Source organism: Ruegeria sp. N7 (assembly GCF_056531345.1).
Genome location: NZ_JBQFLR010000009.1, coordinates 57672 through 114109, shown reverse-complemented (window position 1 = coordinate 114109; position 56438 = coordinate 57672). Strand labels below are relative to the sequence as shown.

54 protein-coding genes and 1 riboswitch (2 of these 55 cut by a window edge) are annotated in these 56438 nt (G+C 57.3%); of the genes, 27 read left to right on the top strand and 27 right to left on the bottom strand.

The window, feature by feature from the left end:
• The 3 genes in view from ACR0ES_RS12135 to ACR0ES_RS12125 are tightly spaced (at most 14 nt apart) and all read right to left on the bottom strand, a layout consistent with a single transcriptional unit that may run on beyond the window.
• Nucleotides 1-957 carry the 5' portion of an ABC transporter permease gene (locus tag ACR0ES_RS12135; protein ID WP_267363792.1) on the bottom strand. It extends 72 nt beyond the left edge of the window, so 957 of the gene's 1029 nt are visible here — the first part of the coding sequence; the start codon lies at nt 955-957; its stop codon lies off the left edge, out of view.
• A 14-nt stretch (nt 958-971) separates the two neighbouring features.
• A complete protein-coding gene (locus ACR0ES_RS12130; RefSeq protein ID WP_480870815.1) occupies nt 972-2885 on the bottom strand; it encodes an ABC transporter substrate-binding protein in 1914 nt (637 codons plus the stop codon).
• Nucleotides 2878-4650 carry an ABC transporter ATP-binding protein gene (locus tag ACR0ES_RS12125; RefSeq protein ID WP_480870813.1) on the bottom strand — a complete coding sequence of 591 codons (1773 nt, stop codon included), beginning with the start codon at nt 4648-4650 and terminating at the stop codon, nt 2878-2880. Before ACR0ES_RS12125 ends, ACR0ES_RS12130 begins: the two co-directional genes overlap by 8 nt.
• A gap of 233 nt (nt 4651-4883) precedes the next feature.
• Here ACR0ES_RS12125 and ACR0ES_RS12120 point away from each other — a divergent pair, with 233 nt between their 5' ends.
• The 6 genes from ACR0ES_RS12120 (at nt 4884) to ACR0ES_RS12095 (ending at nt 12060) form a co-directional block, all read left to right on the top strand.
• Nucleotides 4884-5381: a class I SAM-dependent methyltransferase gene (locus ACR0ES_RS12120; RefSeq protein WP_480870811.1), complete on the top strand. Its 498-nt coding sequence runs from the start codon at nt 4884-4886 to the stop codon at nt 5379-5381.
• Nucleotides 5382-5400: 19 nt separating this feature from the next.
• Nucleotides 5401-6030, top strand: a complete 630-nt coding sequence (locus tag ACR0ES_RS12115; protein ID WP_480774024.1) for a glutathione S-transferase family protein — start codon at nt 5401-5403, stop codon at nt 6028-6030.
• Between the two features lie 110 nt (nt 6031-6140).
• On the top strand, nt 6141-8543 hold the full coding sequence (locus ACR0ES_RS12110) for a GcvT family protein (RefSeq protein WP_480870809.1): 2403 nt from the start codon (nt 6141-6143) through the stop codon (nt 8541-8543).
• A gap of 2 nt (nt 8544-8545) precedes the next feature.
• The gene (locus tag ACR0ES_RS12105) at nt 8546-10084 is read left to right on the top strand and encodes a trimethylamine methyltransferase family protein (RefSeq protein WP_480870807.1); all 1539 of its coding nucleotides are present in this window, start codon (nt 8546-8548) and stop codon (nt 10082-10084) included.
• Nucleotides 10085-10759: a TetR/AcrR family transcriptional regulator gene (locus ACR0ES_RS12100; protein ID WP_209505343.1), complete on the top strand. Its 675-nt coding sequence runs from the start codon at nt 10085-10087 to the stop codon at nt 10757-10759.
• Entirely contained in the window at nt 10756-12060 is a 1305-nt protein-coding gene (locus ACR0ES_RS12095; protein WP_480870805.1) for an NAD(P)/FAD-dependent oxidoreductase, read from the top strand. The genes ACR0ES_RS12100 and ACR0ES_RS12095 overlap by 4 nt, the downstream gene beginning before the upstream one ends.
• Nucleotides 12061-12181: 121 nt before the next feature.
• On the opposite strand, the gene ACR0ES_RS12090 is transcribed toward ACR0ES_RS12095, so the two are convergent.
• A complete protein-coding gene (locus tag ACR0ES_RS12090; RefSeq protein ID WP_480488349.1) occupies nt 12182-12544 on the bottom strand; it encodes a DUF3307 domain-containing protein in 363 nt (120 codons plus the stop codon).
• A 244-nt stretch (nt 12545-12788) separates the two neighbouring features.
• Here ACR0ES_RS12090 and ACR0ES_RS12085 point away from each other — a divergent pair, with 244 nt between their 5' ends.
• Nucleotides 12789-15785 carry a cyclic nucleotide-binding domain-containing protein gene (locus ACR0ES_RS12085; protein WP_480870846.1) on the top strand — a complete coding sequence of 999 codons (2997 nt, stop codon included), beginning with the start codon at nt 12789-12791 and terminating at the stop codon, nt 15783-15785.
• A 6-nt stretch (nt 15786-15791) separates the two neighbouring features.
• Here the strand turns inward: ACR0ES_RS12085 and ACR0ES_RS12080 are convergent, their stop codons facing one another.
• The 9 genes from ACR0ES_RS12080 to ACR0ES_RS12040 all read right to left on the bottom strand — a co-directional run bounded on the left by ACR0ES_RS12080 (nt 15792) and on the right by ACR0ES_RS12040 (nt 23975).
• On the bottom strand, nt 15792-16079 hold the full coding sequence (locus tag ACR0ES_RS12080; RefSeq protein ID WP_480488347.1) for an ArsR/SmtB family transcription factor: 288 nt from the start codon (nt 16077-16079) through the stop codon (nt 15792-15794).
• Between the two features lie 111 nt (nt 16080-16190).
• Entirely contained in the window at nt 16191-17423 is a 1233-nt protein-coding gene (locus ACR0ES_RS12075; RefSeq protein WP_480870803.1) for a mandelate racemase/muconate lactonizing enzyme family protein, read from the bottom strand.
• A 23-nt stretch (nt 17424-17446) separates the two neighbouring features.
• The gene (locus ACR0ES_RS12070; RefSeq protein WP_480870801.1) at nt 17447-18541 is read right to left on the bottom strand and encodes a Zn-dependent alcohol dehydrogenase; all 1095 of its coding nucleotides are present in this window, start codon (nt 18539-18541) and stop codon (nt 17447-17449) included.
• A gap of 82 nt (nt 18542-18623) precedes the next feature.
• Nucleotides 18624-19823: a TCR/Tet family MFS transporter gene (locus ACR0ES_RS12065; RefSeq protein WP_480870800.1), complete on the bottom strand. Its 1200-nt coding sequence runs from the start codon at nt 19821-19823 to the stop codon at nt 18624-18626.
• An 86-nt stretch (nt 19824-19909) separates the two neighbouring features.
• Complete coding sequence (locus ACR0ES_RS12060) at nt 19910-20626, bottom strand: alpha/beta fold hydrolase (protein ID WP_480870798.1); 717 nt, start codon at nt 20624-20626, stop codon at nt 19910-19912.
• Between the two features lie 12 nt (nt 20627-20638).
• Nucleotides 20639-21427 carry a 3-oxoadipate enol-lactonase gene (pcaD, locus tag ACR0ES_RS12055; protein ID WP_480870796.1) on the bottom strand — a complete coding sequence of 263 codons (789 nt, stop codon included), beginning with the start codon at nt 21425-21427 and terminating at the stop codon, nt 20639-20641.
• A 60-nt stretch (nt 21428-21487) separates the two neighbouring features.
• Complete coding sequence (locus ACR0ES_RS12050; RefSeq protein WP_480870795.1) at nt 21488-22462, bottom strand: threonine ammonia-lyase; 975 nt, start codon at nt 22460-22462, stop codon at nt 21488-21490.
• The gene (locus ACR0ES_RS12045; protein ID WP_480774034.1) at nt 22459-23289 is read right to left on the bottom strand and encodes an alpha/beta fold hydrolase; all 831 of its coding nucleotides are present in this window, start codon (nt 23287-23289) and stop codon (nt 22459-22461) included. The genes ACR0ES_RS12050 and ACR0ES_RS12045 overlap by 4 nt, the downstream gene beginning before the upstream one ends.
• A complete protein-coding gene (locus tag ACR0ES_RS12040) occupies nt 23289-23975 on the bottom strand; it encodes a haloacid dehalogenase type II (RefSeq protein ID WP_480585960.1) in 687 nt (228 codons plus the stop codon). Before ACR0ES_RS12040 ends, ACR0ES_RS12045 begins: the two co-directional genes overlap by 1 nt.
• 126 nt (nt 23976-24101) lie before the next feature.
• Here ACR0ES_RS12040 and ACR0ES_RS12035 point away from each other — a divergent pair, with 126 nt between their 5' ends.
• Nucleotides 24102-24530, top strand: coding sequence for an FKBP-type peptidyl-prolyl cis-trans isomerase (locus ACR0ES_RS12035; protein WP_480774035.1), 429 nt, complete (start codon nt 24102-24104; stop codon nt 24528-24530).
• Between the two features lie 33 nt (nt 24531-24563).
• Here the strand turns inward: ACR0ES_RS12035 and ACR0ES_RS12030 are convergent, their stop codons facing one another.
• Genes ACR0ES_RS12030 through fabA form a run of 4 tightly spaced genes read right to left on the bottom strand, consistent with a single transcriptional unit; the run spans nt 24564 to nt 27369 of the window.
• The gene (locus tag ACR0ES_RS12030) at nt 24564-24743 is read right to left on the bottom strand and encodes a hypothetical protein (RefSeq protein WP_267366102.1); all 180 of its coding nucleotides are present in this window, start codon (nt 24741-24743) and stop codon (nt 24564-24566) included.
• Nucleotides 24744-24801: 58 nt separating this feature from the next.
• On the bottom strand, nt 24802-25593 hold the full coding sequence (locus ACR0ES_RS12025; protein ID WP_267366101.1) for an enoyl-ACP reductase FabI: 792 nt from the start codon (nt 25591-25593) through the stop codon (nt 24802-24804).
• A 5-nt stretch (nt 25594-25598) separates the two neighbouring features.
• Complete coding sequence (gene fabB / locus ACR0ES_RS12020) at nt 25599-26828, bottom strand: beta-ketoacyl-ACP synthase I (protein ID WP_480507094.1); 1230 nt, start codon at nt 26826-26828, stop codon at nt 25599-25601.
• A 31-nt stretch (nt 26829-26859) separates the two neighbouring features.
• Nucleotides 26860-27369, bottom strand: coding sequence for a bifunctional 3-hydroxydecanoyl-ACP dehydratase/trans-2-decenoyl-ACP isomerase (gene fabA / locus ACR0ES_RS12015; protein WP_209598228.1), 510 nt, complete (start codon nt 27367-27369; stop codon nt 26860-26862).
• Nucleotides 27370-27557: 188 nt separating this feature from the next.
• Between fabA and irrA the strand changes: the two genes are divergently transcribed.
• Nucleotides 27558-27974, top strand: coding sequence for an iron response transcriptional regulator IrrA (irrA, locus tag ACR0ES_RS12010; RefSeq protein ID WP_209598312.1), 417 nt, complete (start codon nt 27558-27560; stop codon nt 27972-27974).
• On the opposite strand, the gene ACR0ES_RS12005 is transcribed toward irrA, so the two are convergent.
• Nucleotides 27952-28875, bottom strand: a complete 924-nt coding sequence (locus ACR0ES_RS12005) for a LysR family transcriptional regulator (protein WP_480774036.1) — start codon at nt 28873-28875, stop codon at nt 27952-27954. The genes irrA and ACR0ES_RS12005 overlap by 23 nt on opposite strands.
• Before the next feature lie 83 nt (nt 28876-28958).
• On the opposite strand from ACR0ES_RS12005, the gene ACR0ES_RS12000 reads away from it, so the two are divergent.
• Complete coding sequence (locus tag ACR0ES_RS12000) at nt 28959-29756, top strand: phytanoyl-CoA dioxygenase family protein (RefSeq protein ID WP_480774037.1); 798 nt, start codon at nt 28959-28961, stop codon at nt 29754-29756.
• Between the two features lie 6 nt (nt 29757-29762).
• Here ACR0ES_RS12000 and ACR0ES_RS11995 read toward each other — a convergent pair whose 3' ends face one another.
• Nucleotides 29763-30626 (bottom strand): hypothetical protein, encoded by an 864-nt coding sequence (locus ACR0ES_RS11995; protein WP_480870793.1) that lies wholly within the window; start codon nt 30624-30626, stop codon nt 29763-29765.
• A 122-nt stretch (nt 30627-30748) separates the two neighbouring features.
• Between ACR0ES_RS11995 and miaB the strand changes: the two genes are divergently transcribed.
• The 10 genes from miaB to ACR0ES_RS11945 all read left to right on the top strand — a co-directional run bounded on the left by miaB (nt 30749) and on the right by ACR0ES_RS11945 (nt 41231).
• Nucleotides 30749-32068 carry a tRNA (N6-isopentenyl adenosine(37)-C2)-methylthiotransferase MiaB gene (miaB, locus tag ACR0ES_RS11990; RefSeq protein ID WP_480488266.1) on the top strand — a complete coding sequence of 440 codons (1320 nt, stop codon included), beginning with the start codon at nt 30749-30751 and terminating at the stop codon, nt 32066-32068.
• A 172-nt stretch (nt 32069-32240) separates the two neighbouring features.
• Nucleotides 32241-33005, top strand: coding sequence for an outer membrane protein (locus tag ACR0ES_RS11985; protein WP_480488264.1), 765 nt, complete (start codon nt 32241-32243; stop codon nt 33003-33005).
• A 136-nt stretch (nt 33006-33141) separates the two neighbouring features.
• Complete coding sequence (locus ACR0ES_RS11980; RefSeq protein WP_209505382.1) at nt 33142-34164, top strand: PhoH family protein; 1023 nt, start codon at nt 33142-33144, stop codon at nt 34162-34164.
• 36 nt (nt 34165-34200) lie between these two features.
• A complete protein-coding gene (gene ybeY, locus ACR0ES_RS11975) occupies nt 34201-34695 on the top strand; it encodes an rRNA maturation RNase YbeY (protein WP_480774039.1) in 495 nt (164 codons plus the stop codon).
• Nucleotides 34696-34730: 35 nt separating this feature from the next.
• Entirely contained in the window at nt 34731-35618 is an 888-nt protein-coding gene (locus ACR0ES_RS11970; protein ID WP_480507086.1) for a hemolysin family protein, read from the top strand.
• Nucleotides 35615-37129 carry an apolipoprotein N-acyltransferase gene (gene lnt / locus ACR0ES_RS11965; protein WP_480774040.1) on the top strand — a complete coding sequence of 505 codons (1515 nt, stop codon included), beginning with the start codon at nt 35615-35617 and terminating at the stop codon, nt 37127-37129. The genes ACR0ES_RS11970 and lnt overlap by 4 nt, the downstream gene beginning before the upstream one ends.
• 30 nt (nt 37130-37159) lie before the next feature.
• Nucleotides 37160-37208: riboswitch (SAM-SAH riboswitch) on the top strand.
• A 5-nt stretch (nt 37209-37213) separates the two neighbouring features.
• A complete protein-coding gene (metK, locus tag ACR0ES_RS11960; RefSeq protein WP_480774041.1) occupies nt 37214-38395 on the top strand; it encodes a methionine adenosyltransferase in 1182 nt (393 codons plus the stop codon).
• 96 nt (nt 38396-38491) lie between these two features.
• Complete coding sequence (gene trmB, locus ACR0ES_RS11955; protein WP_480774042.1) at nt 38492-39202, top strand: tRNA (guanosine(46)-N7)-methyltransferase TrmB; 711 nt, start codon at nt 38492-38494, stop codon at nt 39200-39202.
• Between the two features lie 68 nt (nt 39203-39270).
• Nucleotides 39271-40617, top strand: a complete 1347-nt coding sequence (gene aroA / locus ACR0ES_RS11950; RefSeq protein WP_267365452.1) for a 3-phosphoshikimate 1-carboxyvinyltransferase — start codon at nt 39271-39273, stop codon at nt 40615-40617.
• Complete coding sequence (locus ACR0ES_RS11945) at nt 40614-41231, top strand: (d)CMP kinase (protein ID WP_480774044.1); 618 nt, start codon at nt 40614-40616, stop codon at nt 41229-41231. Before aroA ends, ACR0ES_RS11945 begins: the two co-directional genes overlap by 4 nt.
• A gap of 24 nt (nt 41232-41255) precedes the next feature.
• Here ACR0ES_RS11945 and ACR0ES_RS11940 read toward each other — a convergent pair whose 3' ends face one another.
• Nucleotides 41256-41732: a YHS domain-containing (seleno)protein gene (locus ACR0ES_RS11940; RefSeq protein ID WP_480870792.1), complete on the bottom strand. Its 477-nt coding sequence runs from the start codon at nt 41730-41732 to the stop codon at nt 41256-41258.
• A gap of 630 nt (nt 41733-42362) precedes the next feature.
• Here ACR0ES_RS11940 and rpsA point away from each other — a divergent pair.
• The 6 genes from rpsA to ACR0ES_RS11910 all read left to right on the top strand — a co-directional run bounded on the left by rpsA (nt 42363) and on the right by ACR0ES_RS11910 (nt 49293).
• A complete protein-coding gene (gene rpsA, locus ACR0ES_RS11935; RefSeq protein ID WP_480484015.1) occupies nt 42363-44039 on the top strand; it encodes a 30S ribosomal protein S1 in 1677 nt (558 codons plus the stop codon).
• A 270-nt stretch (nt 44040-44309) separates the two neighbouring features.
• A complete protein-coding gene (ihfB, locus tag ACR0ES_RS11930; RefSeq protein WP_050603110.1) occupies nt 44310-44594 on the top strand; it encodes an integration host factor subunit beta in 285 nt (94 codons plus the stop codon).
• Nucleotides 44595-44601: 7 nt separating this feature from the next.
• Nucleotides 44602-44952, top strand: a complete 351-nt coding sequence (locus ACR0ES_RS11925; protein WP_267365457.1) for a LapA family protein — start codon at nt 44602-44604, stop codon at nt 44950-44952.
• A gap of 5 nt (nt 44953-44957) precedes the next feature.
• Nucleotides 44958-45602, top strand: a complete 645-nt coding sequence (locus ACR0ES_RS11920; RefSeq protein ID WP_480832714.1) for a phosphoribosylanthranilate isomerase — start codon at nt 44958-44960, stop codon at nt 45600-45602.
• A 98-nt stretch (nt 45603-45700) separates the two neighbouring features.
• The gene (trpB, locus tag ACR0ES_RS11915; protein ID WP_267365446.1) at nt 45701-46948 is read left to right on the top strand and encodes a tryptophan synthase subunit beta; all 1248 of its coding nucleotides are present in this window, start codon (nt 45701-45703) and stop codon (nt 46946-46948) included.
• Nucleotides 46949-47637: 689 nt separating this feature from the next.
• Nucleotides 47638-49293: an Ig-like domain-containing protein gene (locus ACR0ES_RS11910; protein ID WP_480538616.1), complete on the top strand. Its 1656-nt coding sequence runs from the start codon at nt 47638-47640 to the stop codon at nt 49291-49293.
• Between the two features lie 27 nt (nt 49294-49320).
• Here the strand turns inward: ACR0ES_RS11910 and ACR0ES_RS11905 are convergent, their stop codons facing one another.
• The 7 genes from ACR0ES_RS11905 to ACR0ES_RS11875 all read right to left on the bottom strand — a co-directional run bounded on the left by ACR0ES_RS11905 (nt 49321) and on the right by ACR0ES_RS11875 (nt 55342).
• On the bottom strand, nt 49321-49695 hold the full coding sequence (locus tag ACR0ES_RS11905) for a DUF2237 family protein (protein ID WP_480538614.1): 375 nt from the start codon (nt 49693-49695) through the stop codon (nt 49321-49323).
• A gap of 9 nt (nt 49696-49704) precedes the next feature.
• Nucleotides 49705-50868 (bottom strand): serine hydrolase domain-containing protein, encoded by a 1164-nt coding sequence (locus ACR0ES_RS11900; RefSeq protein ID WP_480870790.1) that lies wholly within the window; start codon nt 50866-50868, stop codon nt 49705-49707.
• 83 nt (nt 50869-50951) lie between these two features.
• Complete coding sequence (gene pth, locus ACR0ES_RS11895) at nt 50952-51632, bottom strand: aminoacyl-tRNA hydrolase (RefSeq protein WP_480870788.1); 681 nt, start codon at nt 51630-51632, stop codon at nt 50952-50954.
• Between the two features lie 143 nt (nt 51633-51775).
• The gene (locus ACR0ES_RS11890; RefSeq protein WP_267366092.1) at nt 51776-52423 is read right to left on the bottom strand and encodes a 50S ribosomal protein L25/general stress protein Ctc; all 648 of its coding nucleotides are present in this window, start codon (nt 52421-52423) and stop codon (nt 51776-51778) included.
• Between the two features lie 247 nt (nt 52424-52670).
• Nucleotides 52671-53837: an alpha-hydroxy acid oxidase gene (locus ACR0ES_RS11885; protein WP_480484008.1), complete on the bottom strand. Its 1167-nt coding sequence runs from the start codon at nt 53835-53837 to the stop codon at nt 52671-52673.
• Between the two features lie 145 nt (nt 53838-53982).
• Nucleotides 53983-54774: a tryptophan synthase subunit alpha gene (gene trpA, locus ACR0ES_RS11880; RefSeq protein WP_480488245.1), complete on the bottom strand. Its 792-nt coding sequence runs from the start codon at nt 54772-54774 to the stop codon at nt 53983-53985.
• Between the two features lie 79 nt (nt 54775-54853).
• Nucleotides 54854-55342 carry an acyloxyacyl hydrolase gene (locus ACR0ES_RS11875; protein ID WP_209505423.1) on the bottom strand — a complete coding sequence of 163 codons (489 nt, stop codon included), beginning with the start codon at nt 55340-55342 and terminating at the stop codon, nt 54854-54856.
• Between the two features lie 200 nt (nt 55343-55542).
• On the opposite strand from ACR0ES_RS11875, the gene ychF reads away from it, so the two are divergent.
• Nucleotides 55543-56438, top strand: the 5' portion of a protein-coding gene (gene ychF / locus ACR0ES_RS11870) for a redox-regulated ATPase YchF (protein WP_480494836.1). It continues 202 nt past the right edge of the window; 896 of the gene's 1098 nt are visible here — the first part of the coding sequence; it begins with the start codon at nt 55543-55545; its stop codon lies off the right edge, out of view.

Here is a 56438-nt window from a genome sequence, read left to right as displayed (position 1 = left end):
GATAAGCGTCAGCAGCGCGACAAACATCAGGATAAACGCGGACAGGAATTGGTCCTGCGTTTTCAGTGCTGTCAGCAAAGTCGGCCCGATGGTTTGCAAGCCCAGAACGACTGACACCAGAACCGATCCCGACACCATAGATGGCAGAAGGTTACCGATATCCGCAACGAACGGGTTGAATGCCACGCGCAACGGATATTTCGTCAGCATCCGCGACGGCGCCATACCTTTGGCAATGGCCGTTTCCACATAGGGTTTCCCCAGTTCATCGAGCATATTTGCCCGCAGGCGCTGCATCATCGCCGATGCGCCCGAGGTTCCGATGACAAAAGTCGGAACGATCAGGTGGATGAGAATAGATTTCATCTTGTCCCAACTCAGCGGCTGACCTTCGAATTGCGGATCCATCAGGCCGCCGATAGGCAGGTTGAAATACCGATGCCCGTAGTAGAATAGGATCAGGGCCAACAAAAAGTTGGGTGTCGCTAGCCCCAGATAACCCACAAAGGCCGAGGTATAATCAATCCATGTCCGTGATCGCGCCGCAGCAATAACACCCAGGGGAAGAGCAACGGCATAAACAAACAGGATCGCGGCCAGGTTGACGACGACCGTCAGCCAAAGCGTGTCGCCCACGATTTCAGATACAGGCCGGTCGAACTCAAATGACCAGCCGTAATTACCTTGGATCAGACCCGAAAATCCGTGCGGTCCCGGCCAGAAGCCCACCCAGATCAGGTACTGTTCCCACATCGGGCGATCCAGAGCGTACTCGGCGCGCAGAAACTCGGCCTTGGCGACACCTGCTGACTGGCCCGAGGCCTGAAGCTCGGCAATCTGGTTGCTCAGGTAATCACCGGGCGGCAGGTTGATGATTATGAAAATCAGGACCGAGACCACCAACAATGTCAGCAGCATCGTGAAAAAGCGATACACCGCATAGCGCAGCATGACCATTTAGCTGCTCCTGCTTAGTCGGCGAAAAAGAACTCGTCCGGGCGGTGAACGCCGAAATGCGCACCGGGCTCCCATGCCCACATGGCCTGTTCCGGCACATTGCGCAGACGGTTCGACACGACAATCGGTTGGGGTGCTCCGTTCAGGATACCGATGGCATAAAGCTGGTCGGCGTGGATTCTCAGCATCTCAGTCCAGACTTCCTTGCGTTCGTCATCGGTAGTTGCGACCTCCCAGTCATGGGCCAGTTGCATCAGGCGTTCTGCCTCGGGCATGTCGGGGGCTTCCCCGGCTTCACCACCTGTCTGATAAAACTGGCCCCATTTTGGCCAGGCCAAGAAGACCTGATCGGTGGGTGCCAGATACGCCGGGGACGTGTGCGCCTGCGGGATACCGTCATCCCACCCATACCAGACCGATGCCATCGAGTTACCTGCAAACACCCGGTTGCGCAGGATATCGCGATCCAACGGGCGCATGACCAGCTTGACCCCGATCTCGCGCCAGGTGTCAGTAACGATCTGAAGGGCGTTTTCAACCTCTTGCCGCTCGCCAGCGGTTTCGATCACCAGCTCCATTGGGCGCCCGTCCGGTAGCAGGCGAATACCGTTCTTGTCGCGCTTGGTCAGGCCGACCTCATCCAACAACGCATTGGCCTGGCCGACATCGTAACCGGCCCATGCGGTGGCATTCTTCTCATCATAAAAGGGCGAGGCAGGCAGAACCGACATTGCGCCGGGATGCGCAAGCTTGAAATACAAAGCCTGGTTGATTGTCTCGCGGTCGATGGCAACGGACAGGGCGCGCCGTACACGGACGTCACGCAGCACATCGCGCCAGACGTCATCCTCGAAATTGAGGTTCGGATAGATCGCGATTTGCGACGCAACGCCGGTTTTCCACAGCAATGTCTTGTAGCCGCCTTGCGCTTCGCCTTTTTTCAGGATCGAAGCGTCGCGGAAATCCAGACCCCGGCCTTGCAGGTCGCTTTCCCCTGCATTGGTTTTGGCAGCGACCAGACCGGGGGCAACGATCTCCATCTCGACCACATCGATATAGGGCAGTTGAACCCCTTTGCTGTCGATACGGTGGTAATAGGGGTTACGTACGAAATTGTGGCGGATTTTCTTGCCGGAACTTGCGTTCAGCCACGGCTGCAACGTGGGCAATTCGTGATTGTCAAACTTGTACAGGTTGTCGAGCTTGTTGTGCAGCGCGGCCCAGCTTTTGACGCGGGCATCGTCGACCAGAAAGGCAAGTTCCTCGGGGTCGGCATATTTCTCGTGATATCGTTTCAGGAAAGCTGCTGGGCGATAGATAAAGGGTGGTCGTGCCTGAGCCAGCGATTGTAGAAAACCCGGGTTAGGGTCCTCCCATTCGAAAATTACCGTGGTTTCATCCGGGAAGGTAACGGTGGGTGATTTGCCTTCGACAATCAGAAAATCCGGCGGGCCTGACGGGCTGAGCAATTTGTTGTTGGCAACGTCTTCCCACCAATAGCGGAAATCTTCCGACGTAAACGGAGAACCGTCTGACCATTTGTGCCCTTCGCGCAGTTTCAGGGTGAACTTGCGGCCGTCTTCGTTTTCAAACGACGCCAGCAAATCGGGGATAATCTTGTAGTTCTGGTCGAATCCGACCAGCCGGGCATAGCCATAGACAACCATCTGGCGGATATCTTTGGACCGCGTGATCATGGTGCGCAGGGTGCCGCCCTGTTTGCCGAACTCGCGACCCTTTGCTGCCAGATCTACAATCAGCGGGTCCGCTGGCAGGCGCTCCTGAACGGGTGGCAGATTGCCCGCTTCTACTTCTGCGTTCCAGAACGCGCTTTCCTGCGGCGTCGGGATTGTCTCTGCCGTGGCGGGCAGCATCCCGATGAGCGCCAGCGAAGCGGCCAGGATCAGGGGGCGAGTGGTCTTAAACATGGCAACGTACCTTATGGCCCGGTTCCAATTCCACCAATGAGGGTATCACGGTGTCCGAGAAACGAAAGGCTTCATCCCAACTGTCCGGCGCGCCGGCGCCCAAGGAAACCACTTGCAGGTCGATCGGGCGATTGATGTCGGGTTCGGGTTGAGCGGCAATCAGCGCTTTGGTGTAGGGGTGGCGCGGATTGTAGAAAAGAGTTTCGGGTGGTGCTTGCTCGACGATCAGGCCGCGACGCATCACGGCAACTTCGTCGGCGATCCGCGCGACCACAGCCAGATCGTGCGAGATGAACAGATAGGACAGGTTCAGGCTGTCCTGTAGATTTTCCAACAGGGTCAGAATCTGCTCTTGCACCGATACATCCAGCGCCGAGGTGGGTTCGTCACACACGATGAGCTGCGGGTCGAGCATCATGGCGCGGGCTATCGACAGACGTTGTCGCTGCCCCCCCGAAAAGGCGTGTGGATAGCGTTTCAGCATGTCGGCTGTCAGGCCGACGCGCTGCAACATCTCGGCGGCCTTGTCGCGCTGCTCGGCCGTTGTTCCGATACGGTGAATTTCCAACGGCTCGGTCATCGCGTCCTGAATGCGCATCCGCGGGCTGAGCGAGCTGTAGGGATCCTGAAACACCATCTGCGCATTGCGCTGAAACGCCGTGCGCTGGGCGCGGGTCATGTTGTGCACTGTGATAGGATCGGCATTCGGCACGGTGCGAAACAGGACTTCTCCACCGGGATCGGGCAGTTCCGCACCCAATGCGATCCGCGCGGCTGTTGTTTTACCTGATCCGCTTTCACCGACAATGGCCAGCGTCTTGCCGCGTGCCAAATTCAGATCGACCCCTTTGCACGCATAGATTTCCTTGTCGGCCTGCCACCCTTTGCTGGACCGCATCGTGTAGGTTTTGGAGACACCCTTCATCTGAAGGATCAGATCGTCGTCCGGCATCGGTATACCCACAGCATCCTGGTCTGGAATTTCCGGCGCCGCATCAAACAGTTGTTTGGTATATGGATGCGCGGGGGAGGTCAGGATTGGTGCGGCCGGGCCAGCCTCCATGATGCGGCCCTTGTGCATGACTACAACCTGTTCTGCCATGTTGGCAACCACGCCCAGATCATGGGTCACCAGAATAAGCGCCATGCCGGTCTCGCGCTGCAATTCCTTGATCAGCCCCAAAACCTGCGCTTGCGTGGTCACATCCAGCGCGGTGGTGGGCTCGTCCGCGATCAGCAACTCGGGTTTGGATACCATGGCCATCGCAATCATGGCGCGTTGGCGCATTCCGCCCGACAGTTCGAATGGGTAGGAGTCATAGGCACGCTGTGGATCTGGAAAGCCCACGCGCTCGAACTGCGTCAGGACCTTTTTGCGCGCCTCAGACTCAGATAGCCCGCGATGCAGCCACAGGACTTCACTGACCTGATTCCCAATCTTGTGCAGAGGTGACAGTGATCGCATAGGCTCCTGAAAGATCATCGAAACGCGATTGCCACGGATGCCGCGCATTTCCCGCTCGGTGACCGCTGTCAGGTTACATGTGCCCTTGGAATCATTCAGAGTTATCGTGCCGCTGCGTATCTGGGCCGTTCGCGGCAGAATCCGCAAGACGGCCCGGCACGTGATGGTTTTACCCGATCCCGATTCACCGACCAGCGCCAAGGTTTCCCCTGGTTTGACATCGAAATTCACATCCGTGACCACGGAACTGCCCGCACCAAAGCCGATGCTGAGGTCTCTGACGCACAACAACGCGCTCATGCAGGTTTTCCAACCGTTTGGCCGCTTGGTGACATCGGTCGTTTCAACTCCCCGTGATTTTTTCGTCAGTGTCGCGCGGTTCCGCATGTCTAGTCAAACCCGTTCTTGGGCTGAAATGTCGCGAAAATGTGAAACTTTGGGCTTCGTCGCTACACAAAGTCTTGAGAATTTGTCATCTAAGGCGGTGTCGGGGGCATCTATGCTTTCGATTGGTATCAAGGAGATATTTGCCGGTGTCCAAGAATCAAAGCCGTCTGGACTTGTTTATCGATCGTATGGTGTCGCAGCGCGCCTGCCTGGATCACGCGATTGCGCAAACGGCAGGCATGGCTGGCCCGGTGTTTGAACTGGGGTTGGGCAATGGGCGCACCTATCATCATCTTGTGCAGCATATCGATGGACGTCCTGTCTTTGTTTTCGAACGCGCGGTGGCTTCGCACCCTGATTCAACCCCGCCCGAGGATCGGGTGATCTTGGGGGATGTGCGCGAGACGCTGCCAGCGGCGGTCGACAGGTTTGGACCGACAGCAAGCCTGATTCATGCAGACCTTGGGGGGCATAATCGCGAAAAGAACGACATCTTTGCGCGGCTTGTTTCCCCGTTGATCGAGCCCTTGCTGGCACCGGGTGGATTAATGGTTTCAAGTGACCGGATGTATTTCGAGGCGCTGGAGGAAATGCCGTTGCCCGAGGGTGCCGTCGAAGGGCGCTGTTTCATCTATCGGCGTTGACCAGAGAGAAGGGGCCTGCATGATATTCTACGATTGCTCTACGGCCCCAAACCCGCGCCGTGCCCGCATGTTCATCGCGGAAAAAGGGTTGAACATCGAAACGCACGAAATCTCGATTGCTGAGGGCGCGCAGTTGAGCACTGAGTTTCGTGCAGTGAACCCCCGGGCCACAATCCCGGTTCTGGTAACGGATGACGGCGCAGTCCTGACCGAAAATCTTGGCATCGCCGCGTATCTTGAAGCGCGTTTCCCCGAGCCGCCCTTGATGGGCCGGACCGCTGATGAAAAAGGGTTGGTCCTGATGTGGAACGCAATTGCCGAGCAGCAGGGCGGTGCGCCCATCGCTGAAGCTTTACGCAACAGCCATCCGGCGTTCAAAGACCGTGCTATTCCCGGCACGGTTAATCATGCGCAGATCCCCGAACTGGCGCAGCGTGGGCGCGAGCGGGTTGCGTCATTTTTTGAACTGCTGGAGGCGCGGTTGATGCAAAGCGCGTATGTTGCGGGCGATGTATTCACTCTGGCGGATATATCCACTTTTGTTTTTGTCGATTTCGCGCGCGTCATTAAGATGCGGATACCGGACGGCAATACGAACACGCAGGTTTGGTTTGAAAGCGTGAAAGCCCGCCCAAGCGCCCAGCTTTAGGTTTGCAAAGCATTCGGCAGAGTTCTCGCATTCCGTACTGTACATAAATGTCTAGACAGAACTGAACAGTGCCACTAGCGTCTTCTCAGATTCTGTTCAGGGAGGTCGGGATGAAATCCCAATATCGCGTAGTGGTCATTGGTGGGGGCGTCGTTGGTGCTTCGGTTCTGTATCATCTGGCCAAATTCGGCTGGTCCGATGTGGTCATGCTGGAGAGGCGGCGGCTGGCATCGGGATCGTCCTGGCATGCAGCGGGCGGCATCCATGCCCTGAACGCGGATCCGAACATGGCCTCGTTGCAGGCCTACACAATTGACCTACTGAGTGAGATCGAAAAAGAATCGGGCCAGAATATCGGTTTGCACATGACCGGTGGTCTGACGCTGGCCGGTACGCCTGAACGCTGGGAGTGGTTGCAGGCCAATTACCGCATCTTCCAGTCAATCGGCATTGATGATTGCGAGCTGCTGACCCCGCAAGAGGCACAAAGACGCTGCCCAATCATGTCAACCGACGGTGTTTTGGGCGCGATGTGGGCGGATCGCGAAGGGTATATCGATACGACAGGCACTGTTCAGGCTTATGCGACTGCGGCCAGAAAACGTGGTGCCGAATATTACGAGGAAACCAAGGTCGAAGAGCTGATCCAGACAGATGATGGTTGGCAGGTTGTGACCGATAAGGGCACGATCACCTGTGAACATGTGGTCAACGCGGCCGGGCTCTGGGCCAAGCAGGTTGGGCGTATGGCCGGGGTAGAGTTGCCAGTCTCACCGTTGAAGCACCACTATCTGATCACAGACACTGTGCCAGAAGTTGCGCAGGCGGATTTCGAGATGCCGATGACTGTGGACCTCGAAGGATTCACCTATATGCGGCAGGACCAGAAGGGTGTTCTGGTTGGGATCTACGAGGTCGATCACGAACACTGGGCGATGGATGGCGCGCCGTGGAACTATGGCGAGGAACTGTTTCAGGAACAGCTTGACCGGATCGAGAACGAACTGACGCTGGGCTTTGAGCGGTATCCGTCGATTCAGAACGTGGGCATCAAGACATGGGTCAATGGTGCGTTCACGTTCTCACCGGATGGTAACCCGCTGGTTGGTCCGGTTCCGGGCAAGCGCGGCTATTGGACCGCCTGCGCGGTGATGGCCGGGTTCCTGCAAGGTGGTGGCGTTGGGAAAACACTGGCCGAATGGATGATCCATGGTGAGCCCGAAGCGGATGCATGGCCGATGGATGTGGCGCGCTATGGTGATTTCGCACAGAACAAGCGGTATATTCGTGAAACCACTGGCCAGTTCTATTCGCGCCGCTTTGTGATGACCTACCCGAACGAGCAATTGCCTGCGGGTCGCCCGCTGAAGATGGCTCCGGCGCATGACGCGATGACCGAGGCCGGATGCAAATGGGGTGTCAGCTGGGATCTGGAGGTGTCGCTGTATTTCGCGCCCAAAGGGTTCGAGGAAACGCCAACGCTCAAACGTTCGAACGCGCACGACATCGTGGCCGCTGAATGCAGGACCATCCGTGAGGGCGTGGGCCTGATGGATATCACGGGTTTTTCCCGCTTTGAGGTTTCGGGCCCAAATGCCGAGGCTTGGCTGGATAACGTTATGGCATCGAAACTGCCCGCCCCGGGTCGTGCCAAACTGGCGCCGATGCTGGGTGAGGATGGGCGGCTCAAAGGCGATCTGACCGTGTTGAACTGGGGCGATGGCACCTGGTGGATCATGGGCAGCTATTACCTGCGCGCCTGGCATATGCGATGGTTCAACGATCATATGATGGATGGGGTCACCGTCCGCGACCTGGGAGAGGAGTATTGCGGGTTCGCCGTGGTCGGACCAAAATCGCAGGCGGTGGTCGAAAAATTGGCCGAACAGGATATCTCGGGTCTGAAATTCATGGGCTGCGGTGATTTCGACATCGGTCTCGTCCGTGCCCGCGTGGCTCGTATGTCGGTGACCGGCGAAAAAGGGTATGAAATCAACTGCCGCTATGGCGATCACATCAAACTGCGCCGCATTTTGCTGGAAGCTGGTGCAGAAGAGGGAATCCGCGAGTGCGGTTTCAATGCGATGCTGTCAACGCGGCTTGAGAAGAGCTATGGCATCTGGTCGGCAGAGTTCACGCAGGCTTACACACCCGGTATGACCGGCATGGATCGCTGGATCGACTGGGACAAGGATTTCGTCGGCAAGGAGGCCGCGTTGGCCGAACGGGATGGCAATGGCCCGGCGCAGGTACAGGTAACACTGGAAATCGATGCGTTGGACGCCGACGCCAGCGGGTATGAACCGGTCTGGGCCAGCGGCGAACGCGTGGGTTTTGTGACCTCAGGCGGTTACGGGCACTATACCGGCAAGTCGTTGGCAATGGCCTTGATTGACCGTGACAAGGTGGACCCGGGTACGGAACTGTCTGTCCATGTCGTAGGGGTGGAATGTCCGGCGCGGGTAATTGCACCGTCGCCCTACGACCCTCAGGGCAAAGCGATGCGGGGCTGATCATGGCCGCTCCGGACCGACGACGCCGAAGGCGAGGGGGCGAGGCTGCCCCGCAGCCCAGCCGCGACGTGAACTATCGCCAGCTCAGGAACCCTTTCCCTTTGATGGAGGTGTTCCCGGCTGACCAGATCGCGGACATGCACGAGACAGCGTTGCGTACGCTCGAGGAGTTGGGTGTAAAGACCTTGCTTCCCGAGGCACGCAAGCTGTTCAAGCAGGGTGGTGCGCGCGTGGATGAAGACAGTGAAATGGTCTTTATCGGGCGCGAGATGGTTGAGGCTGCTGTTTCCTCGGCACCCAAATCTATCGCTTGTCGCGCCGGTTCACGGCATCGGGATTTTACTCTGGAACTGGGATCGCTGGTTTTTCAACCGGGGGCAGGCGCGCCGAACGCAACCGATCTGGAACGTGGCCGTCGCCCGGCGACAGGTCAGGATTATCTGGAGTTTCTGAAGCTCACCCATCATTTCGATGTGTTCCAGATGATCTCGCCTCAGGTTGAACCTCAGGACGTACCGACGCATCTGCGCCACTACTTCACGACACAGGCACAGATGGAACTGACCGACAAGTTCCCGTTCTTCTTCTCGCGCGGCACGCCGCAGGTCATGGATTGCTTTGAGATGCTGTCCACGGCGCGAGGTCTGTCGGATGATGAGTTCCGGGGCAACGCGCATTGTTACACGATCATCAACACAAACAGCCCGCGCACGCTGGACATTCCCATGGCGCAAGGCCTGATCGACTTTGCGGGCCACGGTCAGATGTCGATCATCACACCGTTCACCCTGATGGGGGCGATGGCGCCGATCACCGTGGCCGGGGCAATCACCCTGTCCCATGTCGAGACGCTGGCCGCGCTGACCTTGGCGCAGCTGGCCAGACCGGGCGCTCCGGTGTGTTATGGCACGTTCACCAGCAATGTGGACATGAAATCCGGTGCACCTGCATTCGGGACGCCCTCGCATTTTCAGGCATCACTGGCCGCAGGCCAACTGGCGCGTCACCTTGGCCTGCCCTGGCGGTCGGCGGCAGGGTCAGCGTCAAACAGCAACGACGTGCAAGCGGCGAATGAGAACCAGTTTGGCCTTTGGGGTTGCCTGATGGCCGGGGCGACTGTGATAATTCATTCAGCGGGCTGGCTGGAAGGGGGATTGACCGTATCCTTCGAAAAGCTGGTCTGCGATGCCGAGGTTCTGAACATGGTGGCCGAGCTTTGCGCGGGCGCGCAGGCGGGGCCTGCCGAGATTGGCTTTGATACCGCTTTAAGTGAGGTCGCGCCTGGCGGTCATTTCTTTGCCTGCCCCCAGACGATGGAGCGCTACATCACCGAGTTCTATCAACCGCATGTCCATGACTACGCCAATTTCGGCACATGGACCGAACGCGGTTCAACAGATGCCAACCAACGTGCAACGGGGGTTTGGCAGGGTATCCTGAACGATTTCAAGGCCCCTGCCTTAGACAATGATCGTTTTGGTGCCTTGCAGGACTTTATCGCACGTCGCACCGCAGAGGGCGGGGCGCCACCGGAGAGTTGAATGAACAACAAACCTATCCTTCACCGCGATGATCCCGAGGCCGAGCCCCTGATCGGCAATATCAAGGTGACCCGCGACGATTGGCTGAACGTGGCGATGGACGTGCTGATTTCGGACGGGGTGGACCAGATCAAGGTTCTTAACCTGGCCGAGCGGATGGCCGTGTCACGTTCATCCTTCTACTGGTACTTCAAGTCCAGACAGGAACTTTTGGATGCACTGCTGGCGCGGTGGCAGGCGACCAATACGGTTGCGCTTGTAAAACAGGCCGAAGCGCCAGCCGAAACGATAACGGGCGCGGTCTGCAACGTGCATCGTTGTGTGGTCAACACGGATTTGTTTGACACCGCATTGGACTTTGCCGTGCGCGACTGGGCGCGTAAATCGGGCAAAGTACGCCGTGCGCTGGATCAGTCTGACACACGGCGGCTTGAAGCTTTGCACGCGATGTTCGCCAGATACGGCTATTCCGAAATCGAGTCCGAAACGCGTGCGCGCGTGCTGTATTACATGCAGATCGGATATGATCTGGCACAATTGAACGAACCCTTCGAGACGCGGATCTCGATGGTGCCGCATTACCTATACGCCTTTACGGGCGTTGAACCGAAACCCGAAGAAGTTGAAGAATTCAGCGCATATTCCCGGCGCTACTGGAAAGGAGACCCGACATGAGTCAACCAGACGCAATCATCATTGGCACAGGTGTGATCGGCGCGGCCATCGCGTTCGAAATGTCCAAGGCGGGCTGGAAAACCCTGTCTCTGGATCGCAACGCACAGGTTGGACACGGTTCAACCGCCGGGTCCTGCGCGATCATCCGGATGCATTATTCCACCTTCGATGGAACGGCGTTTGCCTGGGAAGGCTATCATTACTGGCGCGACTGGGCTGACTATCTTGGACTGCCAGAGGGGGCCAATCTGGCTCAGTTCAGGGAAACCGGCTGCCTGGTTATGAAGACCGAGGCGAACGGGATGCTGGAAAAGCACATGCGCAATTCATCAGAACTGGATTGCCCGTTCGAAGAATGGTCGGGGGATAAAGTGGTTGAACGCCTGCCGGTTTATTCGCTGGACAGCTTTGCCCCGGCACGCCGCATGGATGACCCGGAATTCGGCCAGCCCAACGGGCGAAAGATGACGGGTGGAGTGTACTGGCCGCAGGCGGGATATGTCACCGACCCGGCCTTGTCGGCGCAAAACCTGATGGATGCTGCCAAACAGCACGGGGCCGAGGTCCGCACCAGTGCCGAAGTTATCGAGATCCTGACCGAGGATGGACGTGTTTCCGGTGTAAAACTTGCCTCAGGCGAAGAAATCCGCGCAAGGGTTGTCGTGAACGTGGCCGGGCCGGGCTCGGCTATCATCAATGGGATGGCAGGCGTTCTGGATGACATGACCATCAAAACCCGCCCCCTGCGGCAAGAGGTCGTGCATGTCCCTGCCCCGGAAGGGTTCGACTTTGAAAACGACGGAACCATCGTCTCGGACAGCGACATTGCCTGCTACTGCCGCCCGGAACACGGCAACCACATCCTTGTGGGATCAGAGGATCCGGAGTGTGATCCGCATCAATGGTGCGAGGATGACGTCAACTACAACCGCGAGTTCACGGACCAATGGACCACACAGGCCATGCGATATGCGCAGCGCGTGCCTTCCCTTGGCATCCCATCGAAAACGCGTGGTGTGGTTGACCTTTACGATGCCTCAACCGACTGGATTCCGATCTATGACAAATCCAACCTGCCGGGGTTTTACATGGCCTGCGGATCCAGCGGGAACCAGTATAAGAATGCACCGATTGCGGGTAAGATGATGGCAGCCCTGATCGCATATTGCGAAGGCGGAGCGGATCACGACGCGGAACCGCTGCAATTCGAACTGCCTTATATTAAACGGACCATCGACGTGGGCTTTTACTCTCGCAAGCGCCCGATCAATGAGGAAAGCAGTTTTTCGGTTCTGGGCTAGTCGGGTTTTGGCATCGATCAAAGTCGAGTGGGGCAGGTTAACAGCTTGCCTCGCTATGACCGGCCGAGGGATAGGCGCATAGCTTCTGGGCTGCGCATCGGACGGCATATCTTGGTACGAGCTACGTTGCCGCGAAAGTCACCCAGGCCCAGACCATCGCCACATAAGTCAGGTTGTGCAGGCACTGGTCTAACCCAGCTGCACGCCAGAACGCGGCCTGCGTCGGCTCAAGCTGTTTCTTGTCTGAATAGCTAGCTTTCAAGAAATCGATATTGAAATGAATGACCCATTCAAGCAGTCCGACAATCAGGATGAACAATACCGGAGCGCCAAACGCGGCAAACACGATGACAGAGCCCGCAACATGTACTGCTGCGTGCTGCGCGCGTCCCAAGTGAAAATACTCGCCTCGGCCAGAGAGCATTTTCGGTGTTTGGAGGTAGTAGTCAGCGAACATGTGCTTGACCTGAAAAAGGCAAAGCATAAGTAACACTGCGCCAATACTGGCAGTCAAAAGAACCCTCCCGATATCGTTCTAAACTGACTTTAGGCAATAACACGGCCATGCGTAAATGAACTAGTTCACATAAGATAAAGAAAATTCTCAGGTGGGAAAAAATTTGCATAACGTGTCAGTATGGCAGTAAATTCAAACCGTTGAATTTGGGCGCGCGGCATCCGGGCCGTGTTATCGGCCAGCAGTAGGGGCAGGTTCCATAGAACGCACGATTTTCCGCTTTATTTGGAAATACTCCAAACGCGATCAGCTGATCCTGTTGGCTGTGACGGCGACGTTGTTTCCGTTGCTCTATCTTACGCTGGAACTGCCCAAGCGTATCATCAACGACGCAATCGGTTCGACAACGGCCGAAGTGGATGTCTGGGGCTATACGCTTTCACAGACGAATTTCCTGATCATCTTGTGCTTTGCTTTCCTTGCTGCCGTGTTGGCGCACGGGCTGATGAAAATGCGCATCAACACCATGAAGGGTGTGCTGAGCGAACGCATGCTGCGACGGTTTCGGTATCAGCTGGTCAGCCGCGCGCTTCTTTTTCCGCAACCCTATTTCGAACGGGTCAGCCAGGGCGAAATGGTCTCGATGATCACGGCTGAAAGCGAACCAATGGGCGGGCTGATGGGCGATGCGATCAGCCAGCCAGTTCTGCAAGCCGGTCAGATGATCACCATCCTTTCTTTCCTGTTCTTGCAAAGCTTTTGGTTCGGGCTGGCCGCAGTCGCCCTGATCCCGGTGCAGGCCTGGTTAATCCCTAAATTGCAGCGTCAGATCAACCTGTTGAACAAGAAACGTATTCAGGAAGTTCGGGCGTTGGCTGCCCAGATCGGCGAAAACGCGGCAGGTGCGTCAACCCTCCGCAGCAATGGCGGCTGGCGCTATCGCCGGGCTATGATCTCCGATCAGTTGGGGCGGCTTTTCGCGATCCGCTTTGAGATTTACCAGAAGAAGTTCTTTATGAAGTTTATAAACAACTTCATCTCGCAGCTGACACCATTCATGTTCTACCTGATTGGTGGCCTTCTGGTGTTGCAGGGTTCGGTTTCGCTGGGGGCATTGGTTGCGGCGCTGGCGGCGTATAAGGACCTGAGCTCACCCTGGAAAGAGCTGCTGACCTATTACAACCAAACCCAGGACATGTCGTTGCGCTGGGATATCGTCGTTGACCGCTTCGATCCAGCCGGATTGAAGGACGAAGCGCTGTTCGAGGGCGAACCAGCAGAGCGCCCCCACCTGAGCGGTGATATAGCGCTAAAGCACGTCTCGGTTCGTGACATGGACGGCAATCAGGTGCTGGATGATCTGAATCTTACTTTTCCCGCTGGCAAGACGATTGGCATTGCCGCACCCAGCGAAGAGGACCGGCGCGCCATGGGGGAGTTACTGACTCGCGAGATTTTGCCCGCTGCCGGCACGGTTCAGGTGGGGGATCTGAACCTGGCAGACCTGCATCAGGGCGTGGTGGCCGCACGTATCGGGTATGCCACATCCCGCCCGGTCATGTTTCAGGGAACGTTGGGTGACAACGTGATGATGCCGATGCGGTTCAAACCCTTGGCTGAATCCACAGATGACCCAGATTTTGCCGAGACCTTGCGGGCTGGAAACAGCATGGATCCGTTCAGGGTGGAATGGCTTGACCCGGCGCTGGCCGGGTTTGAAGACGCGACGGCGTTGCGCGATTGGTGGTTGCAACTGATTGATGGAATGGGGTCCGGGGCTGCCCTGTTCCGGCGTGGTGCTGAACAGAGCTTTGTTGCGACCGAACACTGCGAACTGGCAAAGAAACTGGTCGAGCTGCGCCCGCTTGTGCGGCAGGCGGTCCATGACGCGGGTCTTGAGCAGCAGGCGCTGATTTTCGACCGGAATGCTTACAACCCGGCGCTGCCTGTTGCAGAAAACCTGCTTTTTGCGACGCCCCGCGTGCCGGTGACGCAGGCTTTGCTTGCCCGGCAGAAGGTTTTCCTCATGCAGTTGCGAGAGTTGGGACTGGATGAGACGTTGATCGCCCTGACGCGTGACGTGATCGAGATGCTGCGCCAGATCTTCGGGTTCGACGGAACCGACCATCCGTTGTTCCGCAAGCTGGGTCTTGATGCAAAGACCTATGAGGCAGCTGTGGAGCTGGTTGAACAGACCCGCAAAGAGGGAACGTCAGGGCTGGATGACGAACAGCTGGCCAGTATGTTGGCCGTGCCTTTCGTCGTCTCGGCTGAACAGATTGGCCCGGCGTTCACGGATGAGCTGAAGGACCGCATTCTGGAACTGAGGCAGAGTCATTCGGACAAGCTGTTGGAAAGTCTCAAGGACGCTTTTGTTCCGCTGGACCCGGAAGATTTCGCGCCTGGATTGACGGTCATGGAAAACGCGCTGTTCGGCAAGGTCAGCCAGATTGGTGGCGCGCGATCGGATGAGGCCCGCAAGGTCATTGTGGACGTGTTGGAGGAGAACGGCGCGCGTCCTTTGGTGGTCGAGCTGATTTATGACATTCCGGTTGCTTTGGGTGGGCAGAGCCTTCCGGCGGTTTTTGCCGAACCGCTGGCGTTTACCCGCGCGACAATCAAGAAGCCGGATATCCTGATCCTGGAGCAGGCATTGGCCAGTTACGACATGAAAACGCAGGTGTCGGTCTACAAGAAGCTGCGCGAGCTGTTGCCGGATGCCACGGTGTTCTACCTCAATGACCAGTTCGAAAACCCGGACGTATTCGACATGTTCGTGGAAATCCGGCAAGGTCGTGTCGTCTCGGACGGAGGACCGGTGGACGTGGGAAAAGACAGCGCATCTTCAGCAGATCTGGCGCGGAAACTTCGCGCGCTGGAGCAAACTCCCTTGTTTTCGGGGCTGGACCGGAGGCAACTGCGCCTTCTGGCTTTTGGCGCGCAGTGGTTTGATGCCAAGCCCGGGCAGGTGGTGTTCCTGAAAGATGATCAGCCGACCGATGGCGCTTATGTGGTGCTGGAGGGTGAGGCCGGCCTGTACCTGCCGCAGGAAGATGGCCCCGACCAGTTGATCACCACCGTGGGGCCGGGCGCATTGGTGGGTGAGCTTGGTCTGATCCGCAAAGAACCACGCGCGCTGAGCATGGTGGCCGAAACAAACCTATCCTGTCTTCGGATCGGTGAAGAAGAGTTCCTGGCCGTTGTGGAAAACGATGCGGCAACCGCGTTCAAGCTGATGCAGGTGATCGCCGGTTACGTGTCCAATTAGGCGTGATCAGCTGGCAGGTTCGCAAAACAGATCGTACAGCAGGCCGATCATCTGCGCTGCATTCCCATCGCGCAGCGAATAATAGATCGTTTTGCCATCCCTTCGGGTGGTGACAAACCCTTCTTCCCGCAAGCGGGCCAACATCTGGCTGACGGCGGCTTGCCGCAATTGCAGCAAATCTTCAAGCTGGCCTACGGATTTCTCACCATTCCCAAGGTGGCACAGGATCATCAGGCGCCCTTCATGCGCCAGTGTCTTGAGAAATGCCGCCGCGCGGGCTGCATTTTCTTTCATTTCTGATGGTGTGTCCGAGGTGTGTGCCTGAGGTTCGGTTTCTAGGAGTGTCACGTTTTGACCGTTGTGCCATTAATCTTGGGTTAATATGCCTCAAACACGTCTGTGTTGTCACCCCTCGGTTGCAGGGGCACCGCCCTGAAAAGCATTGCCGTTCACATAATCGCAGGGCTCTTCCTGCATTTGCAGATGCAAGCCGCGACCTTCATACGGATGCGCGCGGGCCAGGTCTTCGTCGACATCGATCCCAAGTCCTGGACCGGCCGGAGCGATCACAAAGCCGTCCTCGACCTGAATGGACCCTTTGATCAGCTGATTGTGGAACAGTGTTTCAATGGTCTCCAATAGCAGCAGGTTCGGGATCGACGCGGCCAGGTGGATATTGGCGGCCCATTCCACCGGACCCGCATAAAGATGCGGCGCCATCTGAGCGTTAAATATCTCTGCTATGGCGGCGACTTTCTTCATCTCCCAGATTCCGCCGGCACGCCCCAGCGCCGGTTGCAGGATTTCCGCAGCCCCGGCGCGCAGAACGGCTCCGAACTCAGCCTTGGTTGTCATGCGTTCTCCGGTGGCGATGGGGATACGGACGTTGCGGGCGACACGGGCCATGTCCTTGATCATATCAGGTGGCGTGGGTTCTTCGAACCATAGGGGCTGGTATGGTTCCAGCGCCTGCCCCAACCGGATGGCTCCAGCCGTGTTGAACTGACCGTGTGTGCCAAACAGCAGGTCGGCCTTGTCCCCCACCGCATCGCGAATTGCCTTACAAAAGGCGACGGACATGGAAATGTCACTCATCGCGGGCATGTGGCCGCCACGGATCGTATAGGGGCCTGCCGGGTCGAATTTCACAGCGGTATAGCCGTGCCGCACCATTTCAGCAGCGGTTTCGCCCGCTTGTTCGGGAGAAGTCCAGAAGTCGGTCAAAGTGTGATGCGGCAAAGGGTAGAGGTAAGTGTAGGAGCGAATTCGTTCGTTCACCTTGCCGCCCAACAGGGCGTAAACCGGGCGGTCGCGATCCTTGCCCAGAATATCCCAGCAGGCGATCTCTAACCCTGAGAATGCGCCCATCACCGTCAAGTCGGGGCGCTGCGTGAAACCGCTGGAATAGGCGCGACGGAACATAAGTTCGATGTTTTCGGGGTTCTCGCCCAGCATGTGCCGTTCGAACACATCCCGGATGACGTGGCGCATCGCCTCGGGTCCGACGGACGAGGCATAGCATTCGCCCCAACCGGTGATGCCGGTGTCAGTCGTCAGTTTAACCAATATCCAGTATCGCCCCCCCCAACCCGGAGCGGGTGGGGCAGTGACGATGACGTCGAGATCCTGCAGTTTCATCTCAGTTCCTCCGAGCCGGGGGATCAGGTTCTGTCGAACAGGATCACGTTGCGCTTGGCAGATCCGGTTTTGGTATCGGCAATGGCCTCGTTGATCTGGTCCAGCGACCAGCGGCCCGAGATCAACTCGTCCAGCTTCAACCGACCCTGCTCATAAAGGTCAATCATCCATGGGATGTCCCGCTGAATAACCACATCACCCATTTTCGAGCCGACAACACCCTGCCCCAGGGCTGCCAGAACAACCGGTTCATAGTTGGCCATGCCACCCGAATGCGGCATTCCGATCATGATGGCCTTGCCGCCGCGGCCAAGATAGCGAGGGGCCTGATCATAGGCGGCGATTGCGCCGACCGTAATCAGAACCGCATCGGCGCCGCGCCCGCCAAGGGCTTTGAACGCTGCTTTCCAGGGTTCTTGCAAGCTGGCCAGAACGCCATGGGTCGCGCCGAATTCCTTTGCGATTTCCAGCTTTTCTTCGGTCATGTCGACAGCCACGATCCGCCTTGCGCCTGCGATCCGCGCGCCCTGAATAGCGTTCAGGCCAACGCCGCCGGCGCCGATGACCACAACATCCTGACCCGGACGCAGACCGGCCGCGTTTACCGCAGCACCAACCCCGGTGATTACCCCGCAAGACAGAAGGCTAGCCAGGTCTTTGGGCAGGTTTTCGGGGATCCTGACGATTTGCCGATGGCTCACCACAACTTTTTCGGCAAACGCACCGCAGGCCATGGCCTGTTCCAGAGGACTACCGTCAGCCGTTTTTAGCGGGCCTTTGACGGTGTCGTACGGTGTTTCGCAATTTGTCGGGTGCCCTCCGGCACAGGTGGGGCAGGACCCGCACGCGCGGATCAGCGTTACAACCACGGGCTCGCCAATCCTGAAGTCTCCGGCGGCCTCTCCAACTGCGGAGATCACGCCTGCGGCTTCGTGGCCGTAAACGGCGGGCAGAAAGCCGCCCCAGGCACCTTCGGCATAGGATATGTCCGAATGGCAGATGGCTACTGCATCCAGCGTCACTTCGACCTCGCCCGTGCCGGGGGGTGCCAGCTGAACCTCTTCGATAACCAAGGGTTCGCCGAATGCCCGGCAGACTGCGGCTTTGATTGTTTGCATGTTTTCCCTCACTTCCGTTGGGCCCACGGTGGCGTGGGAAAGGATTGATCGCAAGGCAGAAACCGTCATGTGTGTGTCGTTGTTAAGCCACGACAGGCGGGGACCGGCGAAACAACACAAACCCGGCCAGCATCAGCGCCAGCGCCAGCAGGAACGGAGCACCCGGCAAGTACAGCGGTGTGTCGGGGCGAATGAATTGCGCAAATACGCTGGTCATGACCAAGGGCGAAATGACCATCGAAAGCGCGTGGAGCGCGGACAATACACCCTGCAACTCTCCTTGCTGCGAATCCGGTGTCGCTTTGGACATCATTGCCTGAAGTGCTGGTGTGGTGATTGCCCCGATTGCAGTGATTGGGATGAACAAAAGTGCAATGAACCCGTTGGTCAGAAAGGCCAGAATTGCGAAACTGAGGATTTCAAAACCCATCCCGTAGATAATGGCACCCCGCTCGCCGCACAATCGGATTGCGGGGCGGATCAGACCGCCTTGCACAACGGCCATGCCGATTCCATAGACGCCCAGTGACAGGCCGATCATCTGAGGGGACCAGCCGAACCGCTCGGTGGTGAAAAAGGACCAGATAGCGGGGTAGACGTAGATTGAGACCGAATACAGAAAGTAGACCCACAGCATAGGCCGGATACCGGGCAGTGCAGCAATGGCGCGCAGCGAATTCACCGGGTTGGCGCGGCGCAAGTTGAAGGCGCGCCGGGTCTTGTCGGTCACGGTTTCAGGCATCACGAAACAGCCTACGGCAAAGATCAGTGCCACCAGTCCTGCCGCAGCCCAGAACGGGGCACGGGTTCCATATTCGCTGAGCAACCCGCCGATCACCGGGCCAAGGACAAAACCCACGCCAAAGGCCGCACCCAACAGGCCAAAGTTCGCGGCCTTGTCCTTGGGATCGGAGATATCCGCCATGAACGCGGCAGCGGTGGAATGTGTGGCTGCGGTTATACCGCCGACAATACGACCGGCCAGCATCAGCCAGATACTGCCGGCCACGGCCATGACCATATAATCAAGCGCCATGACGAACAGCGACACCAACAGTACAGCTCTGCGACCATAGGCGTCGGACAGGTTTCCAAGGATTGGACCAAAGACGAACTGCATCGCCGCAAAAGCCGTACTCAGCACTCCACCCCAAATAGCGGCATTGGCAAGCGAGCTGCCCTGCACGTCTACAATCAGTTGCGGCATGATTGGCATCACCAGACCAATGCCCATTGCGTCGATCATGACGATGCTGAGGATGAAGAGTGATGGCAGGCGCATGGGACTCGGGCAGGTGATCTGTTCGGGGCACCCTAGGCACAGTCACCGAATGTGGGAAGACAGAGTTTTACGTACAATCTGCTGTATCACCCGAATTTGCTTGCCAATTCGCTTAGCAATCCGGCCAGTTCCTGTGGATGCGAGAAAAACGGAGAATGCGAACTGTCGATGGTTCGTCGCAGTTCCTTCGGGATGAACGCGCACATGTCCGCCTGATACTCCGTGGGGATTGTTTGGTCATCCGTGGTGCGGACATAGGCCTTGGGTACTTCGTTGAAATTCGTACCGACCGGCAGTGGTGTTTCCTGGGGGAGAATGGCCTGTGGGCACAGGCGCGCATAGGCGTAAGGCAGAATATCGTCCGGACAATCGTGATAGAACAGCCTGGGAATGGCATCTACCGACACGGTGTAAGACAGACCGTCTGCGGCTTTTTCCACTGCGTGAGCAATGGTTTGCCGTGGCCCGCGCCTGCGCATATCTGCCAGCGAAAGCCCATCGTGAGGCACGTAGGCGCACAGAAAGATCAGGGCGCGCATGGCGTCCGGTCGAGCCTCGGCGGCGGCGCTGATCGGATAGCCGCCCCACGAGTGACCCACGACAATCGTATCGGGCGTGCAGGCGTTCAGAACGGCATCGCGGCAATTTTCCAGCGTCACCTCGGACACCGGCGTTGGATCTGCACCATGGCTGGGCAAGTCGATGGCCCGGGCCGAATGTCCCAAAGCTTCCAGCGCGGGGATCAGGTCGCGCCAGCACCAGGCTCCGTGGCAGGAGCCGTGGACCAACAGGAAAGACGCCATCGCTGTTCTCCTTCAGATATGCCCGATATCGGTCAGAAACCGGGTCAGGATTGCTGCGTATTCTGCGGGTTTCTCGACGCAGGGCAAATGGCCAGCTCTGCGGATCAGTTCGAACCGCGATCCGGGGATCAGGTCGACAGTTTCGCGCACCAGGTCGGGCGGGGTCGAGCCGTCCTCGCTTCCGGCGATGCCAAGCGTGGGAAGGCGCAGGCCGCTTGTGGGTGTATAGAAGTCGGTCCCGGCGACGGCAGCGCAACAGCCCAGATATCCGTCAAGCGGTTGGCTGATCATCATGTCGCGCCATGGCAGGTGGTTTTGCGCTGCGCGGAAATCACGGGAAAACCAGCGTTCCATCGTGGCGTCTGCCACCGCTTCAATCCCGCCGCGACGCACAGCGTCGATCCGATCCTGCCAGACTGCGGGTGTGGCGATTTTGGCAGCGGTGTTCGACAGAACCTGCGCACGTATCTGATCCATACGTTTGACGGCCAGCCCCTGTGCGATCATCCCGCCAATGGACAGGCCGACAAAAACGCAGTCGCGAACCTTGAGGTGATCCAGCAGCGACTCGGCATCGCGGATCAGGGCGCCCATAGAATAAGGCGCCGGTGGAACCGAGGATTGCCCATGCCCGCGTTTGTCATACCGAATGATGCGTAACCCCTTGGGCAAGTGCGGTAACACGGCGTCCCACAGGTGCAGGTTTGTTCCTAATGAGTTGGCAAAAACCAGTGGCGCGCCATCCGCCGCACCATCAACACGGTAATTCAGTTTCACGTCGCCCAGATCAGCGATCATCATGACTCAGGTCCTTGCAGCCCCGGCGTTCCAGGTGCAATTTGCACAGGTTTGGGGTGCCTGTCAGGTCAGGAGTTCCAACGCCCTGGCAAAAACATCCGGATCGACGTTACCGCCCGAAGTGACCACGATCACGTCGTCGCCCTCAATCTCGTCGCCCCGGAACAGGGCCGAGGCCAATGCAACTGCGCCGCCGGGTTCCAGCACGATCTTAAGGCGCAGGAAAGCAAGTGCCATGGCCCGCAGCGCCTCGTCTTCGGTGACCGAAATACCGGGCCCGCAAAGACGGTTGAGGATGGGAAAGGTGATGTCGCCGGGTTGCGGTGTCAGGATGGCATCGCAAATATTGCCTGATGCCGCGTTGTTGTTCTGAATCCGTCCCGTTGCCAGTGATCGTTTTACGTCATCGAACCCTTCCGGTTCGCACGGGCGTACCCTTAGGTCGGGGGCGTGTTTTTCAAGTGCCAGCGCAATGCCAGAGGTGAGGCCGCCACCACCACAACAGACCAGAACATCCGCCTGAGAAACCCCAAGTTCCGCTGCCTGTCTGGCGATTTCCAAGCCGGTGGTACCTTGCCCGGCAATCACCTGAGGCTCGTCATATGGCCGGATCAGGGTTAGCCCGCGTTCGGCGGCGATGGTTTCCCCGATCTCTTCGCGGCTTTCGTTTGCGCGGTCGTAAAGAACAACTTCACCCCCAAGCGCGCGGGTGTTTTCGATTTTCAGGTGCGGCGCGTCCGACGGCATGACAATGACCGAAGCAATTCCATGTTTCGACGCCGCCATCGCAACGCCCTGCGCGTGGTTGCCCGAGGAATAGCCAATCACGCCGCGCTGGCGTATATCTTCGTCCAGCGCGGATATGGCAGACCAAGCCCCCCGAAACTTGAAACTGCCCGTATGTTGCAGGCATTCCGGCTTGACCCAAATTCGGCGTCCGGCGATCGCGTCAAGAAATGGCGACGACAGAATTGGTGTCTCGCGGACATGTCCCTTAAGCCGTTTGGCCGCGGCTTCGATCATTTCAATTGTGCTCATGCAGCGTTCTTCAATACCTTTTTGATGACATCCAGAGATTGAGGCTCATTCAGGAACGGAACATGCCCGCGATCCGGCACTTCGGCCGAGATCAGACCGGGATGCCGCCGATGCATCTCAGCCAGGGTTTCGGCGCTCAGAACGTCCGAGTTCGCGCCCCTGATCGCGCCGCAGGGTATGTTGCGCAGCGCTTCAAAAAACAACCAGTAATCGGGTATGGCACCGCTCGCGGCCTGTTCCAGAAGCGCTTTGCGCAGGGCCGGATCATAGCGCAGCGCCAGCCTGTCCCCTTGTTGTTTGTATTGAATTTCGGCCTGTTTGCGCCAGATTTCCAGGGGAACTCCGGGGAAATGCGGCTCCATCACATGTTTCAGGGCAGCAGCAGCTTCGTCATAGGTTTTCGCGGTGGGTTGTGCGCCCACGTAGGCCATGATCTTGGCGATGCCTGACGTCTCGATGACCGGCCCCACATCGTTCAGAATCACACCGGCCAAACGTTCGGGGTGGCTTGCCGCCAATGCCATGGCAATCAGTCCGCCCCGCGAGGTGCCCAGAATGGCCGCTTTTTCGATGCCCAGAATATCCAGCAGTTCAATCGCGTCATGGGATTCACGAAAGACGTTGTAATTCATGAGATCGGGGTCGTAGTCCGAGCGACCGCGCCCCCTGTAATCCATAGCAATCATGCGCAGCTCAGTGGCATGTGGTGCAAAATACGAGAAATCCCGGCTGTTTCTGGTCAATCCGGCCAGACACAAAAGCGGCGTGCCCGATCCATGGTCTTCGAAATAGATGCGCTTGCCGTCCGAAGTCGTGAAGTCCGGCATCAAAGACCAGCCAGTTTGGGAATGGTGGTCAAGTCAGACAGTACATGCGCTGGCGTCCACGGCAGCCGGTCCATTGGTTCCCCAATCCGATTGACCCAGGCGGTGACAAAACCATAACCGCTGGCCCCTGCGGCATCCCAGCCGTTTGAACTGACGAACAAGACCTCGTCACGGGCGCAGTCAAACCTGTTCTGAACCAGATCATAGACACGGGAATGGGGCTTGAAGACCCCAACGCTTTCGACCGAGAGCACGTCATCCAGCACATCGCCGATCCCGGCGGACTGAACAGCGCCGTCCAGCATGGGCGGTGATCCGTTGGACAGGATGGCAGTCTGCATCCCGCCATCCTTGAGGGCTTTCAGCATGACAGGAACTTCGGGATAGGCCTGTAACTCCCAATAAAGATCCAGCAGGCGTTGGCGCAATTCTGGATTGCCCTGGAGGCCGGCAGCTTCCAGCGCCCAGTCCAGCCCGTCCTGCGTGACATCCCAAAAATCCGCATGGGCATCCGCCACAGCACGCAGCCATGTGTATTGCAATTGCTTCAGGCGCCAATGCCCCGCGACCTCGGGCCATTTGTCTTTCAGGGCTTCGAACCCCGGCTCGCCTGCTGCCTGCCGGGCGGCGGCCGCAACATCAAACAGCGTTCCGTAGGCGTCGAACACGCAGGTCGTGATTGCCATATGACCCTCCTTTGATTGCGCGCAGGTTGGCACAACGCGAAAGGGGGGGGAAGGGCCAAGGGTTTACAACTTTGTGTCAATCTCTAGGGTTGGCCGCTTAACCCCTAAAAACGGCCGGAGGCCACTATGACCGAAATCAAGCAAGGTGACACGGTTCGCATCCATTACACAGGGACATTGTTGGATGGCAAAGTCTTTGACAGTTCGGATGGGCGCGATCCGTTGGAGTTCGTGGTAGGATCGGGCCAGATCATTCCCGGTCTGGACAGTGCCATGCCCGGTTTGTCCGCAGGTGACAAGAAACGGGTCGAGATTGCCTGTACCGACGCCTACGGCCCGATCAACCCTGCGATGCGTCAGGAAATCCCCCGCGAGGGTATTCCCGAGGATATTCCGCTGGATCCGGGCACTCAACTGCAGATGCAGACACCGGACGGTCAGGCCGTACCTGTGACAGTTGTGGACGCCAACGAAGCGACTGTGATCCTGGATGGAAACCATCCGTTGGCCGGTCAGGATCTGGTGTTTGAGATTGAAGTCGTCTCGATCAATTGAGACATTGTTCGGGTTGGAACGACCGCCCGGACTTCAGCCGATCAAAGCTTCAACAGCTGCGCGCACCTGTGGCTGGGTGAAAAAGACGAACACCAGCAGCAATGATGTCAGCGCGAGCAGCAGCACTCTGGCCCGCTGGCTGAGGAAACCGGACTTCTTCCGGCTTTGCACTGATCGTGCGTTGTTTGCAATGATTTGATCTAGCTTGCTCATATCGAAGTCCTGCCGCCCAAAGATGGTGAAATCTTGGCGGCGGCAGGGAAAGATATGGTCACATGAAATCGGGTTGCGGCATGCCCAAGACGTGGAAACCACCGTCAACGCGGATGATTTCGCCAGACGTGCAGGCTCCCGCATCAGATGTCAGGTAAACTGCGGTCCCGCCAACAGCTTCCAGAGTGGCATTCGAACGCATCGGCGCATTCTGATCGCAGAACTTATATGTCCTGCGCGCCCCGCCAATGGCGGCACCGGCAAGGGTTTTCATCGGTCCCGGTGAGATTGCGTTCACGCGGATACCATCCGGGCCAAGGTCATTGGCCAGATAACGGGTCGCCGATTCCAGCGCCGCCTTGGCAACACCCATGACGTTGTAGTTCGGTACCACCCGGTTTGATCCCTGATAGGTCAGCGTCAGCAGCGAACCCCCATTGTCCTTCATCATCGGATACGCGCGGCGTGCCACCTCGATAAAGGAATAGGCCGACACGTCCATCGAGTGTTTGAAGTTCGCCCGCGTGGTATTCAGAAACCGACCTGTCAGCTCGGATTTATCCGAATACGCAATGGCATGAACGACAAAGTCGATGGTGGGCCAACGCTGGGCCAGTTCACCAAAGGCACGATCCAGTGACTCGTCGTCGGTCACATCGGCATCCACCATGAAATCGCTGCCAAGGCTTTGAGCGAGAGGTTCCAGCCGTTTGCCGAAAGCCTCGCCCTGATAGGTGAAGGCCAGTTCTGCGCCTGCCTCGTGCATGGCCTTGGCAATGCCCCACGCGATCGAGCGGTCATTGGCTACGCCCATGATCAGGCCGCGCTTACCTTTGAGAAGATCCGACATCACTTTCACCCGTTATACTTAGACAGAATCATGGACCCGTTGGTGCCGCCAAAGCCGAAGCTGTTGGTCATGACACTGTCCAGTCCTGCGTTTTCAACCACTTCAGTTGCAATTTCACCGGGCAGGATGCCTTGGGCGAGTGTGTCGACATTGATCGACGGCGTAATGAAATCATTGTCCAGCATGAGTAGGCAGAAGATCGCCTCAAGCGCTCCTGCCGCGCCTTGCGCGTGGCCAGTCATTGATTTGGTCGAGGAAATCGGTGGCACGTTACCTTCACCGAAGATTCGGCGCACAGCCTCTACTTCGCCCACATCACCGACAGGTGTCGAGGTCCCATGTGCATTGATATAGCCGACCTTGCGACCTTCGGGCAGTGTGTCCAACGCCAGCCGCATCGCGCGCTCGCCGCCTTCACCCGAAGGGGCCACCATGTCGTGGCCATCCGAGGTAGCAGCATAGCCGGTGACTTCGGCATAAATCTTTGCGCCGCGGGCCAGAGCGTGCTCCAACTCCTCCAGAACGAGGATGCCGCCGCCACCGGAAATCACAAACCCGTCACGGTTTTCGTCAAACGCGCGCGAGGCTTTCTCGGGCGTGTCGTTATATTTCGACGACATCGCGCCCATCGCATCGAACAGGCACGAAAGTGTCCAGTCCAGTTCCTCGCCGCCGCCAGCGAACATGACGTCCTGCTTGCCCAGCATGATCTGTTCGGCCGCGTTGCCGATGCAATGCAGTGAGGTCGAGCAGGCCGAGGTGATCGAATAGTTGATACCCTTGATCTTGAATGCGGTCGCCAGGTTTGCCGAGATTGTCGAACACATGCATTTCGGCACTGCGAACGGCCCGATCCGCTTGGTCGCACCTGTCTTCAGAACGGTCTGATGCGCCGTCAGCATCGCGCTTGTCGACGGGCCGCCGGATCCAGCCACCAAACCTGTGCGCGGGTTGACTACCTGGTCCTCGGTCAGACCAGAATCTGCAATGGCCTGAGACATGGCGATATGAGCGTAAGCCGCGCCCGGACCCATGAAGCGCAGGGTGCGTTTGTCCACGTGTTCAGCCACGTCAATCTTGAGCGTTCCCGCGATCTGACTGCGAAACCCATGTTCCGCCATCTGTTCGCTGGCTTCGATCCCGGATTTACCTGCTTTGAGCGAGGCCAGAACCTCTTGGGCATTATTCCCGATCGAAGACACTACCCCCAGACCGGTGACGACTACTCGACGCATGTGCGCACTCCTTATTTCGGGTCGGTCAGGCTCAGGCCTCGGACAGAACGACCTTCATATCTTTGACATCATAGATCATCTCGCCATCGGCTTCGACGATTCCATCTGCCACACCCATGGTCAGGCGACGTGTCTGAATCGCCTTTTTGAAATCGATTTTATACGTTAGCATCTTGCGGTCGGGACGAACCATACCGGTCAGTTTCACTTCGCCCACGCCGACGGCCATGCCGCGCCCTTGCCAGCCACGCCAACCCAGGTTGAAACCGGTCAGCTGCCATAGACCGTCAAGGCCCAGGCAACCCGGCATAATCGGGTTGCCGGGAAAATGGCAGTCAAAGAACCAAAGGTCAGGGGTGATATCGAATTCGGCCAGCACATGTCCTTTGCCATGCAGGCCACCATCATCCGAGATGTCGGTGATCCGGTCCATCATCAGCATTGGCGGGGCGGGCAATTGTGCATTGCCGGGGCCAAATAATTCGCCGCGGGCGCATTTCAGCAGATCGTCTTTGTCAAAACTGCTTGGGAACTGGGCCATTCTTGCCGCCTCTCCTGCCGTGGGTCCGTTCGTTATATCTGGCCTCGTCTAGCACCCGTTTGCAAGGTCCTGCAAGAGCAGCGGCCACATCATGTTGTGTATGCCGCGTTCTTTGCGAATGAATTTCATTTGAAATTGCCAACCATGCGCTCCTATATATAATGGAAGTGACTATGGGTATTGGATCAATGACACCGCAGAGCGGCGAAATAGCAACGGGTTGGCTGGTGAACGCCGGCCTGCGTCCGACGCGTCAGCGTGTGGCGTTGGCCGAGCTTCTGGTGGGCGATGGCCGCCATCGTCACGTCACCGCCGAGAGCCTGTTTGAATCGGCCAAGGCGAATGGTGACGCTGTGTCCCTGGCGACGGTATACAATACCCTGCGCGCGTTTTGCGACGCTGGTGTTCTGCAGGAAATTACTGTGGACGGGTCAAAAAGCTATTTCGACACGAACACGCATGACCACCCCCATTTTTATTGGGAAGACGAGGCGCGCCTGAGTGATGCGCCATCGGACCAATTGGTGATCCAGCGCCTGCCCGAAGCGCCCGAGGGTGTCGAGATTGCCTCGGTCGACGTTGTCATTCGCCTGCGCAAAAAGTAGCGCCAAGACCACCTTTCAAACTTGCCAACAACAAGCGTTCAACCTGATCAGTGGTCGCGTCAGCGGGCCCTGTTCCGTGGCGCGCAAGAACAACGGATTCAGTTGCGTCCTGATCGCTGATCGGAACACTGACAAGACGTTTATTGTCATAACTGACCGGGCTAAGCGGGCTGGTATAGCTGATCCCGATCCCTTCGCCATGGGCGGCAAGACTGCGCTGAATCTCGATCGATGCCGCCCTATGGGCGACAGTCGGGTGCAGACCGTTGCGCCGAAAGAGACTGAGGATGTGTTGTGCCGACAAGCCTTCTGTTGACAGGATCAACGGTTGAGCGGCCAAGTCAGCCAGCGAGACCGTGCCCGCTGTCGCCAACGGATGATCCGGGGGCATAAGGGCCTTTGGCCGGCTGTCGAACAGTTTTGCGCGTGTGAACCCCGCGTCCATTGTCAGCTCGTAAGTGATTGCAACATCGATCTGGCCATCAATCAATCTGTTCAACAGCCCTTCGAAGGAGGCGGCAAAATAAGTGATAGCGATGTTTGGGAAAGCATCGCGCAAATGGTGCAGGGCGGGTGCCAGCAGGAAGGGCGCGAGGTCCGTAAAACACCCCAGTCTTAGACGTGTCGTGCCTGGCGACGGAGTTTCTGATGCCTCGATTTGGGCTGCGTCTTTCAGCAGGGTCTCGGCCTGATCGATGAATTTTCGCCCCTGAGGTGTCAGCGCCATGGCCGAACCTCGGCGGCGGATAAACAGCGGGTATCCCAAATGTGCTTCGACACGCGTCAGGGCGGTGGACAGTGCTGGTTGTGAAACATTCAGGTATTGTGCGGCGGCGGACACGCTGCCGTGGCGCCCGACTGCGCAAACATATTCGTACTGACGCAGTGAAATGTATAACATGAAGTTAATTATAGCTTCGAAAGATATAATTTGAACAGAACACGCCTTCAACGCAAAAGATTGAAAAACGAATGGAGACCCAGATGCCTCACCCGCTTGTTACCCAAGAGATGATCACAACGTATCAGGATGATGGCGTCGTTCTGATCAAAGGCCTTTTTGCAGATTATGTGGATCAACTGCGCGACGGCATTGCCGCGAATATGGCAGAGCCTGGCCCGTATGCATCAGAAAACAAGAAAGAGGGTCAAACGGGTCTGTTCTTTGACGATTACTGCAACTGGACCCGCATTCCGCAGTTCCGCGAGGTGATCGAAAACTCGCCCGCGGCCGAGGTCGCCGCGGACCTGATGCAGTCGAGAAGTGTGCAGGTGTTTCACGACCACGTATTGGTCAAAGAGCCCGGGACATCCATGGCCACGCCCTGGCATCAGGATGGCCCATATTACTTCGTTGAAGGTCAGCAAACCATCAGCTTCTGGTCTCCGCTGGATCCGGTCAGGCAGGCGACGTTGCGCTGCGTCGCAGGCTCTCACCGGTGGGAAAAAGAGGTGCTGCCAACCCGCTGGGTTTCAGAGGAAGGTTTTTTCCCTGACGAAGGGCAGTACATCCCCGTGCCGGACCCGGATGCTGAGGGCATGAAGGTCGTCGAATTCGAAATGGACCCCGGTGACGCCGTTGCCTTCAATTATCGCACCCTTCACGGTGCGCGGGGCAACCAGTCAGACAGCCGTCGCCGCGCCTTTTCTCTGCGGCTGGTCGGCGATGACGCGCGGTATGTAGAGCGTCCAGGCAGAACCTCTCCACCTTTTCCCGGCCATGGCATGACACCGGGGCAGCGTCTTCGCGAAGACTGGTTTCCGGTCCTGTTTCAGCGCTGAGACGCTTCAGAACCACTGGCCTGATTCGATCAGGCCCAGATCCAGCAGCTGCCGCGAGTGCCATTCAAAAGGCACAGAGTTGCGCCAGCTAAAATTCGGAATGTCAAAAGTCGACCCGGCATTTGTTTTGAGCGCCTTCGCGGCGCGGAAGGAACAAATAGCCGCGGTCATGTTGTGGTGCCATGGGCAGGAATAGGTATTGTATTCCGGCTCATTGAACGTGTGGTCCGATTTCAGGATCAGGCCCTTTTGCGCCTTAAACAGGGCGATGCGGTCGATGCGACGGCGTTCATAGGGAATGTGATCCTCGAACCGCCAGCGCAAGCCACCCGACAGGTCCACCTGTCGGTCCAGCGGTTGGCCGTCAGGGTCGCGGCGTGATTGGGCATAGTAACCCGTTTTGTCGAACAAAGCCTGTTCGGGGGCGACACCGTTGGGAAAAGCGGTCAGGTCCTCGGCATAAAGGTCGATGACGTAGCTCAGCATAGCGTTGCGGCGTTCTTCGCTGTGAAAGGCCAGCATTTCGCCAATGCTGCGCGTTTCGCAGAACGGAAAGAACAGGTACTCGGCGTTATAGCAGTAATACATCCAGATGCCGGGTGCGGCCTGAATTATTCTGTTCAGGGTATCGACAACCACCGTTCGGGGAACGCACTTCAAGGTGACCCGATGCACCCGGTCGGTCAACGCGGGCTCCAGTCGGAACTCCTGAGGCATGAAGGCGATAACGGATTTGAACCCTAGTTTCAGATGGTGATGCAGAGTACTTTCCAACTCGACCTCATCCTCGGCAAAGACCATCGCAACGGGGCCTTGCGCCATTGCGGGCTGCCCGGCTTTCAGGAAATGGTCGAGGGAATCGTATTGCATCGGCTGTTTTCAGTTTTGTCTTGCTGGAAAGTTCCGCCAAATTCGGGTAATTGCGCCCGCATTGCAAGCGGCGTTCGAAGCATATAGACGACGCCGGTCCAGCGAATGCAAAGGCCCGTCTCATGTCCGAACCGAAGAAGCTGTTTATCAAGACCTATGGCTGTCAGATGAATGTCTATGACAGTGAACGCATGTCCGAGGCGCTGGGCGGGCAGGGCTACGTTGAAACCCAGACCCCCGAAGATGCGGATATGATCCTGCTGAACACGTGCCACATCCGCGAGAAAGCGGCAGAAAAAGTGTATTCCGAACTGGGGCGCTTCAAGGGTCTGAAGGCCGAGAAGCCTGATCTGAAAATCGGCGTGGCGGGCTGTGTTGCTCAGGCGGAAGGCGAAGAGATCATGCGCCGCCAGCCGCTGGTTGATCTGGTGGTCGGCCCGCAAAGCTATCACCGCCTGCCCGAGATGGAGGCAAAGACCCGAGCGGGCGAAAAGGCGCTGGACACGGATTTCCCCGAAGAAGACAAGTTCGAAAAATTGAAAAACCGCCCCAAGGCCAAGCGCGGACCGACGGCGTTTTTGACTGTTCAGGAGGGCTGCGATAAATTCTGCGCCTTCTGCGTGGTTCCTTATACACGCGGTGCTGAAGTCAGCCGCCCAGCCGATCGCATCATCCGCGAAGCCCATGATCTGGTCGAACGCGGGGTACGCGAGATCACGTTGCTGGGCCAAAACGTCAACGCCTATCACGGTGCCGGGGCGAATGGTGACATGACGCTTGCCGGCTTGATCTGGGAACTGAACAAGGTCGACGGGCTGGAACGCATCCGCTTTACCACCTCGCACCCAAACGACATGGCCGACGATCTGATCGAGGCGCATGGCACCTGTGACAAGCTGATGCCTTATCTGCACCTGCCGGTTCAGTCGGGTTCGGACCGTATCCTCAAGCGGATGAACCGTAGCCATACGGCAGAAAGCTATCTGCGGCTGGTCGAACGCATTCGTGCGGCGCGTCCAGATATCGTGATGTCGGGGGACTTCATTGTTGGTTTCCCAGAAGAGACCGAAGATGATTTTCAGGCCACGATGGATTTGGTCGAAGAGGTCAAATACGGCTATGCCTATTCCTTCAAATACTCCACACGTCCGGGAACCCCGGCAGCTGAACGGTCGCAGGTTGATCCGGCTGCGGCAGATGAACGGTTGCAGCGGCTTCAGGCCTTGATCACGCGCCATCAGCGAGAGATTCAGGACGGTATGGTCGGACGCACTGTCCGCGTTCTTTTCGAAAAACCGGGTCGCTTGTCCGGGCAGATGGTTGGAAAGTCCGAATATTTGCATTCGGTGCACGTAAAAGGACCAGAGATCGCCACGGGTGACTTGAGAGAAGTCCGGATCACTGAGTCCGGGGCGAATTCTCTGGCCGGTGAGTTGTTGTAGGTCGGTGTAAACACCTCCCGGACACCATAGTTGGTGTTTGTTTCCAAAATTTACCCTTGATTTATTGCTTGGAACTATGCTCCGAGAGGAGCCATGGTTTTTTGGGCGCAAGGATCTGCGTCTGCAAATCGGCGATATGCCGGTCCCGGAAAACGGGATGAGGGAGGTACGAGTGTCGACTATCAAGAGCTTTGGGAGCCTGAGCAGGTTGAAAACACTGACGCTAACTGCCGCTGTTACACTGATTGCCGGCGTATCCATGGCCGGTGATTTGAAAGGTGACATAAGCGATCCGGAAGTGGTCAGCCCGAAAAGATTCAGCAGCGATGTCCGCGCTTTTTACCTGGGACTTACCGGCGGTTATGGCTCTGGCGGGGACGATCGGTTTGGCCTGACAACGCCCGGCGGACAGTTTGATATCGGTGATCAGGATTTATCCGGAACATACGGGGGTCTCCGGGGCGGCTGGCGTGGTGTCTTACCAGCTGCAGGTGGGCGCGACTACGTCTATGGCTTTGAAGTCGGGTATGAATTCGCATCCCTAGACGACACTGTCAGCAGGCGGATCGGCGGCGTCAATGTGCAAGGCGGAACAGAGATATCGGATGTTCTGGCAGTCCGATTTCGCAATGGTCTGACAAACCGCAGCGGACGAATTCTGTATTTCTTCAGTGTCGGATATCTGTGGGGCGATGTGGAAACAACCAACAGTATTGCATCGGGCACTTCGGTTCAGAATTTCTCGGTGTCAGATCGGCGGAACGGCTATTCGGCAAGCATAGGGGCCGAGCATAAGTTGTCGGGCAATTGGTCGATTACGGGCGAATATGAATATGTCCAGTTCCAATCAAAGGACGTCCAGTTCAGTTCTGGCTTCTCCACTAAGTCCACACCAAAATACAGCGGCTTGAGAATCGGGCTGAATTACACCTTCTGATGTACATCCAATCGGCAACCGATCACCATTAAATCGGCTGTTATGACATCTCAGCATTTATTTTTGAAACTGTGGCTTGCGCCTACCAAGATTTGTTGTCTACGCTCGGGGTGAACAGCCAAGACAGGAGAGCGGATTGGCCATCGGTGCCCTGACCCCACCGCAAGATGAAATGCCCCAACACGAGGCGTTCGTAGAATTTCCCGACAACCGATTGCTGATTGACCTGTGCGGTGAATATGACCGCAATCTGGCCGAGATCGAAACAAAGCTTTCGGTCCAGATTGTGCGCCGCGGCAATCAGCTTGTTGTGATGGGCGATGAAGATGCTCAGAAACAGGCGGTTGAGGTACTTCAATCGCTGTATACAAGGCTTGAAGGTGGGCGCGAGGTTGAGGCCGCAGACGTCGATCGCGAGTTGAGGATGGGTGTTTCAGAACAGGGAACCGGAAGCCGGGATGGCGACCAGCTTGAAATGTTCAAGGGCGGTTCGGTCGAGATCAAGACCCGCAAGAAGCTGGTTGAACCGCGCACCGACGCCCAGAAAGCCTATGTCCAGTCACTGTTCAACAATGAGCTGGCCTTTGGAATTGGTCCCGCGGGGACGGGTAAGACCTATCTGGCAGTGGCGGTCGGGGTTTCGATGTTCATCGGCGGACATGTGGATCGAATCATCCTGAGCCGTCCGGCGGTCGAGGCGGGCGAAAAACTGGGTTATTTGCCGGGTGACATGAAGGACAAGGTCGACCCTTACATGCAACCGCTTTATGACGCGTTGAACGATTTTCTGCCCGGAAAACAGTTGGCCAAACTGATCGAAGAGAAACGAATCGAAATCGCTCCGCTGGCCTTTATGCGTGGTCGTACGCTGGCCAACGCATTTGTTGTTCTGGATGAAGCTCAAAACGCCACCACGATGCAGATGAAGATGTTTCTGACCCGTCTGGGTGAAGGAAGCCGCATGGTCATCACCGGCGACCGGTCACAGGTAGATTTGCCGCGTGGCGTTCAATCGGGCCTGGCGGATGCTGAGAGGTTGTTGAAAACGATCCCGAATATCAGTTTCAACTACTTCACCTCAAAAGACGTGGTGCGTCACCCGCTTGTCGCCGCGATCATCGAGGCGTATGAGGCCGATGCGGGCCGTGAAACCACGTGAGCACATAGCCCGTTAACGAGGCTGTTGCGCGGGAAGATGACCCTGGATCTCATTTTCGAAGACGAAAGGTGGCAAGACCTGGAGGTCTTGTCACAAAAGTCGATTGACGCCGTTCTGGCCCATTGCGGACTGGTGCCGGAACAGTGCGAAGTCAGTATATTGGCGTGCAACGACGCGCGGATTTCAGAACTGAACGCAGAATTTCGCGGCAAACCGACGCCCACCAATGTGTTGAGCTGGCCTGCGGAAGACCTGGCTCCGGACGAGCCAGGGCAAACACCACGCCTGCCAGAGCCTGATTTTACCGGTGAGATTGTTCTGGGTGATATTGCGATTTCCTATGACACTTGCGTCCGCGAGGCGGCCGAAGCCAACAAAGCAATGAATGATCACGTGACCCATTTGCTGGTTCACGGAACGTTGCATTTGCTGGGTTATGATCACATTCGTGACCCCGATGCCACCTTGATGGAAGGGATTGAGGTCAAGATACTTGGCAAATTGGGTATTGATGACCCATATAAGGTGTAATGTGGGTTCAAGACCCGATCAGTTGGAACAAGGTAATGGGCGATATAGAAGGCAGTTCTAGGGCGGCGCAAAGCGCGCAACCTCAGGACAGCAGTACTGAAACGGAAGAGAAAACCGGTCTGTTTTCTCGAATCCTTGATGTGTTTTCGAGCGAAGATACTCAACCGGACCAGTCGGTGAACGGACAAAACGCGGCTGTGGCGCAGCCACGCGGGATGATTAACCTGCGCCGGATGCGTGTTGAGGATGTTGCCATCCCTACCGCTGAAATTGTCTCGGTACCTTCGACGATCACAAAAGATGAACTGGCGGATGTTTTCCGGAGCAGTGGTATGTCGAGGATTCCAGTCTATGAGGGAACCTTGGATACACCGCTTGGTTTTGTTCACCTCAAGGATTTTGCTCTGACCCACGGTTTCAACGGTGGGGGTAAAAATTTTGATCTGACCTCTATGCTGCGAACGCTATTGTTCGTGCCGCCATCCATGCCAATCGGCGTCTTGTTGACCAAGATGCAAACCGAGCGGCGTCACATGGCATTGGTGATTGATGAATATGGCGGCGTTGATGGTCTGCTGACGATCGAAGACCTGATCGAGCAGGTCGTGGGTGAAATCGCTGACGAGCATGATGCGGATGAAGACCAGCTTTGGGTGCAGGAAAAGCCCGGATGCTATGTGGTACAGGCGCGTGTGCCGCTCGAAGATTTCGAGGCCGAGATTGGCCGGTCTCTGACCAGTCATGAAGACGTCGACGAAGAGGAAATCGATACTCTGGGCGGGCTTGTCTTTATGCTCTCCGGCCGCGTTCCGGCGCGGGGTGAGGTTGTCATTCACCCAGAGGGCCCGGAATTCGAAGTGATCGAAGCCGATCCACGCCGTATCAAACGGCTGCGCGTCATGCTGCCGGGCGTTGCTGCATGACCCCAGTACGGGGCTGGCCATTATCGTTGAGATTGTTGGTCGCTGCCGCCCTTGGCGGGGCGGGCGCGTTTGGTCAGGCGCCTCATTTGTATTGGGGCGCAACCGTTTTGGCTCTGGTCCTGATTGTGCCGATTTTCCTTGCCAGCGAAACCCGAGGCCGGGCGGCATGGGTCGGCTGGGCCTTCGCGACCGGCTATTTTGCCCATGCCCTTGGCTGGATCATTGAGCCGTTTCAGGTAGATGCTGAACGACATGCCTGGATGGCCCCGTTTGCGTTAGTATTCTTGGCGGGCGGACTGGCCTTGTTCTGGGCTGCCGCCTTTGGCCTGTCGCGCAATATTGGTGCCACGCCCATTCGTCAGGGCATATTACTGGTTGCAGTCTTGTCCCTGGCCGAGGTGGCGCGTGGATATGTGCTGACCGGCTTTCCATGGGCTGGCGTCGCGCAGATCTGGGTGGATACACCGGTGGCTCAGGTGCTGTCTCTGGTTGGGCCAAATGGGTTGAACGCGCTGACCTTAGCCGCAACATTCCCAATTGGCGCGGCATTGGCGCAGGATAAACCCTTGAACGGTTTGGTGCGGACCCTGGGTTGTACCGGCGTGATGGCAGCGATGGCGATTGCCTACGGGTTGACGCGACCCGTCGTTCAGGACGGTTCACATCTGGTTCGCGTGGTCCAGCCGAATGCCCCTCAGCACCAAAAATGGGATCCGGCATATGCGCCTTTGTTTTTCGCGCGTCAGGTTGAATATACCGCAGCCTTTCCCAGACCCGACCTGATTGTCTGGCCCGAGACCGCAGTTCCAGCTTGGTTAGGTGGCGCACAACCGTTTCTGTCAACTGTTGCGGATGCCGCGCAGGGTGTGCCGGTGATATTGGGGATTCAGCGCGCAGAAGGCCCGAGAATCTTCAACTCGCTGGTCTATCTGGATGAAACCAGGCGTCAGGCAGGGTTGTATGACAAACACCACTTGGCGCCTTTCGGTGAATACGTCCCCTTGGGTGACCTGATGGGGCGTTTCGGGGTCAGTGGTCTGGCGGCCACAACCGGGCACGGGTTCAGCGCGGGGCCGGGTCCCGCCCTGTTGGACCTCGGCAAGCTTGGAAGCGCATTGCCCCTGATTTGCTACGAAGCCATTTTCCCGCAAGATGTGAATGGTGCGCCGGGTCGGGCTGACTTCTTATTGCAGATCACAAATGACGCGTGGTTTGGTACGCGGTCGGGACCGTTTCAACACCTGGTGCAAGCCCGGATGAGGGCAATTGAGCAGGGCTTGCCGATGATCCGTTCGGCCAATACCGGTGTATCGGCCATGATTGACCCATTGGGTCGGGTGACTGCGTCGTTGGCTCTGGGTGAGGCAGGATATGTGGACGCCGTGCTGCCGCAACCACACCGTCGCACGACTTATGCACGTATCGGGGACAGTCCGATCGTTGTTGTCTTACTGTTTATTCTGGCGATGGCGCTGTTTGGTACTCGCGGCAACCGGGCAATTAGAGATTGACCCCAACTTTGGGCAAGCGTATGCGTCTGTGGTCTGCCACAACGGCTTCCTGGCGTGGCGGAGAAACCTTAATGGAGCACATTTATGTCCCGACAGAACTATACTTTTACTTCGGAATCCGTTTCTGAAGGGCACCCGGATAAGGTCTGTGACCGTATCTCGGATGCTGTCCTTGATGCATTTCTAAACGAAGAGCCTGAGGCGCGCGTGGCCTGCGAAACCTTTGCCACGACCAACCGCATCGTTATCGGTGGCGAAGTTGGTCTGTCGGACAAGGACAAACTGCATGACTACATGAGCCGCATCGACGAAATTGCGCGCGAGTGCGTGAAAGACATCGGATACGAGCAGGACAAGTTCCACCACGAAACAGTCGAGGTGACGAACCTTCTGCACGAACAATCCGCCCATATCGCGCAGGGCGTGGATGCCGCGGACAACAAGGACGAAGGCGCTGGCGACCAGGGCATCATGTTTGGCTTTGCCACAACCGAGACGCCTGCGCTTATGCCTGCGCCGATCCAGTATTCGCACGCAATCCTGCGGCGTCTGGCCGAAGTGCGCAAGAACGGCACCGAACCTGCACTGGGGCCGGATGCGAAATCTCAGTTGTCTGTCGTTTATCAAAACGGCAAACCGGTCGGTGTCAGCTCGATCGTTCTGTCGACGCAGCATCTGGATGAGGCGCTGACATCGGATGATATCCGCGCCATCGTTGAACCCTATATCCGTGAAACTCTGCCCGAAGGCTGGCTGTCGGCCGAAACCGAATGGCACGTCAACCCGACCGGCAAATTCGTTATTGGCGGGCCGGATGGCGACGCGGGTCTGACCGGTCGTAAGATCATCGTGGATACCTATGGTGGCGCAGCCCCGCATGGTGGCGGTGCTTTCTCGGGCAAAGACCCGACCAAGGTTGACCGTTCGGCGGCCTATGCCGCGCGCTACCTGGCGAAAAACGTCGTAGCCGCCGGTATGGCCGAGCGCTGCACCATTCAGTTGAGCTATGCCATTGGCGTATCGAAGCCGCTTTCGATTTACGCAGACACGCATGGCACGGGTCAGGTTGCAGATGCGGCGATCGAAAAAGCAGTTGGTCAGATCATGGATCTGACGCCACGCGGCATTCGTCAGCACCTTCAGCTGAACAAGCCGATCTACCAGCGTACAGCGGCTTACGGGCACTTTGGCCGCGAACCGGATGCGGATGGCGGTTTTAGCTGGGAACGCACTGATCTGGTCGACGCGCTGAAATCAGCAGTTTGATCTGAAAAATCCAAAGCGCGCCTTCAGGGGCGCGCTTTTTCTTTGGGGCGGTGCACGCTCTTGCAACGTGCTCCGCTGCGCAGTATGGCCACCGCCATGAGCACCGATACCCCACAACGCCCGCGCAGAAACTTTTATGGCCGCTTCAAGGGCAAGACCCTGAAGCCCAGTCAAAAAACCTATCTGAACGAAGATCTGGCTGAATTGTCGCCCGGTGCTGTGGACTGGGACACCAACCCTGAACGAAGGCCGCTGGACCTGGACGGTCTGTTCGGCGGCAAGCCGGTCTGGTTGGAAGTCGGCTTTGGCGGTGGTGAGCATCTGGTGCACCAGGCGCAAAACAATCCTGACATTGGCATCATCGGGGCCGAGCCATACATCAACGGTGTTGCCATGCTGCTGGGCAAAATCCGTCAGGCAGGTGTTGAAAACCTTGCCGTGCACCCTGGCGATGCGCGCGATCTGTTCGACGTGCTGCCAGAGGCCAGCATTTCGCGCGCGTTCCTTCTCTATCCCGATCCATGGCCCAAAACGCGGCATCATCGCCGTCGATTTGTAACCCAGGAACATCTTGAGCCATTGGCAAAGGTGCTGAAACCCGGGGCGATCTTCCGGGTTGCTACTGACATTCCCGATTACGTGCGTCAGACATTGGAAGAAGTTCCGCGCGCCGGGTTTGAATGGCTGGCGGAACGTCCTTCGGACTGGCGCGAACCTTGGGACGACTGGATTTCTACGCGATACGAACAGAAGGCGCTACGCGAGGGTCGGACACCTCACTACCTGACCTTCCGACGCAATGGCTGATTGCCGCTGGACCAACGGGCGTCAATTCGCTAATCGGCTTGAGCACTGATAGCGCAAAAGGAGCCCTCATGTCCGGACACGGCACGCCCATCCCGATGACCTCGCATCCCTGCGGCCCGCTGACCGGCATGGCAGAGGTGCCCGGCGACAAGTCGATTTCGCACCGGTCGCTGATCCTTGGCGCAATGGCCGTGGGTGAAACCCGGATTTCGGGCTTGCTGGAGGGCGAAGACGTTCTGGATACCGCCAAGGCGATGCGTGCCTTCGGTGCCGAGGTCACAGATCACGGAAACGGGGAATGGACAGTGCACGGCGTGGGTGTCGGTGGCTTCGCCGAACCGGGTCAGGTGATCGACTGTGGCAACTCGGGAACCGGTGTGCGGCTGATCATGGGGGCGATGGCGACCTCTCCGATCACTGCGACATTTACCGGTGATGCCAGCCTGAACAAACGCCCCATGGCGCGTGTTACAGACCCTCTGGCCCTGTTTGGGGCAGAGTCGGTTGGGCGATCCGGCGGGCGCTTGCCGATGACCATCGTTGGCGCGGCGGACCCGACCCCTGTGCGATACGAAGTTCCTGTGCCGTCGGCGCAGGTGAAATCTGCCGTTTTGCTGGCGGGTCTGAATGCTCCCGGAAAGACCGTTGTGATCGAGAAAGAGGCCACGCGTGACCATTCCGAACGGATGCTGGCTGGATTTGGTGCCGAGATCACCGTCGAGGATACCGATGAGGGCCGAGTTATCACTTTGACCGGTCGCCCGGAACTGAAGCCGCAGGTCATCGCTGTACCGCGCGATCCGTCCAGTGCGGCTTTTCCGGTTTGCGCGGCGTTGATCACACCTGGATCCGATGTTTTGGTGCCTGGGATCGGTTTGAACCCCACACGCGCGGGCCTCTTTACGACCTTGCGCGAGATGGGCGCTGATCTGACCTATGAAAACGAACGCGAAGAGGGAGGCGAGCCAGTCGCCGATTTGCGCGCCAAGTACTCGCCCAACATGAAAGGCATCGACGTTCCTTCCGAGCGTGCCGCCTCAATGATCGATGAATACCCGGTTCTGTCGGTAGTGGCTGCAAATGCCACAGGCACAACGATGATGGGCGGCGTGAAAGAGCTGCGCGTGAAGGAAAGCGACCGGATTGACGCCATGGCGCGTGGCCTGCGCGCCAACGGGGTGACTGTTGCCGAAGGTGATGACTGGTGGTCGGTTGAAGGGCTGGGCATCGGCAACGTTCCGGGAGGAGGCACCTGCGAGAGCTTTCTGGATCACCGCATCGCCATGTCGTTCATGGTGATGGGTATGGGGGCACAGAGCCCCGTGAGTGTGGATGACGGCGGCCCGATCGCGACGTCGTTCCCGATCTTTGAACCACTGATGGAGTCGCTGGGTGCAAAGGTAGAGCGCACTTGAGTTTCACTGTTGCCATTGACGGACCAGCAGCTGCGGGCAAGGGCACGATATCAAAGGCCGTGGCGGCGCATTTCGGCTTTGCTCATCTGGACACGGGTTTGCTGTATCGCGCTGTCGGAAGGCGTACGCTTGAGGGGGAAAGCGCGATTGAAGCCGCGCAGTCTCTGACCGCAGAGGAGCTTGAGAAGGGCGACCTGCGCACGGCCGACGTTGCGCAGGCAGCTTCCAAAGTGGCGGTTCTTCCAGAGGTTCGCGCTGCCTTGGTCGATTTTCAGCGCGCCTTTTCCCGCAGGGCAGGTGGGGCCGTTCTGGACGGTCGTGATATTGGCACGGTGATTTGTCCAGATGCCGAAGTGAAGCTGTTTGTAACAGCCAGTGCAGAAGTGCGCGCCGAGCGGCGCTTCCTGGAGCTTAGTGCAAAAGGCGCTGACGTAACCCGTGAACAGGTTCTGGCGGACGTCAGAGAACGGGACGCGCGGGATGCTGAGCGCAGCACCGCTCCGATGAAACCCGCTGAGGATGCCGTGCAGTTGGACACCACCGATCTGAGTATCGAGGCGGCGTTGGCCAAAGCCCTTGAGGTGATCAACGCAAAACTGCCCGCGACGCGTTAACGCCGCGGGCAAACGGGTCAGGTCTTACAGCTCGCCCACGGCGACGCTTTTGATATTCACCCATTGGTCATCCGCCGTTTTTGCGGTGGTGACAACGTCCTTCAAAAAGGCTGCCCGGGTTTCCGCGTTCAGGAACAGAAACAATTTTCCGTCTGCGACAAGGTATTGATCCGGGTCACCGTCAAATTTCTTGCCGACTGATACGCCGAACGAACAGAAGCCACCGTGCTGCGGCAGGTATGCGGCAGGGTTTGCCTCGAACGCTTCACGGTTCGCGGCGGACGTGAAATAATAGGAGGCTCCGTCATAAGTTGACGAATGAGTGGCGAAGCCTTCGACCGGGTTGCCATCATTGACCAATGCAACCAGATCAACCCCATGCGCGGCCAGCGGCGCACCGGCGGCTGAAAAGCCGTTGGACACGTTGATTTCGTCAGCGGCAAAGGCTGGGGTGGACAGGGCAACTGCAGTCGCCATGGCGGCAAAGATGAGAGATTTCATGATATTTTCCCTTTGGTTCTGGTTTCGGGTCGATCGCTTTGTCGACCGATAAGGCAAAGCTAGGGAAAGGATGCGGAACGTTTAATCTCAGATACGCCACCAGATCTTGCAGATCGTACAAAAAGGCGAATGGCTGGCGTTCAATCTGCAAATCTCCACCATCCATCCCGAGACGTAGGAAGCCGGGCGCTGGGTGACGCGCGGAACGTTGAGACATATCACCTTTGCGTTGCAAGCTGAGGCTCAGCCGCGTGGTTCGGTTCCCGGTACCAGGATTCCTTCTGACAAGAACCTGCCGCGGACCATGCAGACTTGTTCAGTCAGAATCCGCTATCGTTCAGATTGCCAAATCGCATTGGGGATCAGCGTTAGGCAGGAGTTCCTGCGCGCGCTGCCGCGCACCATAGGCTTTGCACTTGCACCGGCTCAAGATTCAGCCTATACGCGCGCTGTCGATACAAGGGCGGTCAACGTCCGGATGACGTTTCTGAGCAGGGCCGGGTTACCTCGGCCCTTTGTGTTTGTTTGCTCAGGGGCGCACCGGATCACGCTTGAAGACATCATGAAACAAGACCGGCGGAGACAACCGCTCGGCCAGCAAAAACGTACTGTAAAGGAAATGAACGCCACATGGCTAACGCATCCATGGAGGAATTCGAAGCCCTCCTGAATGAAAGCTTCGAAATGGACACGCCCGAAGAGGGTTCTGTTGTCAAAGGCAAGATTCTGGCGATTGAAGCCGGTCAAGCCATCATCGACGTAGGCTATAAAATGGAAGGCCGCGTTGATCTGAAAGAATTCGCAAATCCCGGCGAAGCCCCTGAAATCGCTGTCGGTGACGAGGTCGAAGTTTACTTGCGCGCCGCAGAAAACGCCCGTGGCGAAGCCGTCATCTCGCGCGAGATGGCCCGCCGCGAAGAGGCATGGGACCGTCTGGAAAAAGCATATGCCGACGACCAGCGTGTCGATGGTGCAATCTTTGGCCGCGTCAAAGGTGGCTTCACCGTCGATCTGGGTGGCGCGGTTGCGTTCCTGCCCGGTTCGCAGGTTGACGTACGCCCCGTACGCGACGCAGGCCCGCTGATGGGTCTGAAGCAGCCGTTCCAGATCCTGAAAATGGACCGCCGCCGTGGCAACATCGTTGTGTCGCGCCGCGCAATCCTGGAAGAATCGCGTGCCGAACAGCGCGCCGAAGTCATCGGCAACCTGACCGAAGGTCAGAACGTCGAGGGCGTGGTCAAGAACATCACCGAATACGGTGCATTCGTTGACCTGGGCGGCGTTGATGGTCTGCTGCACGTCACTGACATGGCATGGCGTCGTGTGAACCACCCGTCCGAGATCCTGACGATCGGTGAAACCATCAAGGTTCAGGTCATCAAGATCAACAAAGACACCCACCGCATCAGCCTGGGCATGAAGCAGCTTCAGGAAGATCCGTGGGATCTGGTTGCTGCCAAGTACCCTCTGGGCTCGGTCCATCAGGGTCGCGTCACCAATATCACCGACTACGGCGCATTCGTCGAACTGGAAGCCGGTGTCGAAGGTCTGGTGCACGTGTCCGAGATGTCCTGGACCAAGAAAAACGTCCACCCCGGCAAGATCGTCTCGACCAGCCAGGAAGTCGACGTCATGGTTCTGGAAATCGACGGTGCCAAGCGCCGCGTGTCTCTGGGCCTGAAGCAGACTCAGCGCAACCCATGGGAAGTGTTTGCAGAAACCCACCCCGAGGGCACCGAAGTCGAAGGCGAAGTCAAGAACATCACCGAATTCGGTCTGTTCATCGGCCTCGAAGGCGACATCGACGGCATGGTTCACCTGTCGGACCTGTCCTGGGACGAGCGTGGCGAGGATGCGATCCAGAACTACCGCAAGGGCGACATGGTTTCGGCCGTTGTCTCGGAAGTGGATGTCGAGAAAGAGCGTATCTCGCTGTCGATCAAAGCTCTGGGCGGTGACAAGTTCGCAGAAGCCGTTGGCGGCGTGAAGCGTGGCTCGGTCATCACTGTCGAAGTGACTGCAATCGAAGATGGCGGCATCGAGGTCGAGTACGAAGGCATGAAGTCGTTCATCCGTCGTTCCGACCTGTCGCGTGACCGTTCCGAACAGCGCCCCGAGCGTTTCTCGGTCGGTGACAAGGTTGATGTCCGCGTAACCAACGTCGACAGCAAGACCCGTCGTCTGGGTCTGTCGATCAAGGCACGCGAGATCGCAGAAGAGAAAGAAGCCGTGGAACAGTACGGTTCTTCCGACTCGGGCGCGTCGCTGGGCGACATTCTGGGTGCAGCGCTGAAGTCTGGCGACTAAGCCCGGGGCGCATCCCAAGCATGATTTACGGCCTCGCATGGAAGTGCGGGGCCGTTTTTGTTGCGAATCAACATGTTCCAAACACGCTGTTTAAACTCGATAATGTTCGCGCTTGAAGTGTGTAAATCGCCCTGTCGGGCAAAATTTCGCGTGAGAATATGGCAAAATAAAGCCTCAACACGCAGAGTATCCGTTCCCCCGTTCTGGGTTTTTTCCTATACTGTCAAAACAGTAGACCTGTCACACCGGCTGCCTGGGAGGGTATCACGAATGATCCGTTCAGAACTGATTCAGAAAATCGCTGACGAAAACCCGCATCTCTATCAGCGTGATGTCGAGCGGATTGTGAACACCGTGTTCGAAGAAGTCACCGATGCCATGGCGCGCGGCGACCGGGTCGAACTGCGTGGCTTTGGCGCGTTTTCGGTGAAAAAGCGGGATGCCCGCGTTGGGCGCAACCCCCGTACCGGTGAAACAGTTCAGGTCGAGGAAAAATGTGTGCCATTTTTCAAAACTGGTAAGTTGCTCAGGGATCGTTTGAACGGTAAAGCCTGACCTCATGATGCGTTACCTTCGATATGCTTTTCTTGGGACTCTCGGGATCGTTCTGATTTCCGTTTCCCTGGCGAATGTTCAGTCTGTTGAACTGAAACTGATGCCCGATGCTCTGGCCGAGCTTTTGGGCTTTAACGTCAGTACCTCTTTACCGCTTTTTCTGGTCGTTCTGGGCGGTGTTGTCGCCGGTTTGATCATCGGTTTCATGTGGGAATGGCTGCGGGAACACAAACACCGCCGCGATGCGACCGTGAAAAAGGGCGAGGTCCGCAAGCTTGAACGCGAGGTCAAGAAGCTCAAGAAAAAGCAGAACGAGGGTAAGGATGATGTTCTGGCCCTGCTTGACGAGGCCAGCTGAGGCTTATGTCTACCGATGTGTCCGTTAAAATCTGCGGTTTGACCGCCTCAGAACATGTGCGCGCAGCCGTTGCAGCCGGTGCGCGCTATGTCGGGTTCAACTTTTTTCCCAAATCGCCCCGTTACGCACCGATACCGCAAGCCGCGGCGTTGGCCGCCGAAGTACCAGTCGGCGTCGCCAAGGTCGCTCTGGCCGTGAATTTCTCGGACGCGCAGCTTGATGAGATTGTCGCGGGGGTTCCGCTGGATATGTTGCAGCTTCACGGCGGAGAGAGCCCCGAGCGTGTGGCAGAGATCAAGCAGCGCTATGGCCTGCCCGTCATCAAGGCGATCGGTGTTGCCGAGGCCGAGGATTTGGCTGCGATTGATCTGTATTCCGAAGTTGCAGACCAGCTTCTGATCGATGCAAAGCCGCCGAAGAATTCGGAACTTCCCGGCGGCAACGGTCTTCCTTTTGACTGGCGGCTGCTGGCAGGTCGCAAATATTGGCGTAGGCCGTGGATGTTGTCCGGTGGTCTGAACCCAGACAATGTCGCTGAGGCGGTCCGCATGACGGGTACGCGGCAAGTCGATGTGGCGTCGGGTGTTGAAAGCGCGCCGGGCGTAAAGGACGCTGGACTGATACAGGCATTTATCGACGCGACACGCTGATTTTGTTTGCCGCTGCCAGGGGGCGACATGGTGCGTTTTGCCATGGCAAATCCCGCGACGACCACCTATGACAGTCAGGTACGACGAGGGAGACACCCATGGCCAACGATCTTTTCAATTCCTTCATGTCCGGCCCTGACGAGCAAGGGCGCTTTGGCATCTTCGGCGGGCGTTTTGTCAGCGAAACGCTGATGCCGCTGATCCTGTCACTGGAAGAGGAATACAACAAAGCCAAGGATGATCCGACCTTCTGGGCCGAGATGGATGATCTGTGGGCCAACTATGTGGGCCGCCCCTCACCTCTGTATTTCGCGGAACGCCTGACCGAGCATCTGGGCGGGGCGAAGATCTATCTGAAACGTGATGAGCTGAACCACACCGGCGCACACAAGATCAACAACGTGCTGGGCCAGATCATTCTGGCGCGACGCATGGGCAAGACCCGGATCATTGCCGAGACCGGGGCAGGGCAGCACGGTGTGGCCACAGCCACGGTCTGCGCGAAATTTGGTTTGAAATGCATCGTCTATATGGGTGCCCATGACGTGCAACGTCAGGCCCCGAACGTGTTTCGTATGCGCCTGCTGGGGGCCGAGGTGATCCCTGTGACCTCGGGTCGCGGTACGCTGAAGGACGCGATGAATGACGCGCTGCGTGACTGGGTGACCAATGTGCGCGATACGTTCTACTGCATCGGCACAGTGGCCGGTCCGCACCCATACCCGGCGATGGTGCGTGATTTCCAGTCGATCATTGGCAAGGAAGCGAAAGAGCAGATGATGAAGGCCGAAGGCCGTCTGCCCGACACGATCATTGCGGCAATCGGCGGCGGCTCGAACGCGATGGGTCTGTTCTATCCTTTCCTTGATGACAAGGACGTCAATATCATCGGTGTCGAGGCCGGCGGTAAAGGTGTAAATGAAAAGATGGAGCATTGCGCCTCGCTGACAGGCGGTCGTCCGGGCGTTCTGCATGGCAACCGCACCTATCTGCTGCAGGATGATGACGGGCAGATTCTGGAAGGCTATTCGATTTCGGCCGGTCTGGACTATCCGGGTATCGGGCCCGAACATTCCTGGTTGCATGAGGTTGGTCGCGCGACTTACGTCTCGATTACCGACAAGGAAGCGCTTGAGGCATTCCAGCTCTGCTGTGCCACTGAGGGTATCATTCCGGCGCTGGAACCCAGCCACGCTCTGGCGCATGTCATGAAGATCGCGCCCGAGTTGCCCAAGGACCACCTGATCTGCATGAACATGTGTGGACGCGGTGACAAGGATGTTCAGACCGTCGCAAAATACCTGAACTTTGACATGTCTGACACCGAGGGCCGCACGGCCGGTTGATTTCGAACCGGGGCCACATGCCCCGGTTTACAGTCTTGATCAAGCAAGCTGTCGGAACACCCTTCGGTCCACCCTTGATTGTAATGCTGCTCCGAAATGGCCTTCGGATCTAATTGGTGTTTTAACGGGCGCAGACGGATTGTTGTTCCTGCCCTGGTGTGGCATCCGGTTTGGTCACCGTATGTTGGCCCTCGCAGGCGATCTTTTTGAACCCGACGGAGCCCGGTCAAAGAATCGTCCACAAGCGATATTACCCCGTTCAACCTGCGCCCGAAGGTTTCCAATTGGAGATCAGTGCAGCAAGCGGTGCCGTACTGTTGCAAAATTGCTGGACTGTCAGTGACTATGTCCTTTCTGTCTTTGCATGTGATTTTCCAGCGCAGCCTGTCTCACGTTTCTATCTCCACTCGACAACACAGCAAAAATTGGGTGTTTCAAGCCGTTTGAGATTTGGTCTAGGTCAAAACCCGCTTGTTCCAACAACACGACGTGTCCCGCACGCCCCAGTTGATTCCTGTCGCGTTCTATACAGCGTCTTCCAATTGAATTAACTTCTCATTAACCGGCGATTTGCGGTCGGTTCTGGGGATGTCTCTGCGAAGATGGGGCAAGGATGACGCTGCTTGGGATGCGATTTTAACCCCGGGCACTCTGGTGTTTGGCACCCACGCGGTGCTGTAGGAGGTAATATGGTTTGGTCCGCAATTACGAGGCTGTCGTGCCTGGGTCTTTTGGTTTCCGCGCTTTTGATGGGAAGCGTCAAACAGGGTCTGGCGTTTGGCAACCCTTCGTTTCCGTCCCAGACAGTCGCAACACCCAACGGCGGGCAGATTTTCTTTTCCAATCTCCAAAGTACTGCGACAGCGTTCATGTCGTTGGGCGGCTCGGGTGAAGGCCCGGGAGGATCGTTCTATTTCAACAATGGTGTTTTGACTCAACCTGCTATTACGCCAGCAGGATTGGCCAATCTGGGATATATTGGCGCGACGATACTCAGCCAGAATGGAGCCGATTCCACTTACGCCGCTGATGGCTATCTTGGGGTCATGTTCACCGCGCGCGAAACCGTGGGAGGGCCGCTTTACCTTTATGAAATCGCGCTGTCGGGTGTCACGAATACCCAGATTATCAACACGCGGACTTTGGCAGACACGACGCAGCCGACGGCCTCAATTGGTGCGCTGACAACAATCGGGAACGGTACGTTCCAAGCGGTGATCACACTTAGTGAACCCAGCACAGATTTCACGGTGGGCGACTTGTCGGTCACCAATGCGTCCGCCAGCCTGACTGGGTCCGGAACCAATTATGTCGCAACGTTGACTGCGCAAAATAACGGTACAATTGAGCTGTTTATTCCCGCAGGCGTTTTTTCGGATGCCGCCGGGAACCTGAACCTTGCGTCCAACAGGGTCAGCACACAACAGGGTGTAACGGACACACAGCGACTGGTGCAGGCCTTTCAGAACGCCCGGGCCAACAGCCTCGTGACCAATCAGCCAGAGCTGACGCAGTTTCTTCAGCAATCAGGATCAGGTGCGCTGGACTCGTCGGTAACGCAAGGATCGGGGTATCTGAAATTTGCAAGTGACCCAACCCACCCGGTCTGGTTCAATCTGTCCGGGAACTGGAGCTCTCAAAACGATTACGACAGTTCTTATGCCTTGGCCGTGGTGGGGGCGCATGGCTGGGTGAACTCGAACCTTCTGATCGGCGCCATGTTGCAGATCGACTATGCCGAAACCGAAAACGGCCCGGCCAGCGTGGATGGCACAGGGTGGCTGGTCGGACCTTATGTCGTCGCCAAACTGCCCAGCCAGCCGGTGTTTTTCGAAGGGCGCGTTCTGTACGGTCAGGCTGATAACGACATTTCTCCACTGGGCACCTATACCGACAGTTTCGATAGTGAACGCTGGCTGATCCAGTCGCGCGTAACCGGAGAGTTCAAGCGCGGTGACCTGACGCTTATGCCGCTGCTGGATGTTAGCTATGCCAGCGACGATCAGGAGGCTTATACCGATAGTCTGGGCAACCTGATCCCACAGCAGGATTTCAGCCTGACCACTGCACGGCTGGGTATGGATTTCAGTCACCCAATCCAGGTGTCGCATGGTCAGATGATGCTGACCGGTGGTTTGTCTGGTATCTGGAGCACAACATCCGGCTCAGGCACTGTTCCTGGCGTGACACCGATAGGGGATACCGCCCGCGCCCGCGCTGATCTGGGTTTTGACTATCGGCTGGAAAACGACAGCCTTCTGGCTGCAAACCTGTTCTATGACGGTATCGGCGAAAGCGGTTTTGAAAACTACAGTGTCAGCCTGATCTGGCAAATGGCATTCTGAATCAGCCATGCGCCCCTTATGGGTCCTTCAGGTCTTTGCCTTATTTTGAAGCAAAATGTCGAGCGGTACGATCTCCAGCGCGCGTTGATGTGTCGCCTCCAGATGAACCTGTGGCGCGCATCCTTCGTCATGAGCTTGCAAAAACCGGCTGGCGCATAAACACCAGCTGTCGCCGGGGCGAAGGCCGGGAAAGTCGAATTCGGGTCGTGCCGTGCTCAGATCATTGCCGACATATTTTGAGAATGCCAGAAACTCGGCCGTCATCACGGCGCAGACGGTATGACTGCCCTGATCCTCGAGGCAGGTATTGCACGCGCCATCCCGGAAAAACCCCGTCAAAGGGTCGCGAGAGCACGGGGCCAGAACGCCACCCAGTACATTGATACTGTCTTGTTTCTGCATAATGGCATCTTACAGACTTTCCGCAATCTTGCGGAACATTTCGATGTTAAGATCATTCACGCCGGGTTCACGGAACAGCCTGTCTGCACCAGTGGACACAATCAGAACGCCCCTGGGTTGGTTGAAATAGATGTATTGCCCATAGACGCCACGGGCCAGAAACTCTCCTTCATGCGCGCCGCGGGGAATCCACCATTGATACCCGTACCCGATCTCTCCTTGTGCGGTCGGTGCGCTGGGTTGGGTGGCTTCGAAAATCCATTCGGCAGGAACCAGTTGTTTTCCATTCGCGATGCCGTCCTGCAGGATCATTTGTCCGAACCGGGCGAAATCGCGCGTAGTAAAGTTGAGGCCCCCCAAAACAAAAGCGACCCCTGCACCATCAGTGATGTAGTATCCGTCCCGCTCCAGCCCCAACGGTTGAAGGATCTTCTCCGTCAGAAGGTCTGCCACGTTCCGCCCGGTCGCACCGCGTATCACCATGCCCAGAACATGGGTGTCGATCGACACGTATTGCCAGGTTTCACCCGGTATCGCAAAGCTGTCCTGCAGTGAGGCTGCGAAGTCGTCCAGCTCACCACCCAGGGCAACCACACGCCCCATCCGATTGATGTCGGAATTTGGGTCGAGATAATCTTCATCAAACGTCACGCCGCTTGCCATGTTCAGCACGTTGCGGATCGACGCGGTTTCATACGCGCTGTCTTTCAGTTTTGGCGCATATTTGACAACCGGGTCATCCAACGACCCGATTGCCCCCTCTTGCAGCAGGATACCGAAAAGCGCCGAAAGATAGCTTTTGGCGACCGACCAGGAAATCCTCCGGTCATCCGGCCCGGTGCCAAGATAATATTCCTCGAACCTGACTTTGCCGTTCTGCATAACCAGCAACGACGTGACCGCGCGTTCATCGATCCAACTGTCGGTTCCCTCCGGCAGCTCGAACCCTTCGCCATAAGGCAGGTCCCAGGTTGGCGCGTCGCCACGCGGCAGGTTCACGGTCAGAAAAGCCTCGTCCATGTGCGAGAAATTGTGAACGATCTTCTCTTCCGAAAATAACGAGTTCACGGCCAAAAGGCGCTGCAACTCTTCGCGCTTCCACAGCCCGACGGCAGTGGCGGCCAGAACCAGCGCCAGTACGATGCGCAGCACCCACTTCAATATGGATTTCATCGCATTGCCTCCCTAGTTGAGCGGTATTGGAACGCGGGAGATCACATTCCGCAACCTCTACGTAACGGAAAGAGGCAGAGGCGCTACCTGAATTTGTCCAAAAGCTTCTGCATCGCCGACCGGTCGTCGCCCGCGGCGTCGGGTGCGGCTGTTGAAGCTGTGTCGGCTTTTGGTGCGGCGGTCTTTGATGATCGCGGCGGGGCAGTGCGCAAAGCAATTGCATTCATGAACTTGCCGCCCTCGTCCTGAGCCAGATAAGCAGCCCCGTCCGAAACACCCCGAAGAACGTCGTCCAGCCAGCTGGTTTCGGATTTCGCAAAATCACTGAGCACGTACCCCGAAACCATTTCCTTGCGGCCCGGATGTCCGATCCCAAGGCGTACACGGTCATAGGCCGCCCCGATATGCTCATGGATCGAGCGCAGACCGTTATGCCCGGCGTGCCCGCCCCCTGCCTTGACGCGCAACTTGCCCGGGGCAAGGTCCAATTCGTCATGAAATACAACAACGTCGGTGGATTCGAGCTTGTAAAACCGCATCGCCTCACCCACGGATTGACCCGATCGGTTCATGTAGGTTTGCGGTTTCAACAGCAGGACTTTCTCGGTGCCAAGCCGACCTTCCGAAATCTCGGCCTGAAACTTCGATTTCCAGGGACCAAACCCGTAATTTTCTGCGATCCGGTCCAGGGCCATGAACCCGATATTGTGCCGGTTCCGGGCATATTTCTGGCCCGGGTTTCCCAATCCAACAAACAGCTTCATGTTTCCGTTTTGCCTCTGTAGCTCCAAAGCCATTTCATGCCCGGAAATCGTCAGGAAATCCAGTCAGGCCCGATTATTGGACCCGCAAAAAAAAACGGGGCTCACCCGAGCCCCGCTTCAAAGTCGGAAACACTGTTCCAGACTTATTCTTCTTCTTTTCCGACAACTTCGACTTCATCGGCTGCAACTTCACCATCTTCATCGTCGTCGCTGGTGGACAGACCAGTCGGCGCCGAGATGTTGGCAATCACAAAATCACGGTCGATGGTTGGTTTGGTGCCCTCAGGCAGTTCAACCGACGAAATGGTCACAACGTCATTGATGTTCAGACCGGTCAGATCAACGGTGATCTTTTCAGGAATGTCACCGGCGGTGCACATCAGTTCGACTTCCGGGCGGACAACGGTCAGAACGCCACCCTTTTTGATGCCAGGGGCCGCACCTTCATTGATGAACTCAACGGGGATGAACAACGCGATCTTGGTGGTCCGGCGCAGGCGCATCAAGTCCAGATGGGTCGGCAGGTCTTTGACGACATCACGCTGAACGTCGCGGCAGATGACGCGGACGTCATCGTGGCCTTCAACTTTCAGGTTCCACAAGGTCGACTTGAACCGGCCCGCTTTCAGGCGCTTGAACAAGACGTTGAACGGGATCTGGATTGGCAACGGTTCTTTGTCGCCACCAAATACGATGCCCGGAACCATGCCGTCACGGCGTGCTTGACGAGCGGCGCCCTTGCCTGTCCCCGTCCGTTCCAGAGCTACGAGATCAGGAATCTCACCAGCCATGATATATTCTCCAATGTTAGGGCGGGCATCCTCCAAGGCTGTATACCCGCGTGAAGCCGCGTCCTTAGCTTGATTCACCCGATTTGGAAAGAGGTATTTCTTGCCATGCCGTTCGGCTGGGTTCTATCGCCTGTCCTGGAGTATTATCGGGTGGACGATTGAAGGATCCCCAGCTTCATCTGGCCATAAATATCCCGGGGGAGGCGCCCGGAACGGGCGTCGGGGGCAGAGCCCCCTGATTGACCGGTTACGCTTGCCAGCGGCCCCCGAAGTTTTCAGGTATCAGCAGATTGTGACGCCCCAACGCAGCCACGTTTTTCTCACCACAAAGCGCCATTGTCGTATCAAGCTCCCTCTGGATCAGCTCAAGCGCCGTGGTGACACCTTTCTGACCCATGGCACCCAGACCATACACAAACGCGCGGCCAACATAGGTCCCTTTGGCCCCAAGCGCTAAGGCTTTGAGCACGTCTTGTCCAGATCGGATACCGCTGTCCAGATGCACCTCGATATCGCCCCCAACTGCATCCATGATCTCGGGCAGGACACGAATCGAGCTTAGCGCGCCGTCAAGTTGACGCCCACCATGGTTTGACACGACAATGGCATCGGCACCCAGCTTGGCGGCCATCCTTGCGTCATCCGCATCAAGGATGCCCTTAAGGATCACTTTCCCGCCCCATTGCTCCATCAGTTTTTCAACCTTCGACCAGTCGAGGCTGGGGTCAAACTGTTCTGCGGTCCAGGCCCCCAATGAAGACGCGTCCGAAATACCATGCACATGCCCCACGATATTGCCGAACTCGCGCCGCTGGGCCCGCAGCATTTCAATGCCCCAGGCCCATTTGGTCATCAGGTTGGCGATGGTCTTTGCCGTCAGTTTGGGCGGGGCCGACAGACCGTTTTTCAGGTCCTTGTGCCGTTGGCCCAGAATTTGCAGGTCGAGCGTGATTACCAGTGCGGAACATTTCGCATCTTTTGCTCGCTGGATCAGGCGGTTGATGTAGTCCGTGTCCTTCATCGTATAAAGCTGGAACCAGAATGGTTTGTTGGTATATCCGGCCACATCTTCGATCGAGTTGATGGACATGGTGGACAGCGTAAAGGGCACACCAAATTCCTCGGCGGCTTTGGCGGCCTTCATCTCTCCGTCTGCATGTTGCATCCCCGTCAACCCGACCGGGGCAAGCGCAACAGGCATTGAAACGTCTTCGCCAATCATTTGCGAAGATGTCGACCGACCGGACATGTCGACCGCAACCCTTTGGCGAAGGCGTATTTTTTCAAAATCGGTCGTGTTTTCGCGAAAAGTCTGTTCTGTCCAGCTGCCGCTTTCGGCGTAGTCATAGAACATACGGGGCACGCGGCGTTCATATATGCGTTTGAGGTCTTCGATATTGGTGATCACAGGCATGAAAACAGGGCTCCGCGTTCATTGGTTAGTTTTCTTTACCAATTCATTCCCAAGGCTGCAATGTCTTGACGTCACAGTGATGGGACGCGAAAAACCCGCCGCGGTATCCGCGACGGGTCACAATTCTCGCATGTTGGCTGCGAAATCAGGCGCTGTGCGCGCCATCCGAAAGAGATTTCACAAAGGTCAGCACGTCGGTCACAGGTTTACCTGCGCCGATCTGGCTGACGATCGCTGACCCGACCACCGCGCCGTCCGACACCGAAGCGATATTGCGCGATTTCTCGGGTGTGTTGATCCCGAACCCCACGATCACCGGCAGATCGGTCGCGGTCTTGATGCGGGCAACCTCGGGGCCAACATCTGTTGCCTCTGCCTCGGCTGCGCCAGTTATCCCGGTGATCGAAACGTAATAAACAAAGCCCGAAGTGTTTTGCAGAACACGAGGCAGGCGTTTGTCATCCGTGGTCGGGGTCGCTAGGCGAATGAAATTCAGACCTGCCGCTTGCGCGGGCAGGCAGAGTTCTTCGTCCTCTTCGGGGGGAAGGTCCACCACGATCAACCCGTCAATCCCTGCCGCTTTTGCATCGGCCAGAAACGCGTCGACACCGCGGCTGTAGATCGGGTTGTAATACCCCATTAGGACAATGGGGGTTGTATCGTCTGTTTCCCGAAACGTTCGTGCCAGATCCAATGTGCGTTGCAAGGTCATGCCCTGCTCAAGCGCACGTTGGCCCGCAGCCTGAATAGTAGGGCCATCGGCCATCGGGTCGGTAAAGGGTAGGCCCAGCTCGATAACATCCACGCCAGCGCCTGGCAGGCCTTTGACCACTTCAAGCGAAGTGTCATAGTCGGGATCCCCGGCCATGACATAGGCGACAAAGGCCTTCTTGCCTTCAGCTTTCAGGGCGGCGAACTTGGCGTCGATACGGGTCATCGGATGTCCTTGCACTCGGGTTTCGACCTGATGTGCAGAAACTTTGACCGAAAATCAATCCCGCCCAGACAGGAATGGATCAGAAGCCCAGATGATAGCGTACCAGCAGGGCATTCACGCCCGGGTTTTCGTCATTGGTACTGGCGTTGGATTTATGGGTAAGCGCTACAGACACGCTGTTGCCATTGTTCAGGTTATAGCCAAGACCCAAAAGGCTGCGAATCTGAAAATCGCCCCCAAGATCATTCAGGTCGTTGCTGGCATTATAGTAGCCGGGCATTACACTGCCTTCCACGAACCAGCGATCGCTCAGCGCATACTGCCCGATCAGGCCCGCGCCGATATGCGTGTCACCATCTTCATCTACAGTTAGGGCCGCACCCCAACCGGCGCGAAACCGCGTGGCCTGATGAAATGGTGCATGGTGGTATTCAATCGAGATCAGGCCCTGATCCTCGGACGTGTCTTCGGAATAATCAGCGTATCCAGCGCCAAAAACAATGGTCTGTGCCTGGGCTGACACGCAGGCCGTTGCCGCCATTACGGTTACAAGAAAAAAGTGTTTCATCGGGTTCCGCTAACAAAAAGTGATCGTGCGATATTAACTGGTTATCGTAGGTGCCGTTTTTCAATTTAGACAAGAACACATTTTCCAAACAATTTTGTGATGTGGCGAAATGGACTCGGCAAAGGTGCCGCCAGCAATCCCTTGCGCATTCAGGCGGACCTGCATAGAAGCTGCGATCGTATTCTATGCAGGAGGCCGTGATGGGCTTTAAGATGGGAATCGTGGGTCTACCGAATGTCGGCAAGTCGACCCTGTTCAATGCGTTGACCAAAACCGCAGCTGCGCAGGCCGCGAACTTCCCGTTCTGCACCATTGAACCCAATGTCGGGGATGTTGCGGTTCCCGACGCCCGTCTCGACAGGCTGGCAGCGATTGCGTCCTCAAAACAGATTATCCCGACGCGGATGACTTTTGTGGATATCGCGGGTCTGGTGAAAGGCGCGTCAAAGGGCGAAGGGCTGGGCAACCAGTTTCTGGCGAATATTCGCGAAACGGATGCGATTGCACATGTGCTGCGCTGTTTCGAAGACGGCGACGTGACACATGTCGACGGGCGTGTTGATCCGGTTGCGGACGCTGAAACGATTGAAACCGAACTGATGCTGGCCGATTTGGAAAGCATCGAAAAGCGCCGGGCCAATCTGGTGCGCAAGCTGAAGGGCAACGACAAGGAGGCGCAGCAGCAGGATCGCCTGTTGGCCGAGGCGCAGGCCATGCTGGAAAGCGGCAAGCCCGCACGTCTGGTCGAAGTCAGCGACGAGGACGCCAAGGCATGGAAGATGTTGCAACTGCTGACCACCAAACCGGTTCTCTACGTCTGCAACGTGTCCGAGGAAGACGCCGCACAAGGCAACGAATACTCTGCCCGCGTGGCCGAAATGGCCGCTGCGCAGGGCAATGCCCATGTCATCATCAGTGCCAAGATCGAAGAAGAGATAAGCCTGCTGGACGAGGACGAAGCCCAGATGTTCCTTGAGGAGATGGGACTGGAAGAGCCCGGCCTCGACCGTCTGATCCGCGCTGGTTACGATCTGCTGAAGCTGGAAACCTATTTCACCGTTGGCCCGAAAGAGGCCCGCGCCTGGACCATCCGCAC

Excerpts from the sequence above, each read along its gene's own strand:
- irrA (WP_209598312.1), top strand. The coding sequence starts at position 27,558 with ATGACACCGCAGAGCGGCGAAATAGCAACGGGTTGGCTGGTGAACGCC.
- metK (WP_480774041.1), top strand. The coding sequence starts at position 37,214 with ATGTCCCGACAGAACTATACTTTTACTTCGGAATCCGTTTCTGAAGGG.
- fabB (WP_480507094.1), bottom strand. The coding sequence starts at position 26,828 with ATGCGTCGAGTAGTCGTCACCGGTCTGGGGGTAGTGTCTTCGATCGGG.
- ACR0ES_RS12125 (WP_480870813.1), bottom strand. The coding sequence starts at position 4,650 with ATGAGCGCGTTGTTGTGCGTCAGAGACCTCAGCATCGGCTTTGGTGCG.
- ACR0ES_RS12090 (WP_480488349.1), bottom strand. The coding sequence starts at position 12,544 with ATGCTTTGCCTTTTTCAGGTCAAGCACATGTTCGCTGACTACTACCTC.
- ACR0ES_RS12100 (WP_209505343.1), top strand. The coding sequence starts at position 10,085 with ATGAACAACAAACCTATCCTTCACCGCGATGATCCCGAGGCCGAGCCC.
- fabA (WP_209598228.1), bottom strand. The coding sequence starts at position 27,369 with ATGGCCCAGTTCCCAAGCAGTTTTGACAAAGACGATCTGCTGAAATGC.
- trpA (WP_480488245.1), bottom strand. The coding sequence starts at position 54,774 with ATGACCCGTATCGACGCCAAGTTCGCCGCCCTGAAAGCTGAAGGCAAG.
- ACR0ES_RS11900 (WP_480870790.1), bottom strand. The coding sequence starts at position 50,868 with ATGAAATCCATATTGAAGTGGGTGCTGCGCATCGTACTGGCGCTGGTT.
- ACR0ES_RS12130 (WP_480870815.1), bottom strand. The coding sequence starts at position 2,885 with ATGTTTAAGACCACTCGCCCCCTGATCCTGGCCGCTTCGCTGGCGCTC.
- ACR0ES_RS11925 (WP_267365457.1), top strand. The coding sequence starts at position 44,602 with ATGCGTTACCTTCGATATGCTTTTCTTGGGACTCTCGGGATCGTTCTG.
- ACR0ES_RS11995 (WP_480870793.1), bottom strand. The coding sequence starts at position 30,626 with ATGCAATACGATTCCCTCGACCATTTCCTGAAAGCCGGGCAGCCCGCA.
- ACR0ES_RS12065 (WP_480870800.1), bottom strand. The coding sequence starts at position 19,823 with ATGCGCCTGCCATCACTCTTCATCCTCAGCATCGTCATGATCGACGCA.
- ACR0ES_RS12050 (WP_480870795.1), bottom strand. The coding sequence starts at position 22,462 with ATGAGCACAATTGAAATGATCGAAGCCGCGGCCAAACGGCTTAAGGGA.
- ACR0ES_RS12075 (WP_480870803.1), bottom strand. The coding sequence starts at position 17,423 with ATGAAACTGCAGGATCTCGACGTCATCGTCACTGCCCCACCCGCTCCG.
- rpsA (WP_480484015.1), top strand. The coding sequence starts at position 42,363 with ATGGCTAACGCATCCATGGAGGAATTCGAAGCCCTCCTGAATGAAAGC.
- ACR0ES_RS12030 (WP_267366102.1), bottom strand. The coding sequence starts at position 24,743 with ATGAGCAAGCTAGATCAAATCATTGCAAACAACGCACGATCAGTGCAA.
- ACR0ES_RS11885 (WP_480484008.1), bottom strand. The coding sequence starts at position 53,837 with ATGCCTGTGATCACCAATATCGAAGACCTCAAACGCATATATGAACGC.
- ACR0ES_RS12080 (WP_480488347.1), bottom strand. The coding sequence starts at position 16,079 with ATGAAAGAAAATGCAGCCCGCGCGGCGGCATTTCTCAAGACACTGGCG.
- trmB (WP_480774042.1), top strand. The coding sequence starts at position 38,492 with ATGAGCACCGATACCCCACAACGCCCGCGCAGAAACTTTTATGGCCGC.
- pcaD (WP_480870796.1), bottom strand. The coding sequence starts at position 21,427 with ATGATGATCGCTGATCTGGGCGACGTGAAACTGAATTACCGTGTTGAT.
- ACR0ES_RS12110 (WP_480870809.1), top strand. The coding sequence starts at position 6,141 with ATGAAATCCCAATATCGCGTAGTGGTCATTGGTGGGGGCGTCGTTGGT.
- lnt (WP_480774040.1), top strand. The coding sequence starts at position 35,615 with ATGACCCCAGTACGGGGCTGGCCATTATCGTTGAGATTGTTGGTCGCT.
- trpB (WP_267365446.1), top strand. The coding sequence starts at position 45,701 with ATGGCCAACGATCTTTTCAATTCCTTCATGTCCGGCCCTGACGAGCAA.
- aroA (WP_267365452.1), top strand. The coding sequence starts at position 39,271 with ATGTCCGGACACGGCACGCCCATCCCGATGACCTCGCATCCCTGCGGC.
- ACR0ES_RS12060 (WP_480870798.1), bottom strand. The coding sequence starts at position 20,626 with ATGGCGTCTTTCCTGTTGGTCCACGGCTCCTGCCACGGAGCCTGGTGC.
- ACR0ES_RS11890 (WP_267366092.1), bottom strand. The coding sequence starts at position 52,423 with ATGGCTGGTGAGATTCCTGATCTCGTAGCTCTGGAACGGACGGGGACA.
- ACR0ES_RS12045 (WP_480774034.1), bottom strand. The coding sequence starts at position 23,289 with ATGCCGGACTTCACGACTTCGGACGGCAAGCGCATCTATTTCGAAGAC.
- pth (WP_480870788.1), bottom strand. The coding sequence starts at position 51,632 with ATGAAGCTGTTTGTTGGATTGGGAAACCCGGGCCAGAAATATGCCCGG.
- ACR0ES_RS12115 (WP_480774024.1), top strand. The coding sequence starts at position 5,401 with ATGATATTCTACGATTGCTCTACGGCCCCAAACCCGCGCCGTGCCCGC.
- ACR0ES_RS11910 (WP_480538616.1), top strand. The coding sequence starts at position 47,638 with ATGGTTTGGTCCGCAATTACGAGGCTGTCGTGCCTGGGTCTTTTGGTT.
- ACR0ES_RS11920 (WP_480832714.1), top strand. The coding sequence starts at position 44,958 with ATGTCTACCGATGTGTCCGTTAAAATCTGCGGTTTGACCGCCTCAGAA.
- ACR0ES_RS12035 (WP_480774035.1), top strand. The coding sequence starts at position 24,102 with ATGACCGAAATCAAGCAAGGTGACACGGTTCGCATCCATTACACAGGG.
- ACR0ES_RS12095 (WP_480870805.1), top strand. The coding sequence starts at position 10,756 with ATGAGTCAACCAGACGCAATCATCATTGGCACAGGTGTGATCGGCGCG.
- ACR0ES_RS12040 (WP_480585960.1), bottom strand. The coding sequence starts at position 23,975 with ATGGCAATCACGACCTGCGTGTTCGACGCCTACGGAACGCTGTTTGAT.
- ACR0ES_RS12025 (WP_267366101.1), bottom strand. The coding sequence starts at position 25,593 with ATGTCGGATCTTCTCAAAGGTAAGCGCGGCCTGATCATGGGCGTAGCC.
- ACR0ES_RS12105 (WP_480870807.1), top strand. The coding sequence starts at position 8,546 with ATGGCCGCTCCGGACCGACGACGCCGAAGGCGAGGGGGCGAGGCTGCC.
- ACR0ES_RS12005 (WP_480774036.1), bottom strand. The coding sequence starts at position 28,875 with ATGTTATACATTTCACTGCGTCAGTACGAATATGTTTGCGCAGTCGGG.
- ACR0ES_RS12000 (WP_480774037.1), top strand. The coding sequence starts at position 28,959 with ATGCCTCACCCGCTTGTTACCCAAGAGATGATCACAACGTATCAGGAT.
- ACR0ES_RS11875 (WP_209505423.1), bottom strand. The coding sequence starts at position 55,342 with ATGAAACACTTTTTTCTTGTAACCGTAATGGCGGCAACGGCCTGCGTG.
- ybeY (WP_480774039.1), top strand. The coding sequence starts at position 34,201 with ATGACCCTGGATCTCATTTTCGAAGACGAAAGGTGGCAAGACCTGGAG.
- ACR0ES_RS11970 (WP_480507086.1), top strand. The coding sequence starts at position 34,731 with ATGGGCGATATAGAAGGCAGTTCTAGGGCGGCGCAAAGCGCGCAACCT.
- ihfB (WP_050603110.1), top strand. The coding sequence starts at position 44,310 with ATGATCCGTTCAGAACTGATTCAGAAAATCGCTGACGAAAACCCGCAT.
- miaB (WP_480488266.1), top strand. The coding sequence starts at position 30,749 with ATGTCCGAACCGAAGAAGCTGTTTATCAAGACCTATGGCTGTCAGATG.
- ACR0ES_RS11940 (WP_480870792.1), bottom strand. The coding sequence starts at position 41,732 with ATGAAATCTCTCATCTTTGCCGCCATGGCGACTGCAGTTGCCCTGTCC.
- ACR0ES_RS12070 (WP_480870801.1), bottom strand. The coding sequence starts at position 18,541 with ATGCAAACAATCAAAGCCGCAGTCTGCCGGGCATTCGGCGAACCCTTG.
- ACR0ES_RS11905 (WP_480538614.1), bottom strand. The coding sequence starts at position 49,695 with ATGCAGAAACAAGACAGTATCAATGTACTGGGTGGCGTTCTGGCCCCG.